The sequence below is a fragment of the Candidatus Clostridium eludens genome (assembly GCF_045310515.1).
Lineage (GTDB): Bacteria > Bacillota > Clostridia > Clostridiales > Clostridiaceae > Clostridium_B > Clostridium_B eludens.
In genome coordinates, this window is record NZ_JBJHZX010000027.1 from 1 (window position 1) to 57,671 (window position 57,671).

Here is a 57,671-nt window from a genome sequence, read left to right on the forward strand (position 1 = left end):
CAGCACTCCATGAAAGTATTTATTGAAATTTTTAGAAGATTAACTTGTTATAACCATATATATGTCCATACGTCAGGCCCGCTTGGAGCAATTGCAGAGAGGCAGAAAAAAGGTGAAAAAGACAAAGAAAAAGATCAGCATTCTACGCAATTTTATCGGCTACAGGGAATATCCTAAATATGGCTTTATCCAGCGTTTTTTCGTTTATAGGCAGGCGCTGCTGAAGGAAGCCGACAAGCTTGTGCAAAAAGGAGTTATCCGAGATAGGGAAGATATTTATTATCTGTTTTTTGAGGAGTTTAGGGAGGTTGTGAAAACAAAACGCTTGGATTATAGCACTATAACCAAGCGAAAAGCGGAATATGAGGTCTATGAGAAGCTGACGCCGCCTCGATTGATGACATCTGAAGGAGAGATCATAACGGGTGAATACAACTCAGGAGATATTCCTCAGGGTGCTTTGGCGGGGATTCCAGTTTCATCAGGAATTATCGAAGGCCGGGCCCGAGTCATTTTAAACATGGAGAATGCCAATGTAGAGGAAGGTGACATTTTAGTTACAAAATTCACAGACCCTGGTTGGACTCCGGTGTTTGTATCTATTAAGGGCCTGGTTACGGAAGTAGGCGGAATGATGACCCATGGTGCTGTTGTTGCAAGAGAATACGGCCTTCCTGCAGTGGTAGGCGTGGAAAATGCAACGAAGCTGATTAACGATGGACAGAAGATACGGATAAATGGAACGGAAGGGTATGTGGAAATTCTATAGGATGTTAAAATGATGACAAGAGATAAGAGACCTTGAAGGCAAATAAGAGCATAAGGTATATATTAGAGTAAAAAGATGATTTCTACGTTAAATAGGAGTCATCTTTTTTATTTAATTTAGTTTCATATATTTTAGATGGCTGTCCATTTGGATAGAAGCCTTCTCCTATGTATTTAAAACCATACTTTTCATAAAACTCATTTAACTCAGTGCAAAGATAAATACTCTCAAAACCCTCTAATTCAGCATCTTTCTTTACCTGCTCAATCAGTAAATTTCCCATTGTTTTTCCCCTATGCTCTTTTTCGACATAAAGTGAACATAACCATGGCGATAAGTCTATTCTATTTATAAAATCATGGTCTATTAATCCTATACAGCCGACAATTTGGTTATTAATTTCTAATAGATACCAATATGGAACAGATTTCTTGGTGCTTATACATTCTAAAATACTGTCTTCATATAATTGGTAATTAGTTTCATTCCCCCATTTACTGTGAATATATTTTGCAGCAATTTCTTTATAATTTGGCTCTTGCCTTACAGAAATAATTCTCATGTATTTTCCCCTTTAACTCAGTATACTATCATTATTTTTTTCTTGCGGATACAAGCAGCATCATCGGCCGACGCAATTCGTCCAACATTTCTGGTACAGTGTAGAGCAAATCTTCTGTTGGTTTTGGCTCAACAAGTCCTGTTATTTGAAATCCTGCTTTTATAAGGTTACTTATGTATGTTGTCAATGCTTTATGATATTTTAGAACTTCTTCACCTAAAAAAGTAGCTTTGCGTATACCCTCGGTAAAATATTGGTCAACAGGCCAATGTAGGCGATTGCCCTGGTTGTCATAGTACCAATTTTGTGGCCCTTGTGATGTAAAAATTGGATGCTCTACAGAGAACACAAAATCTCCACCACCTGAAAGACATTTGCTTATTTTGCTTAAGATATCTTCAAATGACTGAATGTAATGAAGTGCCAAAGAACTTATAACAACATCAAAGCAGTTAATGGGAAAATCAATATCTTCTATAAGACATCTACGTATTATTTATTAGTAATTATATCATATAATTCACTTGATTGAATTATCTCTGACACTAACTATAGGCAGCGATAATTTATTATAGAAACACTAATTATTAAACCAGAAGAAAAAAATGGTATAATATAGTTAAAGCACTGTTCAGTAGATTTGATTCTAAAGAGTGGGGTGCTTTTTATTGATTATTATCTTAGAAAATGGAGTTAACAATTTGAGATAAAATAATATAAAAATGGAGATTAAAAATGGGAAGATATAGTAGTTTATTAAAATTAAAACCTTATATCAAGAACTGTAAATTATGGTTAATTAGCGGCATAATAGGCATGGTTATTTGTTCAGTAATATATGTGCCTGTACCATATTTGATTGGATATATAATAGATAAGATTTTACTAAAGCACAGCAGTTATGTTGATTTGTATAAGTTTAGTGCTACTTTAGCGTTGTTGTACATATTAAAGTATGTCATATCCATATTTTCAAAAAAGCTTTTTATAAAAGTAGAGAATTTTGTGGTAAATGAAATAAGAATGTCCATGATGGATAAAATAATTGATTTGCCCATGAGTTTTTTATCTAAAAATGAAAAGGGGTATGTATTAAGCAGAATTTCTGAATGCTCAAGCATAGGAAGATTGTTTTCTCCTATGTTTGTAAGTACATTTTTAGGTATTTTTGATTTGATATTTGCACTTATTATGATGGTTACTTTAAATTACAAGGTAACAATTGCAGTATTAATCTTGGTTCCAATATATTATTTTACAGTAAAATCTTCATCAAAACAGTTAACTGAAAGTACAAAAGTATTACTGGAAACTTCAGCAATTTTAAGTGGGGAAACTTATGAAGTTCTAAATGGCATAGAAGAGATAAAAATATTAGGTGGGAAGGAAACTCAATTAATTAAATTTAAAAATAAATTAGAGGCTATGGTAAAGAGTGGGATAAAGCAAAGTAAGCAATTGTTGCTTTTTATGGAGAATATCACGCTAGTAAATAATTTAGCTACAATGATAATATTGTTAATTTCAGGTGTACTGATTTTAAAGGGTGAACTAACCATTGGAATATATACAGCTTTTGCAACCTATATGAATAAGGTGTTTGGAAGCACAATGTCTTTTGGTAATTTGGGCATGACATTAAAACCAGTATGTGTTAGTATTGAAAGAATTCAGGAATTTTTAGACTTAACAGATGAAAATGGGAATAGAACTGAAATTATAGAAGAGGCAATTGAAACAATTAATATTCAAAATTTAAGCTTTAAATATGATGCTGATGGACAGAATATCATTAATAATTTAAATTTTGTTATTAATAAAGGAGATAAGATTTTCTTAAAGGGAGAAAATGGCACGGGTAAATCTACATTGATAAAAATTCTTTTAGGATTATACGATCCATCAGAAGGGGAAATTTTTATTAATAATAAGAGATATTCTAACTTATATAAAAAAAGTGTAAGAAAGAGAATAGGAGTTGTATCTCAAAATATATTTTTATTTAAAGGAAGTGTTTTGGAGAATATATTATATGGACAAGCTGATAAGAATAAGGAAGATGTAGTTGCTTTAATTAAAGAATATCACCTGGAAAAGTATATAGATAGTTTGGACAAGGACTTGGAAACTGAGATTAGTCAAAATGGTATAGGAATATCAGGTGGTCAAACTCAAATTATTGCATTTTTAAGAGCTACAATAACTGAAAAAGATATTATTATATTGGATGAGGCTACTTCAAATCTAGACATAGAAACCAGAGAAGTTATTCTTAGAATACTAAGGGAGAAAAGTATTGCCAATATTATAATTGTCATTTCTCATCAAGAAGAAGGAATAGAGTTTACTAACAAAACACTTTATTTAAAAAAGTAAATCAGGAATATTTTATATCTATATTGTATAAAAACAATGAATAATCAAATAATAAAAATAATAATAGGAATAAAAAGTAACTATTTTCACCTCTATTATTCATACTTTATTTTAAAAATGATATTATGTTATGGTAGGAGGGTAATTAAATGGAAAATATAGTGAGAATACAAGAAATTGAAATTAAAAACTTTAAAAATGTGTCGTATGGAAATGTAGCTTTTGATAGTTATAAAAGAGGAAAAGTTTTTTTAAATTCATATAGTTCTGATATATTAGGTTTATATGGTCAAAATGGTTCAGGAAAAACCAGTATGGTTGAAGGAATTGATATTTTAAAATCAATCTTATCAGGGGAAGAACTTGATAAAAATATAAAAAATTTGTTATCTTACAGCGTAAATTCTTCTGCTTTCAAATATACATTTACCATACAAATAGATAATAATAAATATATGGTTTACTATAACTTTAAGCTAAGATGTGATGATGAAGATGATAGAATAGAAATTTATGAAGAATGTATTAAATACTGCCATATAGATATGGAGAATAAAAAAATATATCCTAGTAAAAGTATCATTGAGTTTTATATGGATAAGAATTTAGATAATATCTTTAATCCAATAAAGAATTATAAACTTATTACAAAGCAAAATGAGAATTTTAGAACAAGTTTGATGGTATCTAAAGAATTAGCTAAGGAAAAGAGCACTTCGTTTATTTTCAACAAAAAAAGTATGGACATATTTAAAAAAGGTTTTACTGGTGAAAATGAATTATATTTTGCAATTATTCATTCTCTTCAAAATTATGCTATTACCTCTTTTGTAATAAAGAATGATTATTTAGGGCATATTGATTTAAGAGTTATTATGCCTTTTAGCTTTATGATAGGCAGTGATAAAGGTTTAGCAAGAGGAACCATTATGATTGCCCTATTTGATACAAGTACAGTTAGTGTATATGTGTTTGAAATATTAAATAAAGTAATTGAACAAATAAATATTGTTCTAAAGTCACTTATACCAGGATTAACTATAGAAACAAAAGTCATAAAAGAGGAACTTATGAAAAATGGAGAAGCAGGAGAAGTATTTGAACTACTTTCAGTAAGAGATGATGTTAAAATTCCATTAAAATATGAATCAGATGGTATAAAGAAAATAATATCTATTCTAAGTGCACTTATAGCAATGTACAATAATGAAAGAATTTGTGTTGTAATAGATGAATTGGATTCAGGTGTTTTTGAGTTTTTACTGGGAGAATTATTAAGTGTATTAAAAGAAAAAGCTAAAGGACAGTTGATATTTACCTCTCATAATCTTAGGGCTTTAGAAGTTTTGGATAAAAATGATATAGTTTTTACTACAACAAACCCTGAAAACAGATATATAAAACTAAAGAATGTTAAAAAAAGCAATAACCTAAGAGATTTCTATTTGCGTGAGATTTTCTTAGGTGATCAAAATGAAGTTATTTATAATCAAACCAAAAGTTATGCTATAAGTCGAGCTTTCAGGAAAGCAGGAGTAAAAAATGAGTAGAGCGAAAGTAATAATTTTTATCGTAGAGGGTATTTCTGACAAAGAAGCCCTTAATGGTATTTTATCGGAACTATATGATGAAAAAAGGTTTGTCTTTTCTATAGTAGATGGTGATATAACTACTCAGAATTCTAGTAAAGTAGATACTATACGTGCTAAAATAGGTGATTATATAAATAAAGCAGCACAGAGGGATAAATTTCTCAAAACAGATGTAGAAAGGGTAGTACACCTTATAGATACAGATGGTATTTATATTCCAGATAAAAATATAATAATCAACCATACAATAAATATATTATATACTGAAAATAATATAGAAACTGATAATGTTAATAGTATTATTGCGAGAAATGAGAAGAAGAGGTCTATACTTAATATTTTGAGTACTATGCCAGCTATATATAAAGGGAAAAATAGTATTCCTTATTATATGTTTTATATGTCTTGTAATTTAGAACATGTATTACACAACGTACAAAATGCTATAAAAGAAGAAAAGGTTAATTTGGCAGAAAAATTAGAAGATAAGTATATTGATAATCCACATGAATTTATAAAATTTATGAGTGAAAGTGATTTTACTGTGCCAGGAGCTTATAAGGATACGTGGGATTTTATTAAGCAAGATTTAAACTCACTTCATAGGTATAGCAATTTTCATTTGTTTTTTAACATGGATAAGGAAGAGGAGTTTTAATAATTCATCTTCCCTAGCTTAAATTTTACTAACTTGTGAATTTGAATATATTTTTTGTTATTCCCAGCCTTTACATATATTTATCCACTCACAATACCCGGAATATTCCTCTAATTCTGGAAGGGTAAGCTCAATTGCACTGTTGCGGCTTCCGCAGGCAGGGAACACTGTTTCAAATCTTTTTAAAGATTCGTCCAAATAAACTTGGATTTCTTTGCTAATACCAAAGGGGCAGACACCTCCCACAGGATGTCCGATTAGTTCCATAACGTTATCGCCTTTAAGCATAGCTGCCTTTGTATGGAACTGTGATTTATATTTAGAGTTGTCTACTTTAGCATCTCCCGCCATTACAATGAGAATGGCTTTTTCATTTACCATAAAGGACATGGTTTTTGCGATCCTTTTTTCTTCGCAGTTCAGTGCTTTAGCAGCTTCTTCTACGGTGGCACTGGATATGGGAAGTTCCTGTACTCTATCTGCTATATTCCATTTTTCAAAAAACTTTTTTACAATTTCAACTGACATAGTTATCCTCCTGTTCATGATAATCTTGATTTCTATTGTACTCTAATATACACTATAAGAAAAGTAAGTAGGTGGAAGCTAGCTTTTGCTAGCTTGGAACCTGTCTACATTCAAAATTGAAGGAAATAATTTCATCCAAATCATTACAACTGCTATAGTTCCCATACCTCCAATAAGCACCGCAGGTACAGTTCCAAATAAAGAGGCTGTAATACCTGATTCGAATTCACCAAGCTGATTGGATGTACCTATGAAAATCATGTTTACAGAACTGACTCTCCCTCTCATGTAATCTGGAGTTTGAAGTTGTACAAGTGTAGAACGAATAATAACACTTATCACATCTGAAGCACCTAGTACAAAAAGTGCTAAGAAAGATATAATAACAGATTTCGATATCGCAAAAACAATAGTAGATAAGCCAAAGAATATTACTGCTGTGAACATAGTTCGTCCAACTTTGTGTTTTAAAGGCTTCTTTGCAAGATAGGCAGACATTAACAGTGCTCCCGCAGCGGGTGCTGATCTGAGTACACCAAGTCCAAAGGAACCTATCATTAAAATTTTACTTGCATAAATTGGAAGCAGGGCTGTAGCACCGCCAAATAATACTGCAAACAAGTCTAAGGATATTGAACCTAATATGATAGGTCTGCTTTTGATAAAAGATATTCCTGCAAATAATGATTTCAAGCTTGGAGGTTCTGATTTAAAATCCTCTTTTCTGGTTAAAATTTGAGATATAAGTGTCCCAGATAATATGAGCAAAGTTCCAGTTAGTGCATAAACCAGTGTTGCTCCAAAAGAATAAAGTATGCCTCCAATGGCTGGTCCTATGATAACGGCAAATTCAGAAGCAGAGGACATTAAAGCTGAAGCTCTTGGAAAAATACCGCCGCTTACAATATTGGGTAATAAAGATTGCATTGGCGGTCCCTCAAAGGCGTGAGCCACAGCTATAAAGAAAATAATTATAAGAAAATTTTCTTTGGTAATCCATCCATTGTAATTGCTTAAAGCTAAAATCAGAATAAAAATGCTCTGAGTTATTTGACTTAGAGTTACTATTTTTTTTCGTTCATATCTATCTGATATATGACCAACAAAAAGAGACAGAAAAAGTACTGGTAAAAATTGAACTAGACCAACAAGGCCAAGGTAAAAAGCAGAATGGGTAAGCGAATACATTTGCCAGCCAATGGCTACTGTGATCATTTGATAAGCAAAATTAGTGGATACTCTTGCCGCAATTAATAATCTCAAAGATTTATTTTTCAGTAAAGTTGAGTCTTGAATTAAAGCCATTATAGTCAAAACCTTTCTATAAGTATGATTGCAATATGTTAAAGTAGTATTAGTAACTTTAGTTAGATAATTCTAAAAATGAAATTACCTTATATAGGCTAAATATACTCAATAATATAAGTATATATCTTAAGATGTATAAGAACAACAAGTTGATAAACAAATTAGAAAATCCATTACTAAAAAGGATACTTTTAAGAGGTGGAAATATGACTAACACAAAAGCCGCATGGAAAGCACTTGTAATAATTTTTATTTTATCTAGTATTTTCTGTGCCATTTACTACCATTTTCATAGTGACAAAAATAAAACTGAAATTTATTCTCGGTTGCAAGTTGAAAATGTAATAAACAATTTTTTTATAGAAATTAAGAATGGAAATCTTGAAGATACTTCACAATATATTGATTTAAATAACAAATATTATAATTTAGATTTTAAATTAATGAATAGCACCAATCAGAGTATGTTAAAGAGCATTTTTACAAAAATTGATTATAAAATAGTACATGTATCTATAAGGGGTTCTTCTGCTAAAGCTAGAGTACAAATTGTATCTATAGATTTGTTAAACCTTTATGGAAAGTATTCTAAAGAATTAAATCCCTTAGTACAGGCTTATTTAAATGGGGATAAAATGGAAAGAATACAGGCAAAAAGTAATATAAAAGCTATTTTAGCAAATAAAATAAGTAAAGATATTGAAGAAGAAAATTATCAAAAGTTAACTGGAATTATAAAGATAAGTTTAAAAAAGAAAGATGGAAAATGGATTATAGAACCAGATAAGGATTTAATATATTATTTAACAGGAAAATTCACAGTACTAATGAGCAAGTAAAAGCAGCATATGATATAATTTAAAAGTAAAAACTATTTGTATTTTTCTAATATAAGTTATATGAGGTATATGAATATGATATATACATATGAAGATAATTGTAATAAACAATTGAAAATTGACTGTGAAAAGTGTTTCGGCTTATGCTGTGTAGCACTGTACTTCTCGGCTTCGGAAGGGTTTCCAACAAATAAAGATGCGGGTAAGCCATGCGTAAACTTAAAATCGGATTTTACCTGTTCTGTTCATAAAAATCTTAGAAATAAGGGCCTTAAGGGCTGTACTGCTTATGATTGCTTTGGCGCTGGCCAAAAGGTATCTCAAGTTACCTGCTGCGGACATGACTGGCTGCAAGTCCCCGAATCTGCTAATCAAATGTTTGAAGCCTTTCTGATTATGAGGCAGCTTCATGAAATGTTATGGTATCTTAATGAAGCATTTATTTTGCAAACTGATCGTGATATAAAAGAGAAGATAAGTTCATTGATTAACAATACTGAGCGCCTTACCTTTCTCAACATGGATTCTTTATTAGTACTAGACATAGTATCTCATCGTACCAAGGTTAACATACTGCTTAAAAGTACCAGTGAACTGGTACGTACTAAAGCTCGTCCTGGAAAGAACATTTCTTCAGGAAATAGGAATACTAACTCCCGGCCATTAGATTATTTTGGATCAAACTTGACAAGAACCAATCTTAAAGGTGCAGATTTAAGAGGGGCATGTCTTATTGCAGCAAACCTTAGAGGAGTGGATTTGAGTGGGGCTGATCTTATTGGAGCTGATTTGCGGGATGCAGATCTTCGTGGAGCTAATCTTACATATAGCATTTTTCTTACCCAGGCTCAGATTAACACAGCTAAAGGCAATTTACATACAAAGCTGCCTATGATGTTAACTCGCCCAATTCATTGGTTAGAACATCAAAAAAAGGTAAAAAACGGTTAAATACTACAAAATTTTTTCAAAATAAAACTTAATTTTGTTAAGTTTTATTTTTTTGTAAAAAATAGAAGGAAAATTTAAAATATTGTAGAATTTATAAAATAAAGTTTTTTATTCTAAAGGAGGATATTAAAAATGAAATCTTTTAAAAATGAGCTGTTAAAGAGAAGTATGAAAACGTTAGGTGTTTTGTCTTTGTTTTTGGCATCTATAGTTTTGGTTCCAACGTGTCCAATGGGTTACCATCAACCCAAATGCCCTGATGAACTCTTAAAGTAATTACTTAGGTTTCTATAAATGTTGTGATTAAAAACATTAATTTCTGATCTACAACATTTATAGAAACCCTAGAATGAAAGGAGGAATTATATGATCGATGTTATAAGAGAATTGGTAATAGATATCATAGACGCTGTACTTCTTTTAAGTATTTTTCAAGCATTATACAATAATAAAAGATTTATAATACAGAATAAAATTAGAACAGTACTATTCTGTATATTGTTTGTTTTCGGAACTTATTGGAGTACATTTCATATATTAAAAGTTTATCACACATTATTTCTTGTAGTATTTTATATTTTATTACTTGCCTACATTATAAAAATAAAGATTTTTGATTCTATAGTTATAGCTTCTTTATTTTTTACAATACTTTTTACTACGGAATCCTTCACTCAAATCATTGAAATGCTTATATTTAACGTAAATTTAAATCAAGCTTTTTTAAATCCCCAATATGTATGGATTGCTATAATAACCTCTACAACATTGCAAATACTTATTGTATCAATGATTTTTAAATTTAACTCATATTTTGTTAAACTTAAATTATTTGAAAAAGAAGGAGCCATCTTTGCTAACTTAATACTTGAATTAGGTGCGTTCACTTTATTTATATTTTGTGTTAACTATGGTATTTTTAACATAAAACGTATTGAAATCTATAATGTTTTTATTTTTGTTATTTATTTTGTATTTTTAATAGCAAAATTCAGAAGCTTACAGGAAAAACAGCTAGCTGTGGATATAAGTATCAAGTATAAAATTCAAGAACACCAAATTAAAAATATGGAGGAAATAATCAGTATAATTAGGCAGGAAAAACATGATTTTGCCAACCATATTAATGTTATACAGGGACTATGTTTGTTAAATAAGCCTGATACTGTAGAAAAGATAGACAAGTATGTACGAGGAATTTCAGATACAATACATTCTTCTTTTAGATATTTAGATACAGGGAATGATTACATAGACGGACTATTATCCATAAAGAACAACTATGCAGTAAAAAATAATATGGACTTTAAGGTAGATATTTACGAGCTTTTTAGTTTGTTAAAAATTAGACAAGATGAATTAATAAGTATTATAAGTAACCTTGTAGATAATGCATTTGAAGCATTTCACCTTACATCAAATATTAAGTATAAGAAAATATCCATTGCTACTTTTATGGAAGATAGAAACTTTTGTATTGAGGTAGCTGACAATGGAGATGTTATTCCTGAAAATATAATAGAGAAAGTTTTTAACAAAGGTTTTTCTACAAAAATTAAACAAAATGATACCCATGGATTCGGATTGTATATTACTAAACAATTAGTTGAAAAAAATAACGGAACTATATCTGTAGAAAGTATTCCAGGAAGAACTAAATTTTTGGTGAAATTTAAAATGGAGTAGATATATAAATGGGTAAAATTATGTTACGACTTTTACCCATTTATGTTGGTATGAAATGTAACCTTTTATACATTAAAAATGTCTATCTTCTTTTGCTAAAACCTCATTCATACTTCCAGTTCTATAACCTAATATATCTAAAGTAACATATGTAAATCCTATATCCTTAAACTTATTACCTACTTTATCCATAAATTCAATACTAAAAAATTTCTCTCTTTCTTCAGGTGAAACCTCAATTCTGGCTATTTTTTCATGGTATCTTACTCTAACTTGTCTTATTCCCATGTCAATGAGAAATTGTTCAGCTTCCTCTACCATCTTTAATTTAGGTAAAGTTATCTTATTTCCATAAGGAAATCTAGAGGATAGACATGCAAAAGATGGCTTATCCCAGGTTGGAAGTCCAAATTTCTTTGACAATTGCCTAATGTCATCTTTAGTTAAATCTGCTTGTTTAAGTGGACTTATCACTTCTAGTTCTGTTGCTGCCTGCATTCCTGGTCTAAAATCATTCATATCATCTAAATTAGAACCATCGAAAATATATTCTGCTCCATTATCCAAAGCAACTTCTTTTATCTTTGTAAAAAGTTCTTTTTTACAATAATAACATCTATTTATGGAGTTGTTTGCAAAGCCCTCAATTTCAAGTTCTTCAGAAGAAATTATGACATGCTTCACTCCTATATCTTTTGCATAATTAATTGCCTCTTTTAACTCTCTTTCAGGATAAGTGGATGAGGTTGCTGTTACCGCCACTAATTTATCTCCTAATACTTCATGTGCTACTTTTACAAGAAATGTGCTGTCTACTCCCCCTGAAAATGCTACAGCTGCACTTCCTTTTTCTTTAATTATATCTTTAAGTAATTGTAATTTTTCATTAAGTACCATACAAATGAGCCGTTGCCAAAAATCCATAAGACTTTATAAAAAGATTATAAAAGTTTATTACTTTGTTTCTTTCCTACTTCATAGTGTTCCATTTTGCCGAGACTACTTTGGTTTGTATAACACTCTATAGGCTTTGCTACTTTTCAGTAGTGGGTTGTAACGAATACCCAATTTAGAATATCTTTTAAGCTGATATTTCTAAACCATACTTTGCAAGGTTATAGGAAGCATTCTTATCTCTATCAGCTGCAAATCCACATTCGCATTTATAAGTTCTATCTGATAGCTTTAAGTCTTTTTTTATCCTACCACACTGGCTACAAGTTTTACTTGAAGGATAAAATGTCGGTACTTGGATAAACTCTATTCCATATTTAGCACATTTATTTTTCATTTGAGTAATAAACATACTAAATCCCTGCTCTGCTATTGCCTTTGACAAGTGCTTATTTTTCATCATATTAGATACTTTTAAATCTTCCATAACTACTCTAAAAGGTTTGGCTTTCACTATTTTAGAAGTAGCTTGATGTATATGATTTTCTCTAATATGTGCTAATTTACTATGAAGTTTTTTAATCTTCTTTTCAAGTTTTGCAATGTTCCAGGTCTTTTGGTAACATGTTCCTTTCTTATTTTTTTCATATTTTCGTGAACATTGTCTTTGTAGTCTTTTTAATTTTTTTATTAGTCCTTTAACCTTTGCTGTCTTATTAATATTCTTTGTGTCTAATTCGTCAATATTAGTTACTGAAAGTGTTTTGATACCTAAATCTACACCTACAGTAAAGTTTTTTAACTGTTCTTTTTTATCTTCCACTTCAATTTCAACGGCAACGGAAAGTACCCATACTCTACCATTAAAACTCATTCTTGGATTACTGAATTTATTTACTTTTGATAAATCAATGTCGTAGTTATGCCTACATTGTACTTTACCTATCTTTTCAAGATTAACTATGTTTTCTTTAAAGTAGATTTTATCGTATCTTGAATAAAATTTATCCTTAGATTTTCGCTTGCTTTTGAACTTAGGAAAACCACTTCCATTAAAAAAATTTTTATAGGCTTTATCTAAATCTCTTAGGGATTCTTTTAAGGTAGCATTGCTAACCTCATATAGCCATTCAAAACCTTCTTGATTTTTAAGTTTTGTCAATTCCACACCTAATTCTGCAACTGATAACTTCTTTTTAGTGATTTCATAATGTTTTATCTGCTTATCTAATCCCCAATTAAACACATATCGCATCGAGCCTATGTGTTTCCACATAAGAACTTCCTGTTCTTTAGATGGGAAAAGTCTAATATTAATTGCCCTTTTCATCTTCTAACAGCTCCTTAATCATTTTTTTGCTTATTGCTTGATACTCTGCAATATCCAATTATTTTACGTTTCCGTTGCCTATTATCGTTTTTAAAACCAAAGAAATGATTAAGCTGTTCCTGTGAGTAGTATCTATAGCCACTTTCTATTACATGGTGTGGCATTTATAACTTATTAATAATACTGGCATTATATGCTGCACCAAATCCATTATCTATATTTACTACACTAACGCCGCTTGCACAGCTATTTAACATAGATAAAAGTGCTGAAAGGCCTCCGAAGTTCGCTCCATAACCGACACTTGTAGGAACTGCTATAATTGGCTTATCTACCAGGCCTCCCACAACACTTGCAAGAGCCCCTTCCATTCCGGCAATAACTATAATGACTTTTGCTCCTCTTATAATATCTAACCTTGCAAATACTCGGTGGATACCAGCAACCCCCACATCTGTAATTTTTTCTATTCTATTTCCAAATATTATTGCTGTTTCTGCTGCTTCTTCTACTACTGGCAAATCAGATGTTCCCGCTGAAACTATGGCAATATAGCTATTTGTTAGACTTTCTTCTTTTTTTCGGATAGTAATTGTTCTGCCAAGATAATTGTATTTGGCATCTGGACATATTTCCTTTACTGAATTATAAATCTCCTCACTAGCTCGAGTAGCTAGAATATTATTATCTTTTGTAATCATAAATTGAATGATATTTTTTACTTGTTCTACTGTTTTTCCTGCACAATATATTACTTCAGGGTATCCCATTCTTATTTCTCTATGATTGTCAATTTTAGCAAAGTCCAAATCCTTAAAAGGTAAATCTTCAAATTTTTTTACAGCTTCTTCTATTTCAATTTTATTAGTTTTTACAGATTCAAGTAATTTTCTTATATCATTCTTATCCATTATATTCCCCCTAGTACCTTATGAATATATATCATTCTCTTCCATTACCTTTTGAATTTCTCTATAAACTTCTCTGATAGGTATATTGTTTTGTTTTGCTATGGCTTTACAATCTTCATATTCTGGTTTGTATTTAATTAATTCACCTTGATAATATGAGTTTTTTACATTTATATATCCATATTGAGTTTTGACTTTTAAAAAGTCTCTGTGAAGCATTACTTTTTCAACTTCAAATTTTCTAATGCCGATGGAAGTAGTTTCTTTAAAAATTACCTCCATTACACCTTTTTCATTCTTTTCATCCACTAATATACTTAGTTTTATGGCAGGTCTTCCTTTTTTCATAATAATAGGGGTCTTAAATACATCTAAGGCCCCTTTGTCAAAAAGCCTTTCTTCAACATAACTATAGAATTCCGGATTCATATCATCTATATTGGTTTCCAGTACATATTGTTTTTCTATTTCCTCATGTTTTTTCTCCTTACCTAAATATACTCTCAGTACATTAGGGATTTCCAGATCCCTGTTTCCTATTCCATATCCAATTTTATCTACTAAGAATTCCATTTTATTGGAAAACTTTGTAACATTTTCCGCCAAAATCGCTGCTCCTGTAGGGGTAGTAGTCTCAAAGGATACTATGCCAGACTTAACTGGTATATCTTTTAATATATTAACAGTTGCTGGTGCAGGAACAGGTATAAGACCATGTGCACATTTTACAAATCCGCCTCCCACCTGAACAGGTGAAGCTATAATTTTATCAACCTTCAAATAATCTAGCCCTACTGCTGCTCCTACAATATCTATAATAGAATCTACAGCACCCACTTCATGAAAATGAACCTCGTATATAGATGTTCCATGAACTTCAGCCTCTGCCTGTGCTATTCTCATGAATATATTCAGGCTCAGCTTTTTTATTTTTTCACTTAAATCACTTGTATTTATTATAGTTTCAATGTCTTTTAAATTTCTATGGTGACTGTGTTCATCATGATAATGATAATTTTCATGATTGTGACTGTGTTGTTCTTTTAGAATTACATCAACCTTAGTTCCTGATATACCCTTTTTAATACTTTTTTTAATTTCTATTTCATACTCAGAATTCAAATTGAGCTTTGAAAGTTCTCTTATTAAATATTCTTTGTCTACACCTAAATCAATTAATGCTCCTAAGTTCATATCTCCGCTTATTCCGCAGAAACAATCATAATATAATACCTTCATTTTTTATGCTCTCCAATACATTTTTTATCAAGTGATTCTAGGTTCAGGTGGAATTTGATTATGAAAAATGCTTTTCTCCATTAAATTTTATTCAAATAGTGATTTAACTTTTTTCAGTTTTTCACGAATTGGAATACTTTGTGGACAATGAGTTTCACATTTACCGCATTCTACACAATTTGATGCCTTTTGATCAGGTGGAAGAAATCCGTAAGTTTCATCTTTTTCAAACATACTATGATTATTATAAGAACTGAAACATCTAGGAATATTTACACCTGAAGGACATGGCATACAGTATCCACAGGCCGTACAATTAACTTTCACTTTTCCTTTAATGATATCTTTAACTTCATCAATTATATTTAATTCTTTTTCTGTCAAGGAATTTTCTTTTGCTTCACTGGCTATTTTTATGTTTTCTATAACTTGTTCTATAGAATTCATACCGCTGAGAACAACTGATACTTCTGGGTGATTCCATATCCATCTTAACCCCCACTCTGACGGAGTTCTTTTTATATTTGCTTCACTGAAAGTGCTTTTAGCTTCCTCAGGAAGATTATTAACAAGCTTTCCTCCTCTAAGGGGTTCCATAATTGTAACTCCTAATCCCTTTTCAGCGGCATATTTTAATCCTTCTGTTCCAGCCTGAAAATCCTCATCTACGTAGTTGTACTGTATTTGACAAAATGACCAATCATAGTAATCAACTATTTCTTTAAAAAGATCCAGTTTATCATGGAATGAAAATCCAGCATGCTTTATTCTGCCATTTTTTATAGCAGAATCTAAAAATTCATCAATGCCATTTTCTTTTAATCTATCCCAATCTCTGCGATTAAGTGAGTGTACCAAATAAAAATCTATATAGTCTGTTTCAAGACGTTCCAATTGTTCATTCAAGTATTTATCCATATCACTTCTTGTTTTTATTAACCAGCTGGGGAGCTTGGTAGCTAATTTAACTTTTTCTCTGTAACCATCTTTTAGTGCCTTTGCTACAAATGGTTCACTTTGCCCGCCTTTACTCATACCAGTTCCATGATAAGGGTATGCAGTATCTATATAATTTACCCCATTGTCAATTGAATAACGAACTAGTTCCATAGCTTTTTTTTCATCAATCTTGGATGAATCCCCTCCTGGAAGGATGGGAAGCCTCATACATCCAAATCCCAAAATTGAAACCATTTCATTTGTTTTTCCAAATTTTCTGTACAGCATTATAATTTTCCTCCTCAAAAATATTTTGAAGTTCATGATTTTCAATGTTTTACCAAATCAAATTTTATTTTATTATAACATAGATTAAATTAATAACTAGTATATTCTTATAGCATCCCAACTCATTTGAATTATTTTTTCGATTTTCTCATCATTTAATTTAAACTCCTCATTTAAACAAGCTTTTACTACCTGATTGATAGGGGTGTAGGCATAAATGATTAATATATTTGTATCCACTTCTTTAAATATGTTTTTACTCTTCCCTTTTTCAAATAGCTGATACATGGGTGAAAATAAGTTCAAGCTTTCTTCACGGCTTAAATTTTGAATTAATGGTGAGTTTGCAAATTGTTCTATAAAAAGAAAATAGTCCTTATGGTTTAAAAGAAAATTGATATAGTTTCTAAATACCGATTCAAATCCTACTTTTATCGGAGTAGATGCATTAATATCATGAAACATTTCCTGGCTCATTTTCTGTTTGATTGTTAGATAAAGTTTGTTAATCATGTCATTTTTATTTTTAAAGTACACATAAATGGTAGAAGGTGACACACTAGCTTTTTTAGCAATCTTGGACATAGATGTGTCAGAAAAACCAATTTCATTAATAAGTTGTATTGTTGCAGTAAAAATGCTTTCTTTTTTATTTTCATCTTTATATCTCATATTTTAATAATAAACGATCATTCGATTATTAGCAAGTCATTTTGAAACATAGGGCATATGTTGATAGGGTGTGTGAAAAAGTGTTTATAATATGGGTTTGTTAGGCTATAATAAAAAGTATGGAAATTCTATGGAAGATATAGAAATTAGACAGGGATTCCTGGAAAACCTATAATATCAATTCAGGCATATTTGTTTTGCTTAACTTTATCCGATCACTACCACTGCTAACACCCCCCATCTTCTATCAAAGTGGGGGATAAGCATTGCTACGTGCCTGGATAAGTTCTTCTAAGGTTCAGCTGGAGAAAAGCAGTTCTCATAAGCAAACTCCACCTGAACCTAAGAATCACTTGATTTAAAATATGAAGGAGGAGTTACCTTTGAAAAGCTGTTATGAGCTTCAGCAAGTGTTATATTCAATAGATGGACGGGGATATTCCAGTTATAAGGAAATAAAAGGACAATATGATTTTGGAAAATACAGTCTTTCAATTGATCGTGTTCAGGTTGATCCCTATGCATCCCCATCTAAGTGCAGAATCATTATATCTCGTGAAGTTACAGGTATACCCCATGAAATCCTCAATTCCAAGAATAAGGTGACAGCGGTATCAGATTTCTTGACAAGAGCTTTTTGGAATAATATTCAAAGACTAAATAACAGCAATAATGGAAGAGGCAGAAGCGGATTGTTGATGATTAACCGTTGTGGTCAGGAAATACTTCAGAGAACCTCAGTTTTAATTAGAGATCAATGGATTGAAGTGCGTTTTGAAATGGGTTTGCCTGCAGCAGGAAGGCGTATTTTAGGAAAAGCAGCTAATCGTATTTTTAAGGAAATTCTTCCTGAAGTAGTAGACTATGCATTGATTTATAAAAATATTGACCAAAAGGCATTGAAAAATCAGATTGATTTGATTATAGATCAAGAATATATCCGTAAAGAATTAGAACGAAGAAGCCTTGTTGCTTTTATTGCCAACGGTTCCATTTTACCAAGAGAAAGTGGTGTTTCGGATAAGCCTCTGCCCCAGGGTGGAATTCCTTTTATAAGCCCTGAAAGTTTTGAAATAGAAATTATACTGCCAAGTCGCGGTGCAGTTAAAGGAATGGGAGTACCTGAGGGAATAACATTGATTGTAGGAGGCGGCTATCATGGAAAATCCACGTTATTGAAAGCTCTTGAATTAGGCGTGTACAACCATATCCCGGGAGATGGCAGGGAACTGGTTATTACTAGACATGACGCAGTTAAAATTCGAGCGGAAGATGGCCGCAGTGTGGAGAAAGTGAACATCAGTACTTTTATCAATAATCTGCCGGGAAAAAAGGATACTCTTAGATTTTCTACAGAAAATGCCAGCGGAAGTACTTCCCAAGCGGCAAATGTCATGGAAGCCCTAGAAGCAGGCACTTCACTTTTATTGATTGATGAGGATACTTCTGCAACCAATTTTATGATACGAGATGGACGGATGCAGAAATTGATTTCCAAAGATAAAGAACCAATTACGCCATTCACTGACAAAGTAAAATCACTTTATGATGAACAGGGTGTTTCTACCGTACTCATTGTGGGTGGGTCAGGAGATTATTTTGATGTGGCGGATCAAATTATAATGATGGACGAATATGTACTAAAAGATGTAACAAATTTTGCTAAAGACATTGCCAGAACTGAGGGATATAAAAGGGAACAGTCTGCAGATGATAAATTTGGAGATATTACAGCAAGAATACCACTCAAATTAGGGTTTGTACTAAAAGGAAAAGAAGATAGGATTAAAGCCAGAGGTAGATATAATATTTTATGTGGAAGAGAAGCTGTTGATATTTCAAGTTTGGAACAGCTAGTTGATGACAGCCAGACAAATTGTATTGCAGTAATGCTTGGTTTTTTGAAAAAAAGGATATTGGATGATGAAATGTCAATTTCTCAAGTTGTAGATAAGTTGTACAAACAAATTGAAGACTTTGGACTAGAGTCTATTTCACCCTATGCAGATCATCCAGGTAATCTGGCGCTTCCTAGAAAACATGAATTTTGTGCTGCTATAAACCGTTATCGGGGATTAAAGGTAAAAATGTGAATGATATTAGAGCTTTAAATAAATAAAAATAATATTTATAAAAACAGTATCAAATTTATATAAATAGTGTATAATGAAATTGTACAATAAATTGTACAAAAAGGAGATGGTTTTATGATAGCCGTTAATTATTCCAATGTACGTGAAAACTTTAAAACTTATTGTGATAAAGTAAATGATGATGCTGAGACTATAATTGTCACTAGAAAAAATAATAAGAATGTTGTTTTAATGTCACAGGATGAATATAATAATATTCTTGAAAATATTAAGATTCTTAAAAATCCCAAATACTTCATTAAACTTTATGAGTCAATAAAGGAGCTAGAAAAAGGTAATGTTCATGAATTGGAAGAAAAGGACTTGGAAACTTAATTATGAGGATATTATTTTCACAAATTGCATGGAATGAATATACAAATTGGCAACAGGAAGATAAAAAAGTATTAAAAAAAATAAATCAGTTAATTAAAGATATACAAAGAAATGGTGTTGATGTGGGGATAGGAAGTCCAGAGCCTTTAAAATACCAGTTTTCAGGATATTGGAGTAGAAGAATAACAATAGAGCATAGACTTGTATATAAGATAGCTAATGATGATACTTTGTATATTGCTAAATGCGAGGGCCACTATTAGGATACAAATAGTTTTTGCTAAAAGTGAAGGCTATTTGTTATACATAATGATAAGATGAGAATTTGTTAAAGCAGCATTCACTCATTATATATAACTGCCTTAAATGGGGGCTTTTTTGTTTTTTTTGGAGAAGTATTAATTTAATAATATGTTGGGAGTCTGCTCTTTAAAAAAAAATAATTCTTGTATGATGTTGCTTAAATTACGTAGGCTAGTACAAATATGGAGTATAATATAAATATAATTATTTTGTTTTCGCATTATTTAAGAAGCCACCAAGAGATTAAATCCAAATAAAAAAATACAGAGGTAGTTTCATGCATTTTTATATCATACTGTTATTTTTATTAGCTTTTATATTAGTAGGATTTTATGCTTTCCTGCATAAAAGAATTAATGTTTCAGGTGTAAGGCCGTTTATTATATGTGTTTTGTTAGTTGCTGTATGGAATAGTACATATTCTATGGAACTATTAAGTTATACACTGAGAGCAAAGGCTATGTGGTTTGTAATAAGAATGGCGTTCATATTATATATTCCTGCATTCTGGCTGATGATAACGCTGGAGCTAACAGATAGGCGGAATTTTAAAAGTTGGAAAAATAGTCTTCTTGTCATTATGCCTACCATTTCAGCTTTTCTGATTTTAACATCTTCCTACAATAATTGGTTTATATATAATTTTTATCTTGAACCTGGTTATAGATATGAAATTCTGCGATTTGCCACAGGTTTTTGGTTTTGGATTAATGCAGCTTACAATTATTTCCTTAATACAGTTAATATAGGATTATTAATGCAAGCTGTGTTTTCAAAACAATACGTTTGGAAAAAGCAGGCCATCATCATGATTATTGGAATGCTTATACCAATTATTAGCGATATTATGTTAGTGGGAAATTTAGGCTTCAATAAGAACTTGGATTTTACTCCTATTTCGTTTTTACTTTCATTATTAGTAACTGCTTTTGGAATGTTTAAGTATAGATTTATGGATATTGTTCCTGTTGCTCAAGAATATGCATTTAATGATATGAATCAATTAATGATAGTACTTAATCAAGGTAAAAAGGTTGTAGATATGAATAAGAAGGCACTGCAAATGTTCAATACTTCTATTCCAGAAGTAATTGGAACGCCAATACATAAAGTTATACAGGATATTACAAAGTATGATTTTTCTAATCCACATAATTCTGCGGTGAAGATTGGTTTAAATTATAAATTTACAGGGAAAGAGTTTTATTATTATGGTTCTATTAATGTAGTTAAAGGGAATAGAGGCAATATAGTTGGATATTTAATATTATTGGAGGATATAACAGAATTAACAATTACTCAGCAGAAGTTAGAGAAAGCAAATGAAGAATTGTGGAAATTGAATCAAGAACTTTATAATAAATCCATTAAAGATGGTTTAACTGAAATGTATAACAAAAAACATATTATTATATTATTGGAGGAAAATCTTCAAAGAGCAATAAAAGATAAAATACCTCTTACAATAGCTATATTTGACATTGATTATTTTAAACAACTTAATGATAATTATGGACATTTAGTTGGAGATAGTGTACTTAAAAAAGTAGCGGAATTAATTAGAGAAGAGTTAGGGGACAATGGAACGGTAGGAAGATTCGGGGGGGAAGAATTCCTGATATTTATGACCAATGCAGAATTAAAGGCTGGCGGTAAATTATGCGATAAAATCAGATTCACCATAAGTAATTACAAGTTTGAACATGATAAGTTAACTGTTACTATTAGTGCAGGTGTATCACAATTGAAATCAGATGATGATATTAATTCGTTAATAAAAAGAGCAGATGATTGCTTATATAAAGCAAAAGCAAATGGAAGAAATAAAATTGAATTGGAAGAGTAATAGTAATTATTGATAGATAAATATGAAGAAGATATCAGAAAAGCAGAGATCTTCTTCAAGGATTTAAAGTGATTTCTGCTTTTATTTTATTAAACTAAAAGTTATTATAGAATATTATTCTCTCCGCTAACTCACTTTTATAATGTAGTGGATTTGGTGAGGCATCTGATGCAGGGTATCTCAATTGTATATATTTATTAAATGGAATATACTAGATATATATTGTTATTACTAATAATGTATTCAAATAAAAAAATTGGAACCATTATGTACGTTTTATATGAAGTAATTAAATTATAAGTGAGGAGATGGCGTCGTGAATTATTTAAATAAACCATTAAACACAGGTAAATTGTTACTGAAAAATAGATTAATTATGCCTCCCATTGCAACAGCAAAATCCCAAATAGACGGAAAAATAAGCAAGGATATTTTGGATTATTATGATGAGAAATCAAGGGGTGGATACATTTCTCTTATTATTATTGAGCATAGTTTTATATCTCACCAGGGGAAAGCTAGTAACAACCAGATGTCTATTGCAGAGGAAGGTATGGTGGAGGATTTAAAAAAGCTAGCAGAAGTTATTCATAAAAATGGTTGTAAAACGGTAATGCAAATAAATCATGCCGGAAGTGCGGCGAAAGAAGAAATTACAGGGATGGAACCTGTAGGGCCTTCAGCTGTTTCCAATCTTTTTGGAAGTGGAGCAGTTCCAAGAGAACTTGAAAAAGATGAGATTAAAATAATTATAAATCAATTTAAAGAGGCGGCATTAAGAGTAAAAAATGCAGGCTTTGATGGCGTAGAAATTCATTCTGCCCATGGCTATCTTTTAAATCAGTTTTTATCTCCTATTACCAATAAAAGGACAGATGAATATGGAGGAAACATAACAGGAAGAGTTAAGATTCATAAGGATATTATAAAGAATATACGTGAAGCTGTAGGAGAATCTTTCCCAATATTTATGAGGCTAGGTGCATGTGATTATATGGATGGAGGTTTAACTATAGAAGATAGCAAGATAGCTGCACAACAACTAGAAAAAGCCGGAGTGGATATTTTAGATATTTCAGGAGGGCTTTGCAGATATACTATTCCTGGGGTAAATGAAGAAGGTTATTTTACACCTCTTTCAAGGGCAATTAAAGAAGTTGTATCAATACCTGTAATTGTAACAGGTGGAGTTATTCATGCAAAGACAGCAGATGAGATTTTAAGTAGGGGAGAGGCTGATCTAGTAGGAGTGGGAAGAGCTATATACAAGGATTCAGCTTGGGCTAAGAATGCTATGAAATAACTTGTAATACAATACTTAATGAATTATAAATATGTGATAAAATGTGGTTGTTATTTCATATTAGTAAAAGCTTATGAGTTTATAAATACAAGGTGGAGAAAAAATGACAATTCAAGTTTATTTAGTTTTTATTTTAACCTTTATTATTTATGTAATAGGAACACTGGCGTATTCTGCGAGAATTGTAGGAGTAAGAACAGGAAGAATTGCAGTATCTTTTGCCGTATTTAATGTGTTTGTACTAATACAGAGAACGGCCAATACTGTACAGGCGCCTTTACTTGCAAAAACTATTGAAAATGGTATAAATTCAGGACAGTCTGCAGGTTTAATACATATCTTTAGATGGATAATTTTTTCCATTACCTTAGCTACAATAGTAGGTGCAATTTTAATGCCTACTTTTATAAAAATATTCAACAAATTAGTTATATCATTTAGTGTTTACAGATCTCTTCCTAGATTAATGATGCATGCATTTTCAAAGTCGGGAATTGAACAATTTAAAAATAGTATTTCAATCCCTAAAAGGGAAAATCTATCTCAATTAAAGAATTTTAACAAGACTCCTAAAAAAGTGATTTTATTAAATATGATTTCATTTTCAGTATCAAGTATAAGTGTTTTAGCAGCTTTGTATGCTAGTTGTTTAGAGCCGGATTTGAGAATGACAAGTAGTACTTTATCTTCAGTTATTAATAGTATTTCAACAATATTTATGGTTATATTTATTGATCCCTATTTATCTATGATGACAGATGATGTAATAAGGGGAGAATCTACGGAACTAGAATTTAATCGTTGTATAATTTTTATTGTGGGAGGTTTGATTGCAGGAAGTATACTTTCCCAATTTTTATTAGTACCTGCTTCAAATTTAATAGTAATTATTGCAAAGCTTATTTAATTTATCCACAACATATTGAAAATATTTCAATTTAAAAAATAAGTCTGTATAGGAAAATGAGGTTTTATATCTATGAAAATAGACAGATTGCTGGCAATTGTGGTAATGCTTTTAAACAGAGAAAGAATATCTGCGGTGGAGTTATCCCAAAAATTTGAGGTTTCCGTAAGAACTATTTATAGGGATATTGATGCAATTAATATGGCTGGAATTCCCATAGTTTCAAAGCAGGGAAATAATGGAGGATTTTACATTGTAGAAAATTATAAAATAAATCATCAATTCCTTACGCTGGGGGATATGATCTCCGTCATTGAAGCCTTAAAAAATATAAATGGAGTCTTAAATGATAAAAATGTAGAGATTGCCATGGAAAAAATGAAAAATATCATACCATCTAACAAGAAAAGTGAAGTTGATTTGCATTTTAAGCAAGTTTCTATAGATACACTGCCTTGGGGATTTAAAAAATCTGAAAATGAAAATATAAAATATAAAATCATATATAAAGCGTTAAAGGAAAATAAGTGCATAGGGTTTAACTACAGAAATTCAAGAGGAGAATATATTTTAAGAAAGGCAGAACCTGTTACTCTTGTATTTAAAGGATTTTCCTGGTACATTTTTTCCTTTTGCCTTTTAAAAGAAGATTATAGAATATTTAAGCTGACCAGAATGGATGGATTAGAGATTTTAAGTAAGGAAATTTCAAGGTCAAGGGTTTCCTACAGAGAGTACATAATCAGTGAAAGCACTGAAAAAAGTCCTGTAAAGCTTTTACTTAGATTTTCAGAAGAAATCAGATATAGGATACAAGATTATTTTCATGAAGAGCAGATGATATTTCTGGAGGATGGTAGTGTCATAGTAAGTATGGAAGTTGTAGAGGATAACTGGGTGTATTCTATGATATTAAGTTATGGTGAGTATGTGGAGGTGATGAGTCCAAAGCATATAAGAGAAATTATAAGGGGAAAGTGCAAAAAAATAATTGATATGTATAAATCAATTCAAACATGACATAATGATGGCAAGGTTCTTTTGTATAATAAAGGTATGAAAATATGGAAGGAGAATATATTATGGAACAGAAATATTGCCAGAGCTGCGGAATGCCTTTAAGTGAGGAATTTTATGCCAGTGAAACAGATAATAAGAAAAACTATGAATACTGTATGTACTGCTATGAAAATGGGAAGTTTAAACAACCGGATTTAACCATGGAAGAAATGATTGAAATCTGTATTCCTTTCATGAAGGAGAAAGGTATGGCAGAAAAGGAAGCAAGATCTCTTATGGAAAATGCCCTTCCAAATTTAAAAAGATGGAAAAAATAGTGAAAAAGGGCTGTATAGTAGTGTAAAGAGATAAGAAGCAGTAGCAAGGATGAGCATAGATATGATTACTTGCCATCCCATAAATATTTTTTCATATCTATATGTCCATCTTTGCTCAAAGAAATTCCCTCCGATTTTAAAAGGGCTCTTTGAATATCAGAACTTCCAAATACATAATCTGGGGACAGTTCACCGGATTTTTTCACAACTCTGTGGCAGGGAATATAGGAAGGTGCTTTTCTCATTGCCCATCCCACTATTCGCGCACTTCTGGGTTCTCCTAGTATAGAGGCTATCTGACCGTATGTAGCTACTTTGCCCCGGGGTATCCTGGCAGCCAGTTCATAAACTTTTGAGAAGAAATTTTTGTCCAACTTAAGATCCTCCTTACCGTATAGCTTTTCTTTCATATAATTTTACTACATAAGCGTAGTTAAAAAAAGACTGTTATAATTATATGGTTTTTGTGGGTTATGATAAAATTAAAGCATATGATATATAATTTTATCACTTTAGGAGGTAGTAAATTCATATATGTATAAAATAATGATAATTGAAGATGACAAGACACTTTCAGATAATATTATGGAAATATTGGTTAAATGGGATTTTAATGCGTATGGGATAAGGGATTATTCTAATATCCTCTCTGAATTTATTGAAAATAAACCCCATTTAGTTGTGATTGATATTAACTTACCTTATTTCGATGGATTCTATTGGTGTAATAAGATTAGAGAAATGTCTAAGTGTCCCATTATATTTCTTTCCTCAAGAGATAGTAATATGGATATCATTATGGCCGTAAATATGGGGGCAGATGATTATATAACAAAACCCTTCTCCATGGATGTTTTAATTGCAAAGATAAGTGCACTTATAAGAAGAGCTTATTCTTACAGGGAAGAAGCTCAAGAACTATTAGAGTGTAATGGAGCTGTATTGAATTTGACATACAAAACACTTTCTTACGATGAAACAGAAATTGAACTTACAAGAAATGAATTTAAAATTATGCTGCTTTTAATAAAAAATAGCGGAAAAACTATATCCAGAGAGAGAATAATGAGAACGCTCTGGGATGATGACAATTTTATAAGTGATAATACACTTACAGTAAATATTAATAGGCTTCGCATGAGATTAAAAGATATAGGACTTTGTGATTTTATAAAAACAAAAAAAGGACGTGGATACATAATATCATGAATAAGTTAATTTATATAAAAAATTCAGTTTTAAAAATAATATATTTCAGCTGCATTTTTATTGTAATAAATTTAATTTTATTCAGCAGTGGGCCTATAGATGCATCATTTTATGATATAGCTTATATGGATTTTTTAATTATAGCTATATCATTATTTTTTATGTTTATTGATTACAGAAGGTGGAAATACAATTATAAGGAAATATATAAATCTGTAACTAGCGGAGAAAAAATAAACTTAAGTGCATCGGAGGAAAATGATGCTTTTGAAGTTTGGCTTATAAAAGAAGTTTTAAAAATGAAAGATAAAGAAAGAAATAAAAAGGTCCAGGAAGTAAGAGATAATTTAGATGAAATCAATGATTATATAACAAAATGGATTCATGAAGTAAAAATACCTCTGTCTGTGTGTGAACTTATTTTGGACAAAATGGATGAGACAGACATATCTGAAGAGCTGAGACTTGAAATGGATAGAATAAAATTTCTTATAAACCAGGTGCTTTATATAAGTAGAGCTTCAAGTTTCTCAGAGGATTTCCAAGTAAGTGAAATTGACATTGCCAAAATTATTAAAGCTGTAGTGAAAAAAAATGCATCATTTTTTATAGCAAAAAAAATAAATTTAAATCTTGAAGATATAGATTTTAATGTAATAACAGATGGAAAATGGATTTCCTATATCATAGATCAAATCATAAATAATAGCTGTAAGTACATGCATGAAGGTGGGCAAATAGATATATGGGGAGAAGAAAATGAGAAGAGGGCAGCACTTCATATCAGGGACAATGGAATTGGCATAGAAGAAAAGGATATAAGGAGAATATTTGATAAAGGATTTACTGGGGAAAATGGAAGACAATTTGGAAAATCTACAGGAATGGGTTTGTACCTTTCAAAAAAAATAATAGATAAGTTAAATCATCAATTAAAAGTTAAATCTCAAGTAGGCAGTGGCACAGAATCTATTATATGTTTTTACAAACTATCAGATTATTTTAATGTTACATAAATGTAAGGTTAAAAGGGAAAATGTAAGTTAGATTGGATGGAACCATGCAAAATCAGGAGGTAAAATAATACTAAGCTTTTAAAAAGGGGGATTTTTAAATGAGTATAGTTATAGAAACAAAAAATTTAAAAAAAGTGTATGGTTCAAAATCTATGTCATTTACTGCTCTAAGTGGAGTTGACTTACAGGTTGAAGAAGGGGAATTTGTTGGTATAATGGGTCCTTCAGGAGCTGGAAAGACCACTTTGCTTAATATTATTTCTACAATTGATAATGCAACTAGTGGAAATTATTATTTTGAGGGAAAGGATATGTCAAAGGTTAAAGGTAAAGCTCTGGCAGCTTTTAGAAAGAATAAAATAGGTTTTATATTTCAAGATTTTAATCTTTTAGATAATATGTCAGTTCAGGATAATATAGCCCTTCCGCTTGCACTTGGAAAGGTAGAATATGGTGAAATAATAAGGAAGGTCAATGAAACATCGGATTTTTTAGGACTTAAAGATCATCTGGGGAAATATCCCTATCAGCTTTCTGGAGGACAAAAGCAGAGGGTGGCAGCGGCAAGGGCACTTATGACAATGCCCTCTGTAATATTTGCAGATGAACCTACAGGTTCTCTTGATTCAAAGTCTGCTGCAGAACTCCTAGTATGTCTTACAGATATGAATAGAAAATATAGAACAACTATAATAATGGTAACACATGATGCTTTTGCTGCCAGCTACTGCAGAAGAATAATGTTTATAAAAGACGGAAAAATCTATGCAAGACTGGATAAGAACAAGGATAGAAAGGAATTCTTCCATAGGATTATGGATATGGTTTCATCCATGAGTACAGGTGTAGGTTACTATGTACAGAATGACAATGGGGGGGATTATTAATGAATTCTCTCAGCATGGCTTTTAATAATTTCAGAAGAAACATAAAGGTTTATGGGCTTTATGTAATGTCAATGATTTTTTCTGTACTTGTATACTATAATTTTATTGCCTTAAAATATAACCCGGATTTTCAAAAGGCAAAGGAAGTTACACAGTACATTAAAGGAACCTCTATTGCAGTATCATATTTACTTCTTTTATTCATTATATTTTTTGTGTGGTTTTCAAGTTCCTTTTTTTTAAATCAGAGAAAAAGGGAAATTGGGATTTATGCTTTTATGGGTGTTACAAACTCTGAAATTGCTCTTATATATTCTATAGAGTTTATTTTTATAGGAATTACAGCAATTGCACTAGGATTATTCCTTGGAATTATATTTTGCAAGCTGTTCCTTATGATGCTGGCTAAAGTCGCCATAATGAACATGAAAATAGAGTTTTTTATATCCTATAGGGCAATAGCTGAAACCGCTGTTACATTTTTTATAATCTTTTCTATAAATTCAATTTTGGGTTATATAAATATAATAAGGACTAAGCTTATTGATCTTTTAAATGCATCCAAAAGGGAGGAAGCCTATCCAAAAGTAAGTTATATAAAAGGCATATTGTCTTTGGTATGTATAGGTATGGGATATTATTTTGCAAGGAAAGCAGCAGGTGGTGTAGGGAATTTTATGACAAATCTACCTTTGGCTATTATATTTGTGGTAATAGGAACTTACTGGTTATTCGGGGCGGCATGTTCTGTAATAATGGAATTTATGATAAATAAAAAGAAAATACTTTATAGGGGAGTAAATATAGTAAGTATGTCCAATATTGCCTTCAGAATAAAAAATAATTACAGAACCCTGGCGGCAGTGGCCATTTTAGTAGCTGTAACGCTGACTTCCTATGGTACTGTATCATCTCTTAAGTATTTTGTTAAAATAAGAGATTCCATACAGGCTCCCTATGAAATTTCCTATATTTCTGAGGATAATGACAAAGTAAAATCTGAGGTAAGGGATAAATTGAGGGAAAATGGTAAAGATATAATTCTTGATGAAAATATAAAATTTATTATTTTAAAACCACATATAGAAAATCAAAGTGAATTTAGAATGAAAGATTCTGATACCACAGTAGTGAGATATTCTGATTTTGTGAAGATAAGCAGAGATTTAGAAGCAAAAAATTTAAAGAAAATAGAAGAAGAAAAGCTATTAAGAGGAGAAGCTTTTTATGTTGAAACATCTACCGTAGTAATGAGTCTCATAAATTTTGAAAAGGTAAAAGCATATATAGATGGCAGAAGTTATTTTATAAAGAAAACCTATAAGACTCCTTTATTTGGTAATGGTATTCCCACAGGATGTCTTATATTAAATGATGAAGATTATAATCTGCTTAAAAGTAAAAATAAGGAGTATGATTTTACTGGATTGAAAATAAATAATGTAAGTGATATAAAAACAACATCTGAAAAATTAAAATCTATTGCTGAAATCAAAGATACATTGTATGTAACTGTGAGCAAAGATGTCACAAGTTACAGCACATTTGGTATAATTTATTTTCTAGGGGCTTTTTTAGCTCTCGTTTTCATAATAGCTACGGGGAGTATAATATATTTCAAGCTTATAAGTGAAGCTTACATGGACAAAGAAAAATACAGCATTTTAAAGAAAATTGGAATGACTTATAAAGAAATATACAGTGCTTCTGCAAGGCAGATAGGTATTTCATATTTATTTCCTCTTATAGTTGGAATAATTCACAGCTGTGTAGCAATGTCTGTGTTAAGTGATCTTATGAATTATAATATAATAGTGCCTGCAATTTTAAGTATAATAATCTTCATTTTTGTATATAGCATTTATTTTGCTGCAACTACTAAAAAGTATTTAAATATAGTATTATCAGATGGAATCTTGTATACCTAATGGCAAATATAGAATTGAAAGGGGTAATCAATTATGTGGATAGACGAAGCGATATTTTATCAGATATATCCTCTTGGCTTCTGCGGAGCACCAGAAGAAAATGACGGTGAGATTAATTCTCGTATTCTAAAAGTCAATCAGTGGATTAATCATATTCAAAACTTAGGAGCAAATGCGATTTACTTTTCCCCAATATTTCAATCTGACAGACATGGATATGATACTCGGGATTTCCGAAGGATTGACTGCCGGCTTGGCACCAATCAGGATTTTGCTGATGTTTGTTCAAAGCTACACCAGCAAGGTATCCGGGTGGTGATAGATGGTGTATTTAATCATGTAGGGCGTGGTTTCTGGGCCTTTCAGGATGTGCTAGAAAATGGGGAGCAGTCCTGCTGCAAAGATTGGTTCTTTATTAACTTTCATGGTAACAGTCCTTATAATGATGGTTTTGGTTATGATGCCTGGGAAGGACATTATGAACTTGTAAAGCTTAATTTAAGCAATCTGCAGGTGAGAGAGCACATTTTTGAAAGTATTCGCCTGTGGGTGAAGGAGTTTGGAATTGATGGACTGAGGTTGGATGTAGCTTATTGTCTGGACGTGGATTTTTTAAGGGCATTAAGGACATTTTGTGATAGTCTCAAAACTGATTTTTGTCTTATAGGAGAAGTTCTTTTTGGTGATTACAATAGAATTGTAAATGGCGAGATGTGCCACAGCTGTACTAATTACGAATGTTACAAAAGTCTCTATTCAAGCTTCAATGACCTGAACTTGTTTGAGATTAACTATTCACTTAATCGTCAATTTGGAAATGAAGCATGGACACTTTATAAAGGTAAGAATTTGCTCAGTTTTGCAGACAATCACGATGTAACCCGTATTGCCAGCATCCTTAAGGATAAGAGACATTTGCCACTGGTTTACGGACTGCTTTTTGGTATGCCAGGTATACCTTGTATCTATTATGGAAGTGAATGGGGTGTAGATGGAGTAAAAGAAAAGGGTTCAGACAAAGGATTACGTCCTTATTTTGATTTACCTCAAAGCAATGAGCTGACTCATTTTGTTACTAAACTTGCACATATCCGTAAAAAAAGTAAAGCCCTATGCCATGGAGGGTATAGGACAGTTTTGATTACTAATGGACAGTTAATCTTTGAAAGATGTTTTAAAGACGAGCGGGTTGTTATTGCATTAAATGCTCAGGATAGGGATTATTGTGCTCATGTTAATTTAGGAGCATCTAGTGCTGTTGATTTGTTAACAGGCCACAGCGTAGAGTTATGTGGAGATTGCAGTCTTCCACCTTACAGTGTATACTTTTGGTCTGTAAACTAATAATATGAAAGTGTATAGATAGGGGCTTTTGCTCTGTTTCCTGTGATAATATTTCTACAGGTGATTAGGGCATGAAAGCCCTTTCAATATTGGAAGCATTAATATAGTTATTAGAGGAATAGTTAAGGAATAAATTAACAGAAATTATATTGAAATTAACAGAAATTAATTATATTATAATAATAAGTATTAGTTTAGACTAATAATTTTTATAAGGAGGATGCTATGGGGAAACGATTAGATGATAAAAAAGCTTTATGTAAAGAGATTGAAACAGTAAGGGAATTACTTCATAAGAAAATAGAAGAAAACACTGGTGGAGAAGAAATTCAGCAGGTCAGTGAGACTTTGGACAAACTTATAGTTGCCTACTTTACAAAAGTAAAATAACATATTTTCACCTGTGTCCCAGAAAAATAGAAAAACAATCAAATTTTTACTAAATTTGTCTTGTTAAAATAGCATCTTAAATTAATTATTTCATATTTTTAATTAAAACAATAGGTTGATTGGACTAATTGTTAAAAATGTAATTTTAATAGTATATTTTAATAGATTTATAATTTGTAATGTATATTTTTAATAAATTATTAAAATGTACTATTGCCTTTTTAGAAAAGTTATGATATAGTTTAATACAAGTTATTATTCTAAATAATGTTAATTTTCATTTGATAAGAATTAATTGCTGTCAAAATCCTTTCATAGAATAATTCACATAATTTCAAAAGATGAAAAATCATTGTAATAGACTGGAAGATAATGATAGACTTAATTGCATTATTTGTTACCAGAGGTAGTTTTACTAATAAAGAAGAACAATATAGAATATGTGCTAAAGAAGTTACTGAGGAGATAAAATGAATATGTAACAACAAAAGAGCATACCCCTTAGTGTCCGTAAAAACGTCAAGAGATACACTCACAGATAAGTTAGAATCCGTTAAATTCTAACCACATGTAGTATAGCATAAAAGGTAAACAGTGTCAATATCGTTTACACCTTTAAAAAGTATATGAAATGAGGAGTATAAGGAGATGATTAATTAAAAAAATTAATGTTTTAGTTTAAAGGGAAAATATAGACTATGAGAGGATTAGTGAAAATAATTTTTAAAAAATAAGGAGGAAATAATTATGCCATATCATGAATTTGAATGCAGCAAGTGTATTCCTGAAAGAAAACAACATGCTGTTATAAAAGGTCCTGGAGAGAATTTGACAGATGCTCTTCCACTGGGATATCTTAACACAATTCCTGGGACTATTTCCGAACGAGGCTGTGCATACTGTGGAGCAAAACATGTTATAGGTACACCTATGAAAGATGCCATTCATATGAGTCATGGACCTGTGGGATGTACCTATGACACATGGCAAACCAAACGTTATATCAGCAATAACGACAACTTCCAGATTAAATATACTTATGCCACAGATATGAAGGAAAAGCATGTTGTATTTGGTGCTGAAAAACTGCTGAAACAAAATATCATTGAGGCATTTAAAGCATTTCCAGATATTAAACGAATGTGTATTTATCAAACTTGTGCTTCTGCTCTTATCGGGGACGATATCAATGCAGTTGCTCAAAAAGTAATGAAAGAAATGCCCGGTGTAGATATTTTTGTTTGTAATTCTCCAGGGTTTGGAGGACCGAGCCAGTCAGGGGGACATCATAAAATCAATATCGCCTGGATCGACCAGAAGGTAGGAACACTTGAACCAGAAATTAAAAGTGACTACGTTATTAATTATGTGGGAGAGTATAATATTCAGGGTGATGAGGAAGTTATGATGGATTATTTTAAGAGAATGGGTGTTCAGGTTCTTTCTACTTTTACAGGTAATGGGTCTTATGATGATTTAAGGAGTATGCACAGGGCACACCTGAATGTACTTGAATGTGCACGTTCTGCAGAATATATCTGTAATGAACTGAGAAAAAGATACGGCATTCCCCGCCTTGATATCGACGGATTTGGTTTTGGACCACTGTCGGCATCACTTAGAAAGATTGGATTGTTCTTTGGAATTGAAGATAAAGCCCAAGCCATTATCGATGAAGAAATAGCTAGATGGAAGCCGGAACTTGACTGGTATAAGGAACGGCTTAAAGGCAAAAAAGTATGTCTCTGGCCGGGAGGATCAAAACTCTGGCATTGGGCTCACGCAATTCATGAAGAAATGGGAGTAGAAGTGGTGTCTGTGTATTCAAAATTTGGCCATCAGGGAGATTTTGAAAAAGGTATTGCCAGATGTGAAGAAGGTGCACTGGCCATAGATGATCCAAATGAACTTGAAGGACTAGAGGCTATGGAGATGTTGAAACCTGATGTTATTTTTACCGGCAAACGTCCGGGAGAGGTTGCCAAAAAAATACGGGTACCCTATCTGAATGCACATGGATACCACAACGGTCCTTATAAAGGATTTGAAGGATGGGTCAGGTTTGCACGTGATATATATAATGCTATTTATTCACCTATTCACCAGCTTGCCTATTTGGATATTAGCAAAGATGAAGTACCTACAGATGCAGGATTTTTAACACAAAGGATGATTTCTGATGTGAATTTAAGTCAGGAAGTAGTTTCTTCAAGCAATTTGAGAGAGTATACGGGTAAATATGATATTATTCCAGGGTTGTGCAAGAAAACCTACCCAAGCTTTCCACTGAAAAAACAGCTTTCGGCGTTGTAATGGAGGTAATGATTTATGGAAGATGTAATGAAAGATAGGATCGAACAGCTTGTTGATTATATTATGAAGAACTGTCTATGGCAATTTAATTCACGTGCTTGGGACAGAGAAAAACAAAATGAGGGAATACTTACGAAAACCATGCAAATATTGTGTGAGGAACCCGCAGAACATGAAACTCCAGCCGACAAGTGCTACTGGGTGGATGCGGTGTGTCTGGCTGACGCTTTCAAAAGCCGCTACTCCTGGCTGGCTGCTATGGACAAAACAGAAATTAAAATATTGATGAAGGAACTTAAAGATCGTATGGATTTTTTAACTATTACAGGCTCTCTTAATAAAGAACTTACGGTTCCACTCTATTAGAAAGGAATGATATTATGTCTTGTGAAGTGAAAGAAAAAGAACGTGCCGGTATTATCAATCCCATATTTACATGCCAGCCTTGTGGTGCCCAGTATGCCAGCATAGGGATAAAGGATTGTATTGGCATAGTACATGGAGGACAGGGGTGTGTTATGTTTGTCCGCTTACTATTCTCACAACATTTCAAGGAAAGTTTCGAGCTTGCATCTTCTTCCCTGCACGAAGATGCTGCGGTGTTCGGTGCTCTGAGACGTATAGAAGAAGCGGTGGATGTGCTTTTGATGAGATATCCCCATGTAAAAGTTGTACCAATTATCACAACCTGTTCCACAGAAATAATAGGTGATGATATTGATGGTGTTGTTAATAAACTCAATAGGGGACTTTTGAAGAAAAAATTTCCTGGCAGGGAAGTTTATCTTGTTCCAGTTCATACGCCAAGTTTCACTGGAAGTATGGTAAGTGGATATGATATTACGGTAAAAGATTTTGTAAAATATTTTGCTAAAAAAGGTGAACCAAGCGGAAAACTCAACCTGATTACCGGCTGGGTAAATCCTGGAGATGTGACAGCACTGAAACACCTCTTATCAGAAATGCAGGTGGATGCTACTGTTCTTTTCGAAATTGAAAGTTTTGATTCCCCTCTAATGCCGGATGGGAATGCAGTTTCTCATGGTAATACAACAGTTGAGGATCTCACTGGAACAGCCAATGCAATTGGAACCATTGCACTTAACAGGTATGAAGGTGGTCAAGCCGCTCAATACCTAGAAAAGGAATTTGGTGTTCCATCTATTATTGGTCCTACACCTATTGGCATTCGTAACACAGATACTTTTTTGAAGAATTTGAGCAAAATGACGGGAAAGCCAATTCCGAAGTCTCTGGTTCATGAGCGCGGAGTTGCCATCGATGCACTGACAGACTTTACGCATATGTTTCTTGCAGACAAAAAAGTAGCTATTTATGGCAGTGCCGATCTTGTCATAGGTCTTGCACAATTCTGTCTTGATATGGAAATGAAACCTATGCTGCTTCTCCTTGGGGATGATAACAAATCCTATGGAAAAGACCCTCGTATCAAGGAGCTTCAGGAAAATGTGGATTACAATATGGAAATCATAACCAATGCAGATTTATGGGAACTAGAAGACCGTATAAAAAACAAAGGGCTTGAACTTGATCTCATTCTGGGTCACTCCAAGGGCCGTTTTATTTCCATTGATAACAATATTCCTATGGTACGGGTGGGCTTTCCAACTTACGACCGTGCAGGACTTTATCGTTATCCGGTACTGGGGTATGCAGGTGCTATATGGCTTGCTGAAGCCATGGCAAATACCTTGTTCACAGATATGGAGTATAAAAGGAATAAGGAATGGGTACTTAATGTATGGTAAAGTAAATTAGATTCTGCCAAACTTAATTTGTTGTTAGGTTTGGCAGAATCATTAAAATAATAAAGGAGAAGTCGTTATGGAACAAATAAGGTACACACAAAGAATTTGCAGTAATAAGAAAAAAATTGATCACTTTCTAATTGAAAAAAGAGCAGGTACATTAAGTATGTGTGACAAAAAAGGCAAACCCTATGCCGTACCTGTAAATTATATCTACCACAATGATAAAATTTATATACATGGTATGGGCAGCGGTAAAAAAAATGATATTCTTCAACAAAATCCAGAGGTCTGTTTTATGGTTTTTGAAGAGTTTGGAACTGTCACTGATTCTATACCCTGTAAATGTGATACTTCTTATTTTAGTGTGGTTATTTTCGGCAAAATGGTTTTAGTACAGGATTTAGAGGAAAAAGCTCAGGTACTTACGCAGTTTTTAGAAAAATTTGTACCTGGCCTTTTTAAAAATTCTCTTTCTACGGAATTTGTGGATAAATACCGTTCTTCACTAGATAATAATGCTGCAGCTGTTTACTGTATCTATCCCGAGGATCTTACTGCCAAGGAAAATCCGGTTGATATGGAGAATATGTTCAGCTACAATAAGAGTATAGATAAAAGTTAACTATATATTTTTGGGGAATAGAAGGGATAAAAAATGCTTGGTATTACTAAATTGTTATGTGGATCTGAAAACTTTGGAGACAGACTGCGCTATGCTCCCGGTGCAGGTCATGAAAAGAGTGGTGCATCTAAAGGGAATGGTCCGGTAGTTGTATGGAATTGTACTAATACTTGCAATCTAAAGTGCAAGCACTGTTATGCGGATTCCAAAAATAGAAAATTTGAAGGAGAACTGGATTCAAGGGAGGCAAAATATTTAATAGATGATCTGGCAAAATTAAAAGTTCCGGTACTTCTTATTTCTGGTGGAGAACCACTTATGAGGGATGACTTATTTGAATTGATAAGCTATGCTAAAAATTATAATATTAGAAGTACACTTTCAACTAATGGAACATTGATAGATAAAAAAACAGCTGAAGATTTAAAACGAAATGGTGTAAGCTATGTAGGAATCAGCCTGGATGGAATAGGAATAAGGCACGATGAGTTCAGAGGTGTAAGTGGAAGTTTTAATAAGTCTTTAGAGGGAATTAGAAATTGTATGGAAATAGGTCAAAAAGTCGGACTTAGGTTTACAATAAACAGAAATAATTACAACCAGTTAGAAGATATTTTCTATTTAATAAAAGAAGAGAAAATACCAAGGGCATGTTTTTACCATTTGGCTTATTCTGGAAGGGGGAATGCCATGGCTCAGGAGGACATTACTTTTGAACAAAAAAGACAAGCTCTTGATCTTATAATGAATATGGCGGTGAAGCTTGGAAAAAATGTTGAGATTCTGACTGTGGGTAACCATGCGGATGCAGTTTATTTATACCTTCAAGTTAAGAAAAAATATCCCCATTTAACAGATAAGGTCTGGAATTTAATACAGACAAATGGTGGCAATAGATCGGGAATGGCTCTTGCAAATATTGATTTTAAAGGACATGTGCATGCAGATCAATTCACCCAACATCATAGTTTCGGCAGCATAAGAGAAAGAGAATTTAGTGATATATGGGAAAATCCTTCTAATTCCCTAGCTGTTGGTCTGAGAGATAGAAAGTCCTTATTAAAAGGAAGGTGCGGCAGATGTAAATGGCTGAGTATCTGTAATGGAAACCTCAGGGTAAGGGCAGAAGCGGTAACAGGAGACTTTTGGGCCTCTGATCCATCCTGCTATTTAACCGATAAAGAAATAGGGATTTTTAGTATGGTGAAATAAGGGGAGGTACAGCTTTGATAATATCTTGGAATACCACAAATAAATGCAATATGAGTTGTAAACATTGTTATAGAGATGCCGGGTCAGAGGTTAAAGGAGAACTAAATACAGTAGAAGCTAAAAAATTAATTGAAGATATAGCAAAATCCGGATTTAAAATTATGATATTTTCCGGAGGAGAACCTTTGATGCGTAGGGATATTTTTGAACTGATAAAACATGCGGTAAAGTGTAAGCTGCGGCCTGTACTGGGAAGTAACGGCACTTTAATTACCATGGAAACAGCAAAAAAACTTAAAGCTGCAGGCGCTATGGGCATAGGTATTAGCTTGGACAGCTTAAATAGTAATAAACATAACCAATTCAGAGGTCTAGATACAGGTTGGCAGGACACCATAAAGGGAATGGGAAACTGCAGAGAAGTAGGGTTAGCTTTTCAAGTACATACCACAGTTATGGAATGGAACTTGAAAGAAATACTGGATATAACAGATTTTGCTGTTAAAATAGGGGCCACTGCCCATCATATTTTCTTTATAGTACCTACAGGCCGTGCAAAAAATATTCAACACGAATTTTTAAATGCCCATCAGCATGAAGAACTTTTAACAAACATAGTTAATAAACAAAAAGAAGTATCTATAGAAGTAAAACCTACCTGTGCGCCACAATTTATGAGAATTGCAAAACAAAAGGGAGTTTCATATAGATTTTCAAAAGGATGTATAGCGGGAATAAGTTACTGCATTATTAATGCTAAAGGTGATGTACAGCCTTGTGCATATTTAGATATGTGCCTAGACAATGTGAGAAATAAATCTTTTTATGAAATATGGAAAAATAATAGTGTACTAACGGAACTGCGCACACTGGATTACAAAGGGAAATGCGGTATTTGTACATATAAGAATTTGTGCGGCGGCTGCCGTGCCAGGGCTGCATTTTATAACAATGGTGATTATATGGCAGAAGAAAGTTTATGTATCTATGATGGGAGAGGTTAGTCATGGAACAAAAGGTTATGGATTTACTAAATATTATACAAAATGACTTTCCTGTAGAATCAAGACCTTTCTTAACTCTGGCAAATAAATTAGACATGACTGAAGAAGAGGTTATAGAACTTGTAAAAGGTTTTAAGGAATCAGGTTATATTCGCAGATTAGGAGGGGTCTTTGATTCAAGTAAATTAGGTTATACAAGTACCTTGTGTGCAATGGAAGTTCCAAAAGACAGAATTGAAGAAGTGGCAGCTATAATAAATAATTATAGCGGTGTCACTCATAATTATTTAAGAATACATAAATATAACATGTGGTTTACATTAACAGCACCCTCCAGCCAAAGCATTGAAGATACCATTGAAGAAATAAAAAACAGCACAACAATTAATGATATAATGATTTTAACTTCCTTAAATACTTTTAAAATAAAAGTAAATTTCAACGTAAAAGGAGTATAGGTGTATGGATTTGCTAGATAAGGCTATTATCCTTAAGCTTCAAGAGGATCTGCCCTTAGTTCTCCAGCCCTATAAGCATATTGCAGATGAATTGGGGATTTGCGAGGAAGAATTATTAAGTAGATTGAAAGAATTAAATAATAAAAAAGTATTACGGAGAATAGGCGCTATATTATATCACCGGACTGCTGGATTTAAAGCCAATGCTATGGTTGTGTGGAATATTCCAGAGTGTAGAATTAAAGAAGTAACAGATATAATGATTTCTTTTTCAGAAGTAAGCCATTGTTATCGGCGCGAAGTTTTATCAAATTGGAATTATAATATTTATACTATGGTACATTCCAAAACTTTTGAACAATGTGACAATATTATTTCACAGATTTCAGCTTGTGTAAACATAGATAAATATGAAGTCCTATACAGCACTAGAGAATTAAAAAAAAGCAGTATGAAATATTTTTATTAATAATAAAGTGATCCATTTTTTTATTTCATCATGTGAAACTAAGATATCTAATATGCAAATAAGTTTTCTGAATAAAAATAATTGAAACACTAAAAACTAAATAGTAAATAAACCTATAGACTGGCTGATTATTTTTTTCGAGATGTCTAAAGTGTTTAATTGCAATAATGTAATTATTGTTATAAAATTGTAATTAACAAATTTATGTAGAGAGAGGTTTTGTTATGATGGAGATAAGAAAAGGTACAAATAAATTTTATATAGGATATGAAGAAAAAGAACCTTTGGCTGAAATATTGCTGGATGATTTTAATAAAGATGCAATAACAGTTACCCATACTTATGTGTCAGAAAAATTAAAAGGTCAAGGGGCAGCTAAAAAGTTAGTTAAGAGAGTTGTTGATTTTGCAAGGGAAGAGAATAAAAAGGTTATACCAGTATGTGAATTTGCAAAAAAAGAATTTGCGAAAAATAAGGAATATGAAAATGTATTGGATAATTCCGTGAGCATTTAGATAGCTGACGGGTAGAAAATTTTGTGTAAAGTTAATAAAAATTAGCCTGAACGCACCTGGACTTTATGTAGGTAAAGTCTAGGTGCGTCATTTTTATCCCAGTGGGGTAATTAGCTACAATCCCATTCATTGAGTATTTTTTAAGTTAATAATGCTTATATATTTGAATATTTTTCAAGAAAAATTTGTTTTCACTGAATGTTCCTTTTTCTAAGTCACCTAAAGTATCCTGAAATTGATATATGATAGCATCAATTTCATCTATTTTATTTAATAATTGAGCTTCCAAAATCATTGGTTTTCTGGGGGAACCGTTTTCTTCTGAGCCATGGTGGGAGATAAGCATATGTTTCAAAACTAGTTCATCCTCCATGGCAATATTTAATTCCCGGGCTGCATCGTGGAGCATAATTACTCCTTGTACTATATGACCCAGTAATTTGCCTTCCGTAGAATAATCTTCTACTACGCCGTATGTATTAGAACTTAGTTCATTCAATTTACCTATATCATGGAGTATAATGCCTGAGATGAAAAGTTCCTTATTTATTTCATATTCATATATGTCTGCCAGGGCTAGGCCGCTTTTATACATCCTGTAGATATGATACAAAAGACCTCCTTGTATGGCGTGATGTACAACTTTTGCAGCAGGATAGTATAGAAGTTTGTCTTTATTGTCCTCTAAAAGTTTTACAACCACTTTTTTAAAGTTTTCATTTTTAAAATGAGATACTTCTGTTACAAGTTCATTATATATGTCTATAGGTTTTACAGGAGAAGTTTTTACAAAATCCTCTATACTTACAGTATCATCTTTGGTAGTCAATCTGCATTGTGACACAGTAAGTTGCAAAGCACTCCTGTAAGTTTTAGGAATGGCTCTTATTTTTATAAGGCTGCCAGAGGAAATAGGAGAAATATCTGCAATACTTTTGTCCCACATAATCCCTTTAATGGAATCTTTCCCATCAGTAAAAGTAAATTTAATGTAGGGTGAATTGTTAGAAGTAACGCCCTCTTCTATTTCATTTACCATAAGAAAAATATCATTAGGTTTATTATGAATTAAGTCCTTAATTTTCATTTAATGTACCCTTCTTTCATTTAATTTTATATGATTAAGGATTATAATGATATCAAGTATTATATATATTTAATATTATACCCTAAGTTGAATTTTCTATTTTTTCTATATTAATTATACTATAATATAATAATGTATTTGAACTTATTGTGCATGAATAACATAAATTAAGGAAAGGTAGTACATAAAATGATGTTTGCAATTCAATTGTTAATTAAAACCTGTATAGAAACTGCATATCTCATAGGAATAATAATTTTAGTTGGATTACTTCTGGGAATATTAAGAAATAATTCTATAAAAAATTTCCAGAGGAGCTTTGGGAGTAAGGCGTTAATGGTAACAGGATGTATTGGAGTCCCAATACATGAATTGAGTCATGCTATTTTTGCTTTATTATTTAGACATAAGATAAGTAAAATAAAATTGCTGCAAAAACCAGATGTGAATGGGGTAATGGGGTATGTACAACACAGCTATAGTAAGGGCAGCATTTACCAGCAGATAGGAAATTTTTTCATAGGCATAGCACCTATATTTGGAGGGATCTTTTCAATTGTTATGCTGATGAGAGTTATAATACCACAGGCTTATGAAAAGTTTATTGGTATATTAATAAGAAGTTTGCATACGGCAGTACTTAATAAAAATACAGTAGAGACAATATTGAATTCTTATGCAGGGTTGATAAAAATTATTTTTTCAGTAAAAAATTTTGAAAACATATATTTTTACATATTTTTATTTATAGCTATATGCATATCGTCTCATATCTCACTAAGTTCTGCTGATATAGAGGGAGCTTCTAGAGGATTGTTATCTATATTTTTAATATTGCTTGGATTTAATGCTTTGAATTTATCAAAATATTTCATGTCTTTTAATTTAATAAAGTATAATATCATGATAACAGGATTTTTAGGTATAGCTGTAATACTTTCTGTAATAACATATCTAATAAGCTTAATTTTAGTTAGTATAAGGAGATAATATGGATAAGCATGAAAAGGAAAAAAATGATTTTGTTTTGGACATAGATAAAGATAATGATATAGATAAATATATAGTTGATGGTGGCATAGAAAATTATATAGCTAATAATGATATAGAAAATAAAAAAGGCAATTTGCCAGTAAAATCAGAAGGAAAAAAGAATAAAAAAGGAATAAAAAAGGAATTTTGGGTATACTCGGAGTTATTATGGCAGTACTTATAAAATTTAAGACTGTGCTCATACTTATTTTGACAAAGTTTAAGTTTTTATTAATACTCTTAAAGGTAAGTAAATTTGCTTCAACTTTAATATCCATGTTATTAATGATTTTAGTGTATGCAAAAATTTATGGTTGGGCATTTGGCATTGGTTTTGTAATATTATTGTTGGTTCATGAAATGGGACATTATTTAAGTGCTAAAGTTGTTAAACTAGATGTAACACTTTCTCTGTTCATCCCGTTTGTGGGGGCTTTAATAAATATGAAGGAAAAACCTAAAGATGCAGTAATGGAAGCTGAGGTAGCAATAGGAGGACCTTTAATTGGCAGCCTGGGAGCATTAATTTGTTTTGCATTATATTTTTTACTTAAGGAAAATTTTTTTATGGCTCTGGCTTATACAGGATTTATATTGAACTTGTTTAACCTTATACCTTTGCATCCTCTTGATGGGGGTAGAATTGTATCGGCAATATCTCCTAAGTTATGGTTCATAGGAATACCTATTACTGTAATTGCTCTATTTGAATTTTTTAATCCTATAATTTTACTGCTGCTTATACTTGGAATTTTTCAAGTTGTTGAGCAACATAAAAATCCTAATAAAGCTTATTATGAAGTAGAGCCATCTAAAAGATTAGTATTTGCACTGATGTATTTTGGATTAATTTTATTTCTTGGAATGGGAATAGCATATGTTCATGGTGTTCATCAAAACATGATTGTTAAGTAAATATTTATTATAATAAGTTATAAAAAGCCCCATTCCTATAGATGGGGCAAGTTTTGCCAGAGGTGATTTATATATTTTAAGATACTACTTTTTCTAAATATTTTTCTTTGTGAGTATTACTTGTGAAAAGGTTATATAAATACACAGCTAAAAGTAGGATTATAAATATGTTAGAAAATCTATACATAAAAGCATAACTTTTATGTTGGGCAATAAAGCTTAGAAGAATGGCACCTAATGTATAAGATAAATCCATGGAGGATAAAAAGGTTCCGTTAGCTGCTCCTTTCCGATTGTGTGGAGAACGATTTACTGTCCAGGCCTGCAGGGAAGGTTGTACAGCACCATATCCAAGTCCGTAAAATAGAGAAGATACTATAAGTGATGGGACTGAATTTGCATAGGATAATAATATAAGACCTATAATAAGAGAAATGGAACCTGGAATTATTATTACAGTATGTCCTTTTTTATCGAATACTTTTCCTACCAAAGGTCGTGTTACTAAAATCATTGCAACAAATCCAATAAAATAAATCCATATAGAAGATATGTTCAATTCTCTACCATATAACATTATATAGCTCATAATTCCGCATAATGTAATCACTAGAAGAAAACACAATAAAGAGGGCAGGGCAGCTTTTTTTTCAAAAGAGTCTGTCAGTGAAAAAATTTTCTTTGATTTAGATTCTGGAGCAATTTTTTTAGGTATTTTAACTTGACTGAGAAATATCATGCCAGTGGCTACTAAGGCTATGGATATAAAGGCAATATTTTTAAAACTATATAAATTCATTAGCACTATTGCAACTATGGGGGATAAAGCCATAGATATTATCATGGAAAGTGAATAATAGCCCATGCCTTCACCACGTTTTTCTTTAGGTATAATGTTAGAAAAAATTGCAGCGGTACCTGTAGAAGCAAGACCCCATCCTATTCCTTGTATAATGCGGACAAATATTATTGCATTTACAGGAAGCCAAACATAAGACAGTGTAGTCACACTGAGTATTATAGCACCTAATAAAAGTAAAGGTTTGATTTCAATTTTGTCCATTATACTGCCTGAAATTAGTCTAATGAGTAAGGAAGTTATTGAGAAAGTACTTACCACAAGACTTGCTTCAAAATTACTTCCTCCACAGACCTTGGCATATGCAGGTAAAGTGGGTACAAGCATATAGAAACCTAAATATATAAATAAATTTGAAAATAACATTAGTACATAACTTTTACTCCATAGCTTTATGGATGTTGATTGAACTTTAACTTCCAAAAAAATTCCTCCTTATTATTGTAGATTGATTATATTTTTATTAATTTGCAAGAGAACTTCACTGTATATTTCTAAATTCTCATAGGATATATCCTTAAGTATGTCTTTAAATATTTCCTCCAAAAATGGGGCAACTTTTTTGCAAATATTTAAACCATCTTCTGTTATATGTATTACAAAGGAACGCCTGTCTTCTTTACAGGAATGTCTTTCAATAAATTTTTTCCTTTCCAGTATATCAAGTATTCTAGTTAATGTAGGCTGATCCTTATCTGAAATTTCTGCTAAAAGCTTTTGGTTTATTTTATTTTTTTTTGATAAATTCATGAGTACTGCCCATTGCTCAGTTGTAAGATGAAATTTTTTTAATTTGCTGTTAATATAATGCATTAATTTTTTAGTAGTTTTGTTTGTTAACATTCCAATATCCTGATCATAAGATTGAAACATATTATCTACCTCCATTTGAACCTTATTAATAGTATTCTTAGCGTCTTTAGCATTTAGAATACGTTACCCTTTAGGGAAAGAACTTATCCAGGTGCACAGCACCTCTTATCCTACAACTTTGAGAAAGATGGAGTATTAGCTAATTGCCGTGTTTGAATAAATTTAGTATACAAATAATTTGTATAACAATTAATTATAAACACTTTCTTATGTATATTTCAATAGTTATATTTAAATTACTGCAGGTGTTAATGTTGTAGAAACTAAAACAATTGAATAATATTAGATTATTAATATTTAAGAATGAAAATTATTATCCTCTAATTTTACAGTGAATTTTATCAATTAATTAAAAAATAGGCTAAATTGGAATTAGGTTTATCTATATATTTATGACTTTTGTTTGCAACTATCATATTTTTTAGCAACAATGGAATATTTTATATGGAAGTGCTATAATAATATTAACCCCTAACAAGGATGTAAAAATCCTCCTAAAAAGATATAAACATGTTAGGGGCTTTTTTTTGAGCTTTTACTATAAAAAATCAATTAATTACATTATTATACAGAGGGTTTTATACTTTTTTGTAGAATAATTACCATAATGGATATTAAAGTTATAATTTTTATAGTGAGGTGGCTTATGATTAATATATTGGTATTAGAAGATGACCCAATTCAAAGAAAAATTTTAGTTGAAATAATACAAAAAATAGACAAGCACTTCATTGTTTATGAAGCAGATAACGAAAAAGAGGGACTAGAAATTGCAGATAAAAAAGAAATCTCCTTATTTTATGTAGATATAAGTTTGAAAAATTCCTCGGGATTGGATTTTGCAAAAAAAATCAGGAAGATAAATAAGTATAGATTAACATGGATTGTATTTATAACTACTTATGTAAAACACATGTTAGAAGCATTCAAAGAAATCCATTGTTATGATTATATTATGAAACCTTATGAAAAAGAAAAGGTAAATGAAGTTACATTAACCCTTTTGGCAAATAATAAACCAGCAGATACACAATTAATTGTTGAAAAAAAATATATAGTATTTAATATAAGAGGAATTCTTCTTAAGCTTTGTGTTGATGACATTATTTTTATTGAAGTATATTTGAGAACTTTTATTATACACGCTAAAACTGGAAAATACGAAGCAAAAAATACTTCCTTAAGGAAAATAAAAGAACAGATGAAGTATTTCAATTTTATTCAAGTGCATAAATCCTATATTGTCAACTTAAAATTAGTAAAATTCATTGATAAAACTACATATCCATGGAACATACAATTTGAAAACTATAAAGAACATGTACCTATGGGAAATAAATTCAAAGGTGATGTACTCAAGGAATTTAAAGATAATTCTGGAGGTATAATGTGAACAATTATGAGCTTTTTTTTAGCACTTTTACAGAATTAGTTAGTACTCTTATATTGTTCAATACTTTTAATAAGCAGTGTAAAAATAAGCTTATAAAAAGTTTTGTTATTATTGTATTAACAAGTATAGTTGTAGTGCTCACTAATCCTTTTTCAGCATGGCTAGCAATGTTTATTAATTTTCTTTCACTGTTCTTTATGCTTATGTTCTTTTATAAAAAGAATATAAAAGAATTGTTAATGGAAGTTATCTTTATAATGGTATTTATTATGCTAATAGAATTACTTATGGATAATGCTGTAATCATATTTAATATGTCTGAAATATTCAATAATGAATTCTTTGATTACACTTTAACTAATATAATAATGATACTTTTATGCAGCTGTATTTATTTTTGGATGCCCCATAAAGTGATTCTTAATATGTATAAAAGAATGGATAAACTCTATTTTTTATTAGTAAATCTGATTATCTATAGCATTATAGCAAAGATAATTTGGGAAAATAACAAATATATTATATTACAAAATGCATTTGTTTTTATTATAGTACCAGTTGTATTGTGCGTTTTAAACTTAATATTTATTATTTATAATGAAAATATTATAGAACATAAAAGAGCACTTGAAACCTATAATAAATATAATCCTATAATCTTAAACTTAATAGATGAAATAAGAAGACGACAGCATGATTTTAAAAATCATTTCACAACTATATATGGAATAGTATTAACTTATGATGAAAAAGAGTTAAGATATGAACTGAAAAATTATTTGGAATCCCTGCAGAACTCTCTTTCAGACACTGAAGAATATATATATATGGGCAGCAAAGTTTTTGCTGCAATAATTTATGTAAAAGTTAGAGAAGCAAAACAAAAAAATATTAATTTTTCTTTTAACGTTGAAGATAATACCATAAAATTTCCATTAAGAGGATATGAACTGTCAGAAGTGTTAAATAATTTGATTGACAATGCCTTTCACGCTGTAATGGATATGGAATCAGGTAAGAAAAATGTATATTTAAAAATAGCACAAAATGAGAAGGAAAAGTATATAGAGGTAGTCAATACCAAACCTGAAATGTTTGAAAAAGTTATTCCAAATATTTTTCACAAGGGTTTTACTACTAAAAAAGAAGATGGACATGGATATGGATTATACAATGTAAAAAAGATAGTGCAGAAGTATAAAGGTAAGATTGAAGTTTTAATAGAAGATGAAAATGTGATTTTTAGGATAACGTTTTATTCCATATGAATTTTTATTTAGGGATTATTTGAAATATTTACGGTACTATAATTTGTAAAGAATGTAAATACAAAAAGCATGAAATGGTGTTTTTTAAGCATGAAAAATTATTAAAAGGTAGTAATATGTTTTTCGTGCATGAAATAGGCTGTTTCGTGCTTTTTGTATTGAATATGAAATATATATCCATATAATCTTAAGTATGGCAGTCATCTTATATAGTAATAAAATCATGTAAATTTTTTAGATTGCTAATACTGAATCTGTTAAGTTGATTTATGGCAAATAGGGCATCTAGGATATCCTTTAGAAATTTTAGATGATTTCTCTAAGATAAATTGTCGCTTATAATGCTTACATTGATATTTTTGAAATCTATAGTTGTCTCTACCAAATTTATAAACATCATTTGAAAAACAACGAGGACAAATAATATTTTCAAAAATATTTATAATTATTCATATCAATCACTCCTTTTAAGGAGATATAGTTTATCTTTTACTTATAGTATAACTTCTAAATGAGGCGGTTGTATGACAATATTAACTTAACAAAATCAAAAATATATTAGGGGGTAACAAAATGAAAAGAAATTATTTGCGTTTTTCTGTTGTGTAATGCTATTAACAACTTCTCTTACTTGCTTTTCTCCGAAATCAGTTGCGGCTTCTGCTGCAAACAATCAACAAGTTGGACCAAGCCCAATGATTTCTACTTGGCTTTATCAGTATAACACGCCAATAGTAGGCACTAGGTCACAATACAATACCTATATATCGTCTACTAATAGGAGTTATGTTTTACAAAGTTTTGTTTTATCTATTGGCCTCACTGGTTTAACTAATTATCTAGTAGAGAAAGTTCCTGTTAGTCCCTTAGCAAAAAGCATAGCTACAGCGATTTTTTCAACTATTCAAAACAATAAAGCACTAAACACTCCTACTCTTTATGCAAATGAAACTAGATGGGGTATGGATGGGAGCCCTAATACAAACTACCAAGTTATTCAAAAATGGTATTCTGATTCAGCACATACTAAATATGTTTGTACTACAATCTATTATTGTTCTTTTGTTTAAAAGTACAAGTGTGCTAAGATAGATAAATTTAAACGTGTAAAATACAGATTAAAAGTTGGACCACATTATATCTTTATAAACTTTCATTAATAGTGGTTCAATTTTTCAATTTGTACTGTAATAGTTGCAAGTTGATAGATGAAATTGTAAAATATTCAATAGTATAGTTTAATCTGATAAGGCCTCATAGAAATAATTAAACCTGTTCTATTTGTTATTTCTATGAAATAATAAATTTGTAAGGGGGATAAGCTTGGATAAAGTAAATAAAGATGATCTTATTAAATCGTTAAAAATGTTTTGTACTACATTCATATTCGTTGTATTAATCTATATAATTACAACAAAATTTTTATATGGTAAGGAAAAAATTACTTTAGATAGGGTTTCACTTTGTGCATTTTCTATTTCTCTTGGTTCTAGTGTTGGATACTTTAAAAGGTATAAAAAATATAGTACAAAAATTATGTTTAAAGAAATATCCAATGAGAATATAGTAGTTGAATTACAAGAAATTATGAAAAATATGCACTGGTCTATTCAAAATATAAATAGTAACCATATGGTTTTTAAATCCTCTCCCTTAAGAACATTTTTAACGGAATATTTAATAATGAATATCAATGATAGTACTGTAGAATTAACAGGTCCACAGTACTATGTAGAAAAGATACTTGAAAGATTACAAAAATAAATGAATGATTGAAGTTGCAATATTTAATATTGCTGCTTTTGCTATATTAAGTGGGTTATTGTTAGAATCTTTGAATATTCCAAGGATATTTTCTTGATGTTATTCCTTGTTCTTTTTTATTGAATTCATCTATTAGTTATGACAGGAAAACCATTTAATATGGCATTCATAGTGTTTTTGACTATAGAGCATTGGGTTTTTTATGTTATACAAACCCTTAAGTACAGAAAATAGTTGTTTCATTTTTATTTTATGTTTATATAAATTATTACCTATTGGAGATTCACGAAATGAAGCATTCTTATATCTAAGCTCATCGGTAAATGACTCAACGCTTTTGGCTGTCAATATTTAATGTTATAATCATAACTGAAGTCATCCTCCACTGATATCTCTCTGGTTTTCCACGAAAACATTATATTATAAAGTGGTAACTTGTTCTATTTTATAATTATTGTTATTCAACAAGTTAATAAATAATGGTCAAGGGGAATATTCATGAAATTTATTAATTTATATAATTTAAAAATTTTTATCAAAAAGCTTTATAAGATATTTATAGTAATGTTAGCGTTGTTTATAGTTTCAGCATTTCTAGCCCAATTATTTTTAAATTACCACACTCATTACATTACAAATTCAAAAGAGTTATCATTTGATGTAAAAAATACAGAAACTCCGTTGAAAGATTTTCTAATCATTCTTCTAAATAATTTAAAGGTTAGTGTTGTAGCAGTTATTATTGGATTAATTCCAGTTCTATATTTACCTGCATTGGTACCAATTTATAATGGATTTATAACTGGTGTGCTAATTGCAATACTTGAAATAAACAGCAAAAATGTATTGTTGTTTATATTATTAGGAATTATTCCACATGGAGTATTTGAAATGTTTGCACTATTATATGCTTCTAGTATGGGAATTTATATCACAAAAAATGTTTCTATATTTAGGAAAAATAACAATAAAAAAAATATATCACTTAAAGTAAATATTCCTAAAACACAAAATATTGATTATAATAATATGTCTATAAATATATATTCTTCGGAATCTAATCCTCACAAATATGATTATAATGTGTACTTAAAAGATATTATCCCTGAAATCATACAATCATATGTACTTATTATAATACCTTTATTAGTTGCTGCTGCATTAATAGAGACTTTTATAACACCTGAATTGTTACGTTTGATAAAATAATTTATTATCTTTGTTTTAACTAAGAATTATGTTAAAATAGAAAAACCTTTTTAGTTTTATCTGCAACTTTTTCTTTAGAACGAAAATAAATGTCTGAGAATAGGAAACACATAGTTGCAGATAGAATTCTCAATGAAGCTGCCTATATATGCATGTCACTTAATGTAAAAGGCCGTAAAGATATACTTGGTATATGGATTGGTGAGGCTGAAGGTGCAAAATATTGGCTCTCTGTATGCGATGACCTTAAAAACAGGGAAGTTAAAGACATACTAATAGCATGTATGGATAGACTGAAAAGACTTCCAGTAGCTAGGAGAACCTATCCACTTATTTTAATTTTTCATGAATATCTCAATCATATTATCACATATTTTTAATCCATTTATCTAATTCATCTAAATCATCCTCTGTAATATCATTGAAATTATCAATAGTAATGCTGCAATAAGCTTTTCCAACGTTTCTCATCTTCAAGTTTTACTAAATCTTTTCAAAAAATTTAGTATTAAAGTAGTATGGTAAGTAAATCTATTTAAGTAGACTTTTAGGTGGCTTTGGTTCACCATGAAGAAAAAGGGAACCTGAATAGGTAATAATGTTAGCAAAACTTAATAGCATTAGTGTACATAGAGAAATTATAAAGTTCGTTTTTTTATTTTTCATTAGAATCTCTTCCTTTCCTAAAAATTAATAGTTGAATTGATTGCAAAAATATAGTAAAAATCCCGCATTTAAACATAGTTCTGTCTTCAATAAAAAAAAACAGAACGTAAATCCAGATTATGGTGGATATTACGGAAATAAATTTTAAATGCCGCTTTCTTTTTATACTTATGATAGGCCTATTTTTACTTGGTAGAGGTGAGTATATTATATTTAAAATAATGCTAGCTGCTGAAATTATATAATAATTCATTCTAGACAAGTTTGGAATCCAAAATATAAAAATGCAGGTGCAAAGAAAGAATAATGTAGAAAACAGTATACATTTTATAGAATTTTCAGCGTGAAATCCTCCGGCAAAAATACGTATAGACAATAAAATTAATAAAGAAAATGTAAAATAGTTTATTGTTCCAAGTGAAGCAAAAAGAAAAAATAAAAAAAATAATTTGAAAGTTTCGCCTAAAATAATAATAATTGCATAGTTTATTTTTTCTATATTATCTAAACTTAAATCATATGTATTTTTTTTACATATATATTGAGTTAATAAAGCTGATAATTTAGATATCATGTCAAATTCCTACCGTTTCACATAAATTTCACATAATTCATTCTACTAAATTTTATAAAAAGTGTAAATACAAAAAGCATAAAACAGTGTTTTTTTAGCATGAAAAGTTGTTAATGTTTATTAGTGTATTTTTCATGCTTTGAATAAGATATTTCATGCTTTTGTATTGAATGTTAAATCCTTCTGTGTATAATCTTAAGTGAAACAATCATCTTATGTATAGTTATAAAGCTATACATACAAATTTTCTAGATTGATAAGATTTATACTAGGGGGATAAAAAATGTTAAAAGAAAGGTTAAAAGAAATAGATATTTTAAGAGCCATTGCTTTTATTTTTGTAATAGAACAGCATACTTTAGGGGGAGCTTTTGGCACAACTGCTAAAAATAATTTTAGTTATTACTGTGTAATCAAATTTTTTTATACTATTGCCCAATCAGCTGTTCCAATTTTTCTATGTATTAGTGGAATATCACTTTTTTATGTATATTCAAGGAAGTTTGATTTAAAAAAATACTATAGTAAAAGATTAATATATGTATATGTACCATATGTAATTTGGTCAATAATATATGGGTTATAAAGATAATTTTAACTACATATTTATGCAAATACTAACTGGAGATTCAGAATATCATTTGTGGTATATGGGGATGATATTAAGGCTATTTATATACTTTCCTATAATACTTTGGTTAGCTAAAAAAATACGTAAACAAAATCCATTTTTAAGGGTATTAATTTTTATTGTATTTATGTTGTCCTTTTATAAAATTTTAAAATATAACTATTTAATCACAACTACTGTTATAAATTTTATATTTGATACTCCTACAAGACTACAAAAAAGGCTTATAAATATTACTCCTCTAATTTGGGGTGGTTATTTTATAATTGGAATATATATAGCTTCAAATTATGAAAAATTTAGATACTTAGTATTAAAATTAAAAGTTTTAATACTAACTATATTTTTATCATTATTTACATATGAATATTTATTATCCATTGATATTATCAATAATACAGACATAGATAATAATTTAAAAGTATTAATATCATTATCATATTGCGTTTTTACAATTCTATTTTTATATATTATTTCTGTTACTTTATCTGGTAAAATTAAAATCTACAATGTATTTAATTTTATTAGTAAGTATTCTTACACAGCGTATATGTGCCAAATTATAGTAATGAATTATACTTATAATATTTTAATTTTAAATTTTCATATAAATGATTTTATGATATCGCATTTAATTCTTTGGTTATTGGTATCTTTCCTAGCTCCTCTTTTAATTAAATTAATTAACTATATTCCATATACTGGTTTTATAACTGGAATTAAGATAGAAAGATATACCTCATTGGAACGTGAGCTACAAGAAATATAAAAATATTGTCCAAGTATTGGCGTGAATAAGTGTATTATGTAGTATATGATATTATATGAGGGGAAGTTTTAAATAAATATAGGCAGATTTAAAAATGATAACAGCACATACATATGGCAGTGTTGGGATAAAAAAAAGAAGGAAAAGTTGGATTCCTTCTTTTTTTATTTTTTAGACTTTTGTTCTTTTATAAAAAGAAATCAAAAATTATTATAAGTGGTATTGAAGCTATGAAAAGATATATTTGGGAATGGGATTAGAGTGCAAAGAGTCTGCGATAAAATTCGACAATACATATATTTTTTAACATAATCTTAAATAGAAATAAAAGATCAACAGGTATAATACATAAAATGCTCGGATTGTGAAATCTCAATTTTTTACTACAGTTATATATTAAAAAAGTGCAAATGTAATAGCTTGATATTTTGTAATGTATAAAAGTAATTAAAAATTAAGGGGGTATAATGGTTATGTTAAGAAAATTAAGTTTAAAGGCAAAAATTAGTATGATAATTGGAATGTTATTGATAGTAACATTTACAGGAACTTTTTCTATAGTGCTAATAAGGCTATATAACAGTAGTATATCTCAAGCAGAGACTCTTGCAGGAGAAGCGTCAAGAGCATATGCAGCTGAAATTGAAGGACGTCTTGGAGTTATTGAGACAATAGCTAATACACTGAATGATGCAATAAATAATCAAATGAGGGCTGGACTTAGAGATAGGAATAATATTATTGAGATGGAAAAAGACGAATTGAATATGTATCCTGACATCTATGGAATAACAGCAGCTTTTGAACCTAATGCTTTTGATGGCAAGGATTCTCTTTATGCTGGACAAGAAGAATATGGTGACAATGGATTGTTTATACCTTATGTAACAAGAAGTAATGATTCTTTTCATATAGAACCAGCATATAATTCACAGACAAACATGACTTGGTATAATGAGCCCAAAAAGACTAAACATACATTTGTAACAGAACCCACTGTATATAAAGTAAATGGTAAAGATGTTGCTATGGTATCATTAGTCGTACCTATCCTAGATGAAAGCAAAAATTTTATGGGAGTCATATCTATAGATTATAAGCTTGAAACCTTTCAGAAAATTGTTGAAGAAATAAGACCTATGGGTGGTTTCGTACAATTGCTATCCCAAAATGGCACATATATTGCGAATGGAGCTAATGACAAATTGATTATGACTAATGCAAAAAAGAGCAGTCAAGATTGGGCTAACATTATCAATGAGACATCTAAGGGTAAACAAGTTGAAATGTTTGGAAAATCACTTTCAACAGGTAAAAAGGTTTTGAGATCAGCATATCCGGTAAATATTGATGGAGCTGATATGAGGTGGATAGCTTGCAGTGATATTCCAGTAGAAAATGTTCTTAAAGATTTTTATATCCAGTTAAAACAAATTATATTACTTGCAATTATTGTATTAACTGTTGTGATTATTGCAATAGTATTTATAGTTAACTATATGACTAAAGGGCTTAAATATGCTGAAACGCAGTTGGATTTGTTAGCACAGGGAGACCTTAGTAAAGAAATTGATGTAAAGTATTTTAAATCTGAGGATGAAATTGGGGAAATGATTAGTTCAATGTGGAGGATGCAGGAATCCATTAGAAGTATAATAGAAAAGGTAAGAGAAAACTCTTTTATTGTATCAGATTCAATAAATAATGTTGAAACAAATATTAATGGTTTGAATTTAAAAATTGGAGATATATCTGCTACTACTGAAGAGTTGTCAGCTGGAATGGAAGAAACAGCATCGTTCTCTGAAGAAATGAATGTTGCAGCAATTGATATTAAAAAGGCGGTTGAACGCATTGCATTAAAAGCTGAAAATGGGTCAGAAGCTGCAAAAAAAATTAATATACGAGCAGATAAGCTAAAATCTGCAGCGGTCCAATCTCAGCAAAAGGCTTATAATATAAGTACATCTATAAATAAAAAGCTAAAATTGGCATTAGACAAATCAAATGCTGTAGAGCAAATAGGTTCTTTAACAGAAGGAATATTAGAAGTTACTTCACAAACTAATTTGTTGGCACTAAATGCATCTATTGAAGCAGCAAGAGCAGGGGAGTCAGGAAGAGGATTTGCTGTTGTGGCAGACGAGATCAGAAAACTTGCGGAGCTATCCCAAAATACAGTTATTGAGATTCAGGATGTAGCAAAAACTGTAATGGAAGCAGTGGATAGTCTTAAGGAAAGTTCAAAAGATGTGCTTGAGTTTATTGAAAATCAAGTTGTTCCTGATTATGACAAGCTAGTAAATACAGGTGAACGATACAGCAAAGATGCCTTCGTTGTTCAGGAATTAGTTAATGAGTTTAGTGAAACTTCAGAAGAACTACTTGCATCCATCTATAATATTGTAAAATCTATAGAAGAAGTAGCTGCGGCAGCTAATGAAGGTGCACATGGAACAACAAATATAGCTCAAGGAACAACAAATATAGCTGAGTTAAGCGGCACTGTAATAAGGCAGGCAACCCAATCAAAAGTTAGTGTAGAAAGGCTACTAGAAATGGTCTCTACGTTTAAGGTATAAAAATTTAGTATGAAATGAGTATGTTAATAATAGTAGAACAATGCTAATTTGTTAAATATAGTTATTGGTGGGCTAATCATATCTAATTTTAAGTTAAGTAATATTAATATAACAGACTGTTGACAGATATATTATGTCAGCAGTTTTTGTTTGAAGGATCCAATATTACAATACTGTACAGATCATCTTTAAAATTTAATTAAAATTATTCTAATATTCACATAACATTTATCTCATAATATTAAGCTGAGGTGAATGTTTGTGAGTGTACAAATATATCATAATTTCAACTTCAAAATTTATAAATCTAGGAAAGGGTATATATTACACAACATACACAAGGAATTTTCGGAAGGACATACACACGTAGAAAAATATGATACTTGTATGGTAATGATTAAACTTCTTGAAAGGAGGCAGTTGCCTAAGAGTAAAAGTAAATACTTTATTGAAAGTTTAATAAGAGTTAGTAATGATAAAAAGTATATAAGCAAGATTATTAAACTTATGTAATTTTAATTTATTGGTAAAGTTCGTATTATTTAAAGAAATGCAGATTGCTATTTTGGATTTTGACTTATTAATTAAAATGAAGAAGTGTGTTGAAATTTAAAGAAATAAAATGACTATAGCACTATTCAACTATACTATTTATGGTTCAATGGTGCTATAGTGTAGTTGTCTTGAGGAGATAAAAAAGATAATACTTATAATATATGCTTGTAAATATAAAAACCACCAATTATGAAACTTCAAATCTGCATTGACGCTATCATGTGAAAACTCCATATGGCAAATTTTAAATTTCTGTTTAGCTAAGATAAGATTCATGCTAATTAATCATTCTTACCAAATAGCAGCTTCCCTTAACGAATTTAGCCTCTTTTTTTATTGCTGCTATATATAATCCAACCTCCTTTGGAGTTGAGAAGTTATTTAAATTACCATACACACCTGCAATTGAAAGAGATGTAATTGGGAATATATTTTTATTTCCAAGTCTATCTGTTGCTTCAACATAATTGTTATTTCTATCCTTCTCATTAAAAAAATTTAAAATACCTATGTCAAATTTTTTTATTATTTCTTTGCATAATTTTTCACATTCTTCAATTGAATTTTCTATTATACTAACGAAATCATCTCCTCCTACATGTCCAATAAATCCGTTATAAGGAAAATATGACTTTATTTCAGAATGGAT

Annotated in this window: 60 protein-coding genes and 4 pseudogenes (1 of these 64 running past the window's edge); 44 read left to right on the top strand and 20 right to left on the bottom strand. The window is 30.7% G+C overall.

What is annotated here, in order from left to right; genetic code table 11:
• Positions 1–79: 79 nt before the first annotated feature.
• A pseudogene (locus ACJDU8_RS16700) lies at positions 80–769 on the top strand (PEP-utilizing enzyme); the annotation flags it as partial.
• A gap of 82 nt (positions 770–851) precedes the next feature.
• Here ACJDU8_RS16700 and ACJDU8_RS16705 read toward each other — a convergent pair.
• The 3 genes and pseudogenes from ACJDU8_RS16705 to ACJDU8_RS26020 all read right to left on the bottom strand — a co-directional run.
• The gene (locus ACJDU8_RS16705; protein ID WP_406793292.1) at positions 852–1,331 is read right to left on the bottom strand and encodes a GNAT family N-acetyltransferase; all 480 of its coding nucleotides are present in this window, start codon (positions 1,329–1,331) and stop codon (positions 852–854) included.
• A gap of 31 nt (positions 1,332–1,362) precedes the next feature.
• Complete coding sequence (locus ACJDU8_RS16710; RefSeq protein WP_479723073.1) at positions 1,363–1,680, bottom strand: hypothetical protein; 318 nt, start codon at positions 1,678–1,680, stop codon at positions 1,363–1,365.
• Between the two features lie 6 nt (positions 1,681–1,686).
• Positions 1,687–1,827, bottom strand: a pseudogene (locus ACJDU8_RS26020) (methyltransferase domain-containing protein); the annotation flags it as partial.
• Between the two features lie 239 nt (positions 1,828–2,066).
• Between ACJDU8_RS26020 and ACJDU8_RS16715 the strand changes: the two are divergent.
• The 3 genes from ACJDU8_RS16715 to ACJDU8_RS16725 all read left to right on the top strand — a co-directional run bounded on the left by ACJDU8_RS16715 (position 2,067) and on the right by ACJDU8_RS16725 (position 5,957).
• Entirely contained in the window at positions 2,067–3,707 is a 1,641-nt protein-coding gene (locus ACJDU8_RS16715) for an ABC transporter ATP-binding protein (protein ID WP_406793293.1), read from the top strand.
• A gap of 149 nt (positions 3,708–3,856) precedes the next feature.
• Positions 3,857–5,257, top strand: coding sequence for an AAA family ATPase (locus tag ACJDU8_RS16720; protein ID WP_406793294.1), 1,401 nt, complete (start codon positions 3,857–3,859; stop codon positions 5,255–5,257).
• Entirely contained in the window at positions 5,250–5,957 is a 708-nt protein-coding gene (locus ACJDU8_RS16725) for a hypothetical protein (RefSeq protein WP_406793295.1), read from the top strand. Before ACJDU8_RS16720 ends, ACJDU8_RS16725 begins: the two co-directional genes overlap by 8 nt.
• Positions 5,958–6,014: 57 nt before the next feature.
• Here ACJDU8_RS16725 and ACJDU8_RS16730 read toward each other — a convergent pair whose 3' ends face one another.
• The gene (locus ACJDU8_RS16730) at positions 6,015–6,485 is read right to left on the bottom strand and encodes a YbaK/EbsC family protein (protein ID WP_406793296.1); all 471 of its coding nucleotides are present in this window, start codon (positions 6,483–6,485) and stop codon (positions 6,015–6,017) included.
• A 78-nt stretch (positions 6,486–6,563) separates the two neighbouring features.
• Complete coding sequence (locus ACJDU8_RS16735) at positions 6,564–7,790, bottom strand: MFS transporter (RefSeq protein ID WP_406793297.1); 1,227 nt, start codon at positions 7,788–7,790, stop codon at positions 6,564–6,566.
• Positions 7,791–7,999: 209 nt separating this feature from the next.
• Between ACJDU8_RS16735 and ACJDU8_RS16740 the strand changes: the two genes are divergently transcribed.
• The 4 genes from ACJDU8_RS16740 (at position 8,000) to ACJDU8_RS16755 (ending at position 11,269) form a co-directional block, all read left to right on the top strand.
• Positions 8,000–8,632, top strand: coding sequence for a hypothetical protein (locus tag ACJDU8_RS16740; RefSeq protein ID WP_406793298.1), 633 nt, complete (start codon positions 8,000–8,002; stop codon positions 8,630–8,632).
• A gap of 75 nt (positions 8,633–8,707) precedes the next feature.
• Positions 8,708–9,583, top strand: coding sequence for a pentapeptide repeat-containing protein (locus tag ACJDU8_RS16745; protein WP_406793299.1), 876 nt, complete (start codon positions 8,708–8,710; stop codon positions 9,581–9,583).
• 132 nt (positions 9,584–9,715) lie between these two features.
• On the top strand, positions 9,716–9,859 hold the full coding sequence (locus ACJDU8_RS16750; protein ID WP_406793300.1) for a cyclic lactone autoinducer peptide: 144 nt from the start codon (positions 9,716–9,718) through the stop codon (positions 9,857–9,859).
• Between the two features lie 90 nt (positions 9,860–9,949).
• Entirely contained in the window at positions 9,950–11,269 is a 1,320-nt protein-coding gene (locus ACJDU8_RS16755; protein WP_406793301.1) for a sensor histidine kinase, read from the top strand.
• 72 nt (positions 11,270–11,341) lie between these two features.
• On the opposite strand, the gene larE is transcribed toward ACJDU8_RS16755, so the two are convergent.
• The 7 genes and pseudogenes from larE to ACJDU8_RS16790 all read right to left on the bottom strand — a co-directional run bounded on the left by larE (position 11,342) and on the right by ACJDU8_RS16790 (position 17,542).
• Positions 11,342–12,166, bottom strand: a complete 825-nt coding sequence (gene larE, locus ACJDU8_RS16760) for an ATP-dependent sacrificial sulfur transferase LarE (RefSeq protein ID WP_406793302.1) — start codon at positions 12,164–12,166, stop codon at positions 11,342–11,344.
• Positions 12,167–12,350: 184 nt separating this feature from the next.
• The gene (locus ACJDU8_RS16765; protein ID WP_406793303.1) at positions 12,351–13,493 is read right to left on the bottom strand and encodes an RNA-guided endonuclease InsQ/TnpB family protein; all 1,143 of its coding nucleotides are present in this window, start codon (positions 13,491–13,493) and stop codon (positions 12,351–12,353) included.
• 17 nt (positions 13,494–13,510) lie between these two features.
• Positions 13,511–13,654 (bottom strand): annotated as a pseudogene (locus ACJDU8_RS16770) (IS607 family transposase); the annotation flags it as partial.
• Between the two features lie 3 nt (positions 13,655–13,657).
• A complete protein-coding gene (gene larB, locus ACJDU8_RS16775) occupies positions 13,658–14,404 on the bottom strand; it encodes a nickel pincer cofactor biosynthesis protein LarB (RefSeq protein WP_406793304.1) in 747 nt (248 codons plus the stop codon).
• A gap of 18 nt (positions 14,405–14,422) precedes the next feature.
• A complete protein-coding gene (gene larC, locus ACJDU8_RS16780) occupies positions 14,423–15,643 on the bottom strand; it encodes a nickel pincer cofactor biosynthesis protein LarC (protein ID WP_406793305.1) in 1,221 nt (406 codons plus the stop codon).
• A gap of 87 nt (positions 15,644–15,730) precedes the next feature.
• Entirely contained in the window at positions 15,731–16,870 is a 1,140-nt protein-coding gene (locus ACJDU8_RS16785) for an aldo/keto reductase (RefSeq protein WP_406793306.1), read from the bottom strand.
• 96 nt (positions 16,871–16,966) lie between these two features.
• The gene (locus ACJDU8_RS16790) at positions 16,967–17,542 is read right to left on the bottom strand and encodes a TetR/AcrR family transcriptional regulator (RefSeq protein WP_406793307.1); all 576 of its coding nucleotides are present in this window, start codon (positions 17,540–17,542) and stop codon (positions 16,967–16,969) included.
• Positions 17,543–17,925: 383 nt separating this feature from the next.
• Between ACJDU8_RS16790 and ACJDU8_RS16795 the strand changes: the two genes are divergently transcribed.
• The 8 genes from ACJDU8_RS16795 to ACJDU8_RS16830 all read left to right on the top strand — a co-directional run bounded on the left by ACJDU8_RS16795 (position 17,926) and on the right by ACJDU8_RS16830 (position 25,706).
• Positions 17,926–19,635, top strand: a complete 1,710-nt coding sequence (locus tag ACJDU8_RS16795; RefSeq protein ID WP_406793308.1) for an ABC-ATPase domain-containing protein — start codon at positions 17,926–17,928, stop codon at positions 19,633–19,635.
• 114 nt (positions 19,636–19,749) lie between these two features.
• Positions 19,750–20,010: a type II toxin-antitoxin system Phd/YefM family antitoxin gene (locus tag ACJDU8_RS16800; RefSeq protein ID WP_406793309.1), complete on the top strand. Its 261-nt coding sequence runs from the start codon at positions 19,750–19,752 to the stop codon at positions 20,008–20,010.
• 2 nt (positions 20,011–20,012) lie between these two features.
• A complete protein-coding gene (locus tag ACJDU8_RS16805; protein WP_406793310.1) occupies positions 20,013–20,273 on the top strand; it encodes a Txe/YoeB family addiction module toxin in 261 nt (86 codons plus the stop codon).
• A 317-nt stretch (positions 20,274–20,590) separates the two neighbouring features.
• Positions 20,591–22,159: a histidine kinase N-terminal 7TM domain-containing diguanylate cyclase gene (locus ACJDU8_RS16810; protein ID WP_406793311.1), complete on the top strand. Its 1,569-nt coding sequence runs from the start codon at positions 20,591–20,593 to the stop codon at positions 22,157–22,159.
• A 316-nt stretch (positions 22,160–22,475) separates the two neighbouring features.
• Positions 22,476–23,462: an NADH:flavin oxidoreductase gene (locus tag ACJDU8_RS16815; RefSeq protein ID WP_406793312.1), complete on the top strand. Its 987-nt coding sequence runs from the start codon at positions 22,476–22,478 to the stop codon at positions 23,460–23,462.
• A 103-nt stretch (positions 23,463–23,565) separates the two neighbouring features.
• Positions 23,566–24,369: a lipid II flippase Amj family protein gene (locus tag ACJDU8_RS16820; protein ID WP_406793313.1), complete on the top strand. Its 804-nt coding sequence runs from the start codon at positions 23,566–23,568 to the stop codon at positions 24,367–24,369.
• Positions 24,370–24,441: 72 nt separating this feature from the next.
• Positions 24,442–25,389 (top strand): helix-turn-helix transcriptional regulator, encoded by a 948-nt coding sequence (locus ACJDU8_RS16825; protein WP_406793314.1) that lies wholly within the window; start codon positions 24,442–24,444, stop codon positions 25,387–25,389.
• 62 nt (positions 25,390–25,451) lie between these two features.
• Positions 25,452–25,706 (top strand): zinc ribbon domain-containing protein, encoded by a 255-nt coding sequence (locus ACJDU8_RS16830; protein WP_406793315.1) that lies wholly within the window; start codon positions 25,452–25,454, stop codon positions 25,704–25,706.
• A gap of 65 nt (positions 25,707–25,771) precedes the next feature.
• Here ACJDU8_RS16830 and ACJDU8_RS16835 read toward each other — a convergent pair whose 3' ends face one another.
• The gene (locus ACJDU8_RS16835) at positions 25,772–26,080 is read right to left on the bottom strand and encodes an MGMT family protein (protein ID WP_406793316.1); all 309 of its coding nucleotides are present in this window, start codon (positions 26,078–26,080) and stop codon (positions 25,772–25,774) included.
• A gap of 160 nt (positions 26,081–26,240) precedes the next feature.
• On the opposite strand from ACJDU8_RS16835, the gene ACJDU8_RS16840 reads away from it, so the two are divergent.
• The 15 genes from ACJDU8_RS16840 to ACJDU8_RS16910 all read left to right on the top strand — a co-directional run bounded on the left by ACJDU8_RS16840 (position 26,241) and on the right by ACJDU8_RS16910 (position 40,845).
• On the top strand, positions 26,241–26,915 hold the full coding sequence (locus ACJDU8_RS16840) for a response regulator transcription factor (RefSeq protein WP_406793317.1): 675 nt from the start codon (positions 26,241–26,243) through the stop codon (positions 26,913–26,915).
• Positions 26,912–27,931: a sensor histidine kinase gene (locus ACJDU8_RS16845; RefSeq protein WP_406793318.1), complete on the top strand. Its 1,020-nt coding sequence runs from the start codon at positions 26,912–26,914 to the stop codon at positions 27,929–27,931. Before ACJDU8_RS16840 ends, ACJDU8_RS16845 begins: the two co-directional genes overlap by 4 nt.
• Before the next feature lie 98 nt (positions 27,932–28,029).
• Positions 28,030–28,818, top strand: a complete 789-nt coding sequence (locus tag ACJDU8_RS16850; RefSeq protein ID WP_406793319.1) for an ABC transporter ATP-binding protein — start codon at positions 28,030–28,032, stop codon at positions 28,816–28,818.
• The gene (locus ACJDU8_RS16855) at positions 28,818–30,746 is read left to right on the top strand and encodes an FtsX-like permease family protein (protein ID WP_406793320.1); all 1,929 of its coding nucleotides are present in this window, start codon (positions 28,818–28,820) and stop codon (positions 30,744–30,746) included. Before ACJDU8_RS16850 ends, ACJDU8_RS16855 begins: the two co-directional genes overlap by 1 nt.
• 33 nt (positions 30,747–30,779) lie before the next feature.
• Positions 30,780–32,090: an alpha-amylase family glycosyl hydrolase gene (locus ACJDU8_RS16860; protein WP_406793321.1), complete on the top strand. Its 1,311-nt coding sequence runs from the start codon at positions 30,780–30,782 to the stop codon at positions 32,088–32,090.
• 225 nt (positions 32,091–32,315) lie between these two features.
• Entirely contained in the window at positions 32,316–32,480 is a 165-nt protein-coding gene (locus ACJDU8_RS16865; RefSeq protein WP_406793322.1) for a Spo0E family sporulation regulatory protein-aspartic acid phosphatase, read from the top strand.
• Positions 32,481–33,227: 747 nt separating this feature from the next.
• The gene (gene anfD, locus ACJDU8_RS16870; RefSeq protein WP_406793323.1) at positions 33,228–34,793 is read left to right on the top strand and encodes a nitrogenase iron-iron protein, alpha chain; all 1,566 of its coding nucleotides are present in this window, start codon (positions 33,228–33,230) and stop codon (positions 34,791–34,793) included.
• 15 nt (positions 34,794–34,808) lie between these two features.
• On the top strand, positions 34,809–35,159 hold the full coding sequence (anfG, locus tag ACJDU8_RS16875; protein WP_406793324.1) for a Fe-only nitrogenase subunit delta: 351 nt from the start codon (positions 34,809–34,811) through the stop codon (positions 35,157–35,159).
• A gap of 14 nt (positions 35,160–35,173) precedes the next feature.
• Positions 35,174–36,562, top strand: coding sequence for a Fe-only nitrogenase subunit beta (gene anfK, locus ACJDU8_RS16880; protein WP_406793325.1), 1,389 nt, complete (start codon positions 35,174–35,176; stop codon positions 36,560–36,562).
• Positions 36,563–36,638: 76 nt separating this feature from the next.
• Positions 36,639–37,187 carry a pyridoxamine 5'-phosphate oxidase family protein gene (locus ACJDU8_RS16885; protein ID WP_406793326.1) on the top strand — a complete coding sequence of 183 codons (549 nt, stop codon included), beginning with the start codon at positions 36,639–36,641 and terminating at the stop codon, positions 37,185–37,187.
• Positions 37,188–37,220: 33 nt separating this feature from the next.
• On the top strand, positions 37,221–38,399 hold the full coding sequence (gene nirJ1 / locus ACJDU8_RS16890; RefSeq protein ID WP_406793327.1) for a putative heme d1 biosynthesis radical SAM protein NirJ1: 1,179 nt from the start codon (positions 37,221–37,223) through the stop codon (positions 38,397–38,399).
• A 14-nt stretch (positions 38,400–38,413) separates the two neighbouring features.
• Positions 38,414–39,403 (top strand): putative heme d1 biosynthesis radical SAM protein NirJ2, encoded by a 990-nt coding sequence (gene nirJ2, locus ACJDU8_RS16895; protein ID WP_406793328.1) that lies wholly within the window; start codon positions 38,414–38,416, stop codon positions 39,401–39,403.
• A 2-nt stretch (positions 39,404–39,405) separates the two neighbouring features.
• Positions 39,406–39,861 (top strand): siroheme decarboxylase subunit alpha, encoded by a 456-nt coding sequence (gene ahbA / locus ACJDU8_RS16900; RefSeq protein ID WP_406793329.1) that lies wholly within the window; start codon positions 39,406–39,408, stop codon positions 39,859–39,861.
• A 4-nt stretch (positions 39,862–39,865) separates the two neighbouring features.
• Positions 39,866–40,330, top strand: coding sequence for a siroheme decarboxylase subunit beta (ahbB, locus tag ACJDU8_RS16905; protein ID WP_406793330.1), 465 nt, complete (start codon positions 39,866–39,868; stop codon positions 40,328–40,330).
• A gap of 224 nt (positions 40,331–40,554) precedes the next feature.
• The gene (locus ACJDU8_RS16910; protein ID WP_406793331.1) at positions 40,555–40,845 is read left to right on the top strand and encodes a GNAT family N-acetyltransferase; all 291 of its coding nucleotides are present in this window, start codon (positions 40,555–40,557) and stop codon (positions 40,843–40,845) included.
• A 145-nt stretch (positions 40,846–40,990) separates the two neighbouring features.
• Here the strand turns inward: ACJDU8_RS16910 and ACJDU8_RS16915 are convergent, their stop codons facing one another.
• Positions 40,991–41,932 carry a 3'-5' exoribonuclease YhaM family protein gene (locus tag ACJDU8_RS16915; protein WP_406793332.1) on the bottom strand — a complete coding sequence of 314 codons (942 nt, stop codon included), beginning with the start codon at positions 41,930–41,932 and terminating at the stop codon, positions 40,991–40,993.
• Positions 41,933–42,121: 189 nt separating this feature from the next.
• On the opposite strand from ACJDU8_RS16915, the gene ACJDU8_RS16920 reads away from it, so the two are divergent.
• From ACJDU8_RS16920 to ACJDU8_RS16930, 3 genes are read left to right on the top strand one after another with little or no spacing between them, the layout of a single operon-like run.
• A complete protein-coding gene (locus ACJDU8_RS16920) occupies positions 42,122–42,922 on the top strand; it encodes a hypothetical protein (protein ID WP_406793333.1) in 801 nt (266 codons plus the stop codon).
• Between the two features lies 1 nt (position 42,923).
• Positions 42,924–43,148, top strand: a complete 225-nt coding sequence (locus ACJDU8_RS16925; RefSeq protein ID WP_406793334.1) for a hypothetical protein — start codon at positions 42,924–42,926, stop codon at positions 43,146–43,148.
• Complete coding sequence (locus ACJDU8_RS16930) at positions 43,133–43,879, top strand: site-2 protease family protein (RefSeq protein ID WP_406793335.1); 747 nt, start codon at positions 43,133–43,135, stop codon at positions 43,877–43,879. Before ACJDU8_RS16925 ends, ACJDU8_RS16930 begins: the two co-directional genes overlap by 16 nt.
• Positions 43,880–43,955: 76 nt before the next feature.
• On the opposite strand, the gene ACJDU8_RS16935 is transcribed toward ACJDU8_RS16930, so the two are convergent.
• Positions 43,956–45,104, bottom strand: a complete 1,149-nt coding sequence (locus ACJDU8_RS16935; RefSeq protein ID WP_406793351.1) for an MFS transporter — start codon at positions 45,102–45,104, stop codon at positions 43,956–43,958.
• Positions 45,105–45,176: 72 nt separating this feature from the next.
• Positions 45,177–45,611: a MarR family winged helix-turn-helix transcriptional regulator gene (locus ACJDU8_RS16940; protein ID WP_406793336.1), complete on the bottom strand. Its 435-nt coding sequence runs from the start codon at positions 45,609–45,611 to the stop codon at positions 45,177–45,179.
• 646 nt (positions 45,612–46,257) lie between these two features.
• On the opposite strand from ACJDU8_RS16940, the gene ACJDU8_RS16945 reads away from it, so the two are divergent.
• Together ACJDU8_RS16945 and ACJDU8_RS16950 are read left to right on the top strand one after the other, a co-directional pair.
• Positions 46,258–47,004 carry a LytR/AlgR family response regulator transcription factor gene (locus ACJDU8_RS16945; protein ID WP_406793337.1) on the top strand — a complete coding sequence of 249 codons (747 nt, stop codon included), beginning with the start codon at positions 46,258–46,260 and terminating at the stop codon, positions 47,002–47,004.
• A complete protein-coding gene (locus tag ACJDU8_RS16950) occupies positions 47,001–48,272 on the top strand; it encodes a sensor histidine kinase (protein WP_406793338.1) in 1,272 nt (423 codons plus the stop codon). Before ACJDU8_RS16945 ends, ACJDU8_RS16950 begins: the two co-directional genes overlap by 4 nt.
• A gap of 257 nt (positions 48,273–48,529) precedes the next feature.
• On the opposite strand, the gene ACJDU8_RS16955 is transcribed toward ACJDU8_RS16950, so the two are convergent.
• The gene (locus ACJDU8_RS16955; RefSeq protein WP_406793352.1) at positions 48,530–48,721 is read right to left on the bottom strand and encodes an IS1/IS1595 family N-terminal zinc-binding domain-containing protein; all 192 of its coding nucleotides are present in this window, start codon (positions 48,719–48,721) and stop codon (positions 48,530–48,532) included.
• Positions 48,722–48,967: 246 nt separating this feature from the next.
• Between ACJDU8_RS16955 and ACJDU8_RS16960 the strand changes: the two genes are divergently transcribed.
• The 4 genes and pseudogenes from ACJDU8_RS16960 to ACJDU8_RS16975 all read left to right on the top strand — a co-directional run.
• On the top strand, positions 48,968–49,342 hold the full coding sequence (locus ACJDU8_RS16960) for a hypothetical protein (protein ID WP_406793339.1): 375 nt from the start codon (positions 48,968–48,970) through the stop codon (positions 49,340–49,342).
• A 253-nt stretch (positions 49,343–49,595) separates the two neighbouring features.
• Entirely contained in the window at positions 49,596–50,036 is a 441-nt protein-coding gene (locus ACJDU8_RS16965; protein WP_406793340.1) for a hypothetical protein, read from the top strand.
• A 498-nt stretch (positions 50,037–50,534) separates the two neighbouring features.
• Positions 50,535–51,245, top strand: a complete 711-nt coding sequence (locus ACJDU8_RS16970; RefSeq protein WP_406793341.1) for a stage II sporulation protein M — start codon at positions 50,535–50,537, stop codon at positions 51,243–51,245.
• A gap of 119 nt (positions 51,246–51,364) precedes the next feature.
• Positions 51,365–51,586: pseudogene (locus ACJDU8_RS16975) on the top strand (transposase); the annotation flags it as partial.
• 190 nt (positions 51,587–51,776) lie between these two features.
• Here ACJDU8_RS16975 and ACJDU8_RS16980 read toward each other — a convergent pair.
• Positions 51,777–51,911, bottom strand: a complete 135-nt coding sequence (locus ACJDU8_RS16980) for an AgrD family cyclic lactone autoinducer peptide (RefSeq protein WP_406793342.1) — start codon at positions 51,909–51,911, stop codon at positions 51,777–51,779.
• On the bottom strand, positions 51,901–52,485 hold the full coding sequence (locus tag ACJDU8_RS16985) for an accessory gene regulator ArgB-like protein (protein WP_406793343.1): 585 nt from the start codon (positions 52,483–52,485) through the stop codon (positions 51,901–51,903). Before ACJDU8_RS16985 ends, ACJDU8_RS16980 begins: the two co-directional genes overlap by 11 nt.
• Before the next feature lie 283 nt (positions 52,486–52,768).
• On the opposite strand from ACJDU8_RS16985, the gene ACJDU8_RS16990 reads away from it, so the two are divergent.
• The 4 genes from ACJDU8_RS16990 (at position 52,769) to ACJDU8_RS17005 (ending at position 56,980) form a co-directional block, all read left to right on the top strand.
• A complete protein-coding gene (locus ACJDU8_RS16990; RefSeq protein ID WP_406793344.1) occupies positions 52,769–53,071 on the top strand; it encodes an acyltransferase family protein in 303 nt (100 codons plus the stop codon).
• 22 nt (positions 53,072–53,093) lie between these two features.
• A complete protein-coding gene (locus tag ACJDU8_RS16995; RefSeq protein WP_406793353.1) occupies positions 53,094–53,885 on the top strand; it encodes an acyltransferase family protein in 792 nt (263 codons plus the stop codon).
• Positions 53,886–54,358: 473 nt separating this feature from the next.
• Positions 54,359–56,467, top strand: coding sequence for a methyl-accepting chemotaxis protein (locus ACJDU8_RS17000; RefSeq protein WP_406793345.1), 2,109 nt, complete (start codon positions 54,359–54,361; stop codon positions 56,465–56,467).
• Positions 56,468–56,722: 255 nt separating this feature from the next.
• Complete coding sequence (locus ACJDU8_RS17005) at positions 56,723–56,980, top strand: hypothetical protein (protein WP_406793346.1); 258 nt, start codon at positions 56,723–56,725, stop codon at positions 56,978–56,980.
• 319 nt (positions 56,981–57,299) lie between these two features.
• On the opposite strand, the gene ACJDU8_RS17010 is transcribed toward ACJDU8_RS17005, so the two are convergent.
• Positions 57,300–57,671, bottom strand: the end of a protein-coding gene (locus tag ACJDU8_RS17010; protein WP_406793347.1) for a GGDEF domain-containing protein. 1,419 nt of this gene lie beyond the right edge of the window; the window shows 372 of its 1,791 coding nt (coding positions 1,420–1,791); the start codon falls outside the window, past its right edge; the stop codon is at positions 57,300–57,302.

Bases quoted from the DNA above. Each gene is read 5' to 3' on its own strand.
- ACJDU8_RS16800 (WP_406793309.1), top strand. From the start codon at position 19,750: ATGATAGCCGTTAATTATTCCAATGTACGTGAAAACTTTAAAACTTAT.
- anfK (WP_406793325.1), top strand. From the start codon at position 35,174: ATGTCTTGTGAAGTGAAAGAAAAAGAACGTGCCGGTATTATCAATCCC.
- ACJDU8_RS16885 (WP_406793326.1), top strand. From the start codon at position 36,639: ATGGAACAAATAAGGTACACACAAAGAATTTGCAGTAATAAGAAAAAA.
- ACJDU8_RS16830 (WP_406793315.1), top strand. From the start codon at position 25,452: ATGGAACAGAAATATTGCCAGAGCTGCGGAATGCCTTTAAGTGAGGAA.
- larC (WP_406793305.1), bottom strand. From the start codon at position 15,643: ATGAAGGTATTATATTATGATTGTTTCTGCGGAATAAGCGGAGATATG.
- ACJDU8_RS16735 (WP_406793297.1), bottom strand. From the start codon at position 7,790: ATGGCTTTAATTCAAGACTCAACTTTACTGAAAAATAAATCTTTGAGA.
- ACJDU8_RS16865 (WP_406793322.1), top strand. From the start codon at position 32,316: ATGGGGAAACGATTAGATGATAAAAAAGCTTTATGTAAAGAGATTGAA.
- anfG (WP_406793324.1), top strand. From the start codon at position 34,809: ATGGAAGATGTAATGAAAGATAGGATCGAACAGCTTGTTGATTATATT.
- ACJDU8_RS16860 (WP_406793321.1), top strand. From the start codon at position 30,780: ATGTGGATAGACGAAGCGATATTTTATCAGATATATCCTCTTGGCTTC.
- ACJDU8_RS16740 (WP_406793298.1), top strand. From the start codon at position 8,000: ATGACTAACACAAAAGCCGCATGGAAAGCACTTGTAATAATTTTTATT.
- ACJDU8_RS16930 (WP_406793335.1), top strand. From the start codon at position 43,133: ATGGCAGTACTTATAAAATTTAAGACTGTGCTCATACTTATTTTGACA.
- ACJDU8_RS16725 (WP_406793295.1), top strand. From the start codon at position 5,250: ATGAGTAGAGCGAAAGTAATAATTTTTATCGTAGAGGGTATTTCTGAC.
- ACJDU8_RS16730 (WP_406793296.1), bottom strand. From the start codon at position 6,485: ATGTCAGTTGAAATTGTAAAAAAGTTTTTTGAAAAATGGAATATAGCA.
- ACJDU8_RS17005 (WP_406793346.1), top strand. From the start codon at position 56,723: ATGTTTGTGAGTGTACAAATATATCATAATTTCAACTTCAAAATTTAT.
- ACJDU8_RS16820 (WP_406793313.1), top strand. From the start codon at position 23,566: ATGACAATTCAAGTTTATTTAGTTTTTATTTTAACCTTTATTATTTAT.
- ACJDU8_RS16915 (WP_406793332.1), bottom strand. From the start codon at position 41,932: ATGAAAATTAAGGACTTAATTCATAATAAACCTAATGATATTTTTCTT.
- ACJDU8_RS16960 (WP_406793339.1), top strand. From the start codon at position 48,968: ATGATTTCTACTTGGCTTTATCAGTATAACACGCCAATAGTAGGCACT.
- ACJDU8_RS16715 (WP_406793293.1), top strand. From the start codon at position 2,067: ATGGGAAGATATAGTAGTTTATTAAAATTAAAACCTTATATCAAGAAC.
- ACJDU8_RS16765 (WP_406793303.1), bottom strand. From the start codon at position 13,493: ATGAAAAGGGCAATTAATATTAGACTTTTCCCATCTAAAGAACAGGAA.
- ACJDU8_RS16980 (WP_406793342.1), bottom strand. From the start codon at position 51,911: ATGAAAAATAAAAAAACGAACTTTATAATTTCTCTATGTACACTAATG.
- ACJDU8_RS16785 (WP_406793306.1), bottom strand. From the start codon at position 16,870: ATGCTGTACAGAAAATTTGGAAAAACAAATGAAATGGTTTCAATTTTG.
- ACJDU8_RS16910 (WP_406793331.1), top strand. From the start codon at position 40,555: ATGATGGAGATAAGAAAAGGTACAAATAAATTTTATATAGGATATGAA.
- ACJDU8_RS16755 (WP_406793301.1), top strand. From the start codon at position 9,950: ATGATCGATGTTATAAGAGAATTGGTAATAGATATCATAGACGCTGTA.
- ACJDU8_RS16925 (WP_406793334.1), top strand. From the start codon at position 42,924: ATGGATAAGCATGAAAAGGAAAAAAATGATTTTGTTTTGGACATAGAT.
- ACJDU8_RS16850 (WP_406793319.1), top strand. From the start codon at position 28,030: ATGAGTATAGTTATAGAAACAAAAAATTTAAAAAAAGTGTATGGTTCA.
- ACJDU8_RS16805 (WP_406793310.1), top strand. From the start codon at position 20,013: ATGAGGATATTATTTTCACAAATTGCATGGAATGAATATACAAATTGG.
- ACJDU8_RS16940 (WP_406793336.1), bottom strand. From the start codon at position 45,611: ATGTTTCAATCTTATGATCAGGATATTGGAATGTTAACAAACAAAACT.
- ACJDU8_RS16750 (WP_406793300.1), top strand. From the start codon at position 9,716: ATGAAATCTTTTAAAAATGAGCTGTTAAAGAGAAGTATGAAAACGTTA.
- ACJDU8_RS16840 (WP_406793317.1), top strand. From the start codon at position 26,241: ATGTATAAAATAATGATAATTGAAGATGACAAGACACTTTCAGATAAT.
- ahbB (WP_406793330.1), top strand. From the start codon at position 39,866: ATGGATTTGCTAGATAAGGCTATTATCCTTAAGCTTCAAGAGGATCTG.
- ACJDU8_RS16720 (WP_406793294.1), top strand. From the start codon at position 3,857: ATGGAAAATATAGTGAGAATACAAGAAATTGAAATTAAAAACTTTAAA.
- anfD (WP_406793323.1), top strand. From the start codon at position 33,228: ATGCCATATCATGAATTTGAATGCAGCAAGTGTATTCCTGAAAGAAAA.
- ACJDU8_RS16810 (WP_406793311.1), top strand. From the start codon at position 20,591: ATGCATTTTTATATCATACTGTTATTTTTATTAGCTTTTATATTAGTA.
- larE (WP_406793302.1), bottom strand. From the start codon at position 12,166: ATGGTACTTAATGAAAAATTACAATTACTTAAAGATATAATTAAAGAA.
- ACJDU8_RS16845 (WP_406793318.1), top strand. From the start codon at position 26,912: ATGAATAAGTTAATTTATATAAAAAATTCAGTTTTAAAAATAATATAT.
- ACJDU8_RS16855 (WP_406793320.1), top strand. From the start codon at position 28,818: ATGAATTCTCTCAGCATGGCTTTTAATAATTTCAGAAGAAACATAAAG.
- nirJ1 (WP_406793327.1), top strand. From the start codon at position 37,221: ATGCTTGGTATTACTAAATTGTTATGTGGATCTGAAAACTTTGGAGAC.
- ahbA (WP_406793329.1), top strand. From the start codon at position 39,406: ATGGAACAAAAGGTTATGGATTTACTAAATATTATACAAAATGACTTT.
- ACJDU8_RS16935 (WP_406793351.1), bottom strand. From the start codon at position 45,104: ATGTTATTTTCAAATTTATTTATATATTTAGGTTTCTATATGCTTGTA.
- ACJDU8_RS16970 (WP_406793341.1), top strand. From the start codon at position 50,535: ATGAAATTTATTAATTTATATAATTTAAAAATTTTTATCAAAAAGCTT.
- ACJDU8_RS16990 (WP_406793344.1), top strand. From the start codon at position 52,769: ATGTTAAAAGAAAGGTTAAAAGAAATAGATATTTTAAGAGCCATTGCT.
- ACJDU8_RS16705 (WP_406793292.1), bottom strand. From the start codon at position 1,331: ATGAGAATTATTTCTGTAAGGCAAGAGCCAAATTATAAAGAAATTGCT.
- ACJDU8_RS16920 (WP_406793333.1), top strand. From the start codon at position 42,122: ATGATGTTTGCAATTCAATTGTTAATTAAAACCTGTATAGAAACTGCA.
- ACJDU8_RS17000 (WP_406793345.1), top strand. From the start codon at position 54,359: ATGTTAAGAAAATTAAGTTTAAAGGCAAAAATTAGTATGATAATTGGA.
- ACJDU8_RS16745 (WP_406793299.1), top strand. From the start codon at position 8,708: ATGATATATACATATGAAGATAATTGTAATAAACAATTGAAAATTGAC.
- ACJDU8_RS16825 (WP_406793314.1), top strand. From the start codon at position 24,442: ATGAAAATAGACAGATTGCTGGCAATTGTGGTAATGCTTTTAAACAGA.
- ACJDU8_RS16945 (WP_406793337.1), top strand. From the start codon at position 46,258: ATGATTAATATATTGGTATTAGAAGATGACCCAATTCAAAGAAAAATT.
- larB (WP_406793304.1), bottom strand. From the start codon at position 14,404: ATGGATAAGAATGATATAAGAAAATTACTTGAATCTGTAAAAACTAAT.
- ACJDU8_RS16790 (WP_406793307.1), bottom strand. From the start codon at position 17,542: ATGAGATATAAAGATGAAAATAAAAAAGAAAGCATTTTTACTGCAACA.
- ACJDU8_RS16985 (WP_406793343.1), bottom strand. From the start codon at position 52,485: ATGATATCTAAATTATCAGCTTTATTAACTCAATATATATGTAAAAAA.
- ACJDU8_RS16995 (WP_406793353.1), top strand. From the start codon at position 53,094: ATGCAAATACTAACTGGAGATTCAGAATATCATTTGTGGTATATGGGG.